Below are 57671 nucleotides of genomic sequence, written 5' to 3'. Positions count from 1 at the left end.
GATCAGCGGCTGCACGTCGAAGCTCTGCTTCAGCACGGTGACGCCGTCCGGACCGCCATCGGTCTTGAGGCCGAGCTTGTTCATCCAGGCGTAAAACGGATATTCGTTGCCGAAGAACCAGACGCCGAGCGTGTGACCCTTGAAGTCGGCTTCGGTCTTGATCGGGCCGTCCTTCGGGCAGACCAGTTCCATGCCGGCCTTCTTGAATGGCTGGGCGATATYGACCAGCGCTACGCCCTTCTCGCGAGCGGCCAGCGCGCCGCCCATCCAGTCGACGATCACGTCGGCACCGCCGCCGGCGATCACCTGCTCCGGCGCAATGTCGGGTCCGCCCGGCTTGATGTCGACATCGAGGCCTTCGGCCTCATAGAAGCCCTTGGYCTTGGCCACATAATAGCCGGCGAACTGGGCCTGCGTGACCCACTTCAGCTGCAACGTCACTTTGTCGGCCGCCATCGCCTGGAAAGCGGCCAGCGACATCGCGCCGGCAAGAGCAGAAATTACAAGTCTTTTCATGTTTTTACCCTCTGAAGTTTAGCACCCTTGAACCCACCGCCCCTATCCACCACGGACAGAGGGATGCCAAAACGTGACGGCTCTCTCGATGAGAGCGATCACGCCATAAAAGACCGAACCCGCCAGTGCTGCAACTGCGATTTCGGCCCACACCATGTCGATGTTCATCCGCCCGACCTCAGTCGAAATGCGGAATCCCATGCCGACAACCGGCGTGCCGAAGAACTCCGCGACGATGGCGCCGATCAGCGCCAGCGTCGAATTGATCTTCAGCGCATTGAAGATGAAGGGCGCCGCTGCTGGCAGCCTGAGTTTCAAAAGCGTCGGCCAATAGTCCGACGCATAGGTGCGCATCAGGTCGCGCTCCATATGCCCGGAAGCGGCAAGCCCCGCGACCGTGTTCACCAGCATCGGGAAGAAGGTCATGATGATGACGACCGCCGCCTTGGACGGCCAGTCGAAGCCGAACCACATCACCATGATCGGTGCGACGCCGATGATCGGCAGCGCCGAAACCATGTTGCCGATCGGCAGCAGACCGCGCCGCAGGAACGGCACCCGGTCGGCGAGAATGGCAACGACAAAGCCGGAGAGATTGCCGACGATGTAGCCGACCAGCACCGCCTTGAAGATCGTCTGCCGCACATCCTCGCCGAGGATCGGCAGCGAGTTGGCGATCCGTGCGCCGATGGCGCTCGGCGGCGGCAGCAGGATGAACGGGATGCCGGCACCACGCGTCACCGCTTCCCAGATGATCAGGATCCAGGCGCCGAAGATCGCCGGGATGATCAGGCGCAGCACTGTCTTGGCTCCGCTGGCCGCAGGCCGCAGCGCGGACAGCAGGGCCACACAGCGCCAGGCAAGCAGCCAGGCCGCGGCAAGTGCGAGGAAGTAGGGCGCCAGTGCGGTACCCTCGAAGCCGCCTATGCCTTTGATCAGCAGCCAGGCGGCGCCATGGGCGCCGATGAAGAGAATGATGGCTTCGACAAGCGGCGCGACCCTTACCGTCGAAATCAGCGCCGCTATCAGCAGCAGCCCGAGGATCAGGCCCTTCGTGCCCATATAGGGATAAGCGACCGTCGCCGTGGGCTGCGCCAGCGCGACCGCTTCCGGCTTCGACATCGCGCCGAGCGCCAGTGCGACGAGGCAGAAGAGGATCGCCAGCACCGATTGCCAGGACGGTCTCAGCCAGTTCATGCCGGCCTCCCGCCCATGGCGCGGTCGACTAGGCGGCCCGCGATGCCGACCACCATGACCAGCAGTGCGGCGACCACTGAGCCCGCGACCAGCGCCGACCAGATGTCGATCGTCTGGCTGTAATAGGCGCCCGAAAGCAGCTTGGCGCCGATGCCGGCGACGGCACCGGTCGGCAACTCGCCGACGATCGCGCCGACCAGGCTCGCCGCCACCGCCACCTTCATCGAGGTGAACAGGAACGGCACCGACGCCGGCACCCTGAGCTTCCAGAAAGTCTGCGAGCGGCTGGCATTATAGGTATGCATCAGGTCGAGATGCATGATCTCGGGCGAGCGCAGGCCTTTCACCATGCCGACGGCAACCGGGAAGAACGAAAGATAGGTCGAGATCAGCGCCTTGGGGATCAAACCGGTGATGCCGATCGCCGCCAGTACCACGATGATCATCGGCRCCACAGCCAGGATAGGAATGGTCTGCGAAGCGATGATCCATGGCATCAGGCTGCGGTCGAGCGTCGTCACATRCACGATGCCGACAGCGATGAGGATGCCGAGCGCCGTGCCGAAGGCGAAGCCAAGCAGCGTCGAGGACAGCGTGACCCAGGCGTTGTAGACCAGGCTGCGGCTCGAGGTGAGGCTGCGCAGGAAGGTGTTCTCGAAGAAGTWCACCGCCACCTGGTGCGGCGCCGGCAGCGTCGGCTTCGGCTGCGACAGCGTCTTGCCGATGAACTCCATCRCACCGCGCGTCAGGTTGGCTCGCTGATCGAGGTCGCGCTGAAACGGCGCGTTGAGAATCACGGCGAAGACATACCAGATCACCACCACGCCGGCGAGGATGGTGGTTACGGGAAGGATCTTGGAACGGAAGCTATCCATCAGCCACGCTCCCCTCCTCTCCCCGCCGGGGAGAGGGTGGCCGGAGCGAAGCGAAGGCCGGGTGAGGGGGAGTGAATCTGCCCCTCAAGCACAGCCAGTATCGTATCCAGGACCGCTCGGCGTTCGGCCAGGACCTCATGGTTCCAGAACCGAAGAACAGAGTAGCCGTGACCGTTCAGCCAAGCGGTTCTCGCGGCATCGGCCGGAGCATCCGCGTGCTGGCTCCCATCAATTTCGACGATTAGCCCCCTTTCACGACAGACAAAGTCCGCAAAGAATGGCCCAAGCGGCACCTGCCTCACAAACTTGTAGCCATTGAGATGGCGGCCTCTTAGCTCACCCCAAAGCCTATACTCAGCTTCAGTTTCATCAACCCGCAGCTCTCGAGCGCGCGCCGTAGCTCCGGCCTTTCTTTTGGTCGGATCCGCCAACGCCCCCTCACCCGACCTCCGCTTCGCTCCGGCCACCCTCTCCCCGTTGGGGAGAGGAGCAAGATCGTCATTCCCCTCAATCCTCATAGCTGTGCCCTGCCCTGAGCCCATCGCGCACGCGCGCGGCGATCGCCAGGAATTCCGGCGTTTCGCGGATGTCGAGCGGCCGCTCCCTGGGCAGCGTCGATTCGATGACGTCGGTGACGCGGCCGGGGCGCGGCGACATCACCACGATGCGTGTCGAAAGATAAACCGCCTCGGGGATCGAATGGGTGACGAAGCAGATCGTCTTGTCGGTCCGGTCCCAGAGACCGAGAAGCTGCTCGTTGAGGTGGTCGCGCACGATCTCGTCGAGCGCGCCGAAAGGCTCATCCATCAGAAGCAGGTCGGCATCGAAAGCAAGCGCGCGCGCGATCGAGGCACGCTGCTGCATGCCGCCGGACAGCTGCCAGGGATATTTCTTCTCGAAGCCGGACAGGTTGACGAGTTCCAGCGTCCGCTTGATGCGCTCCGCCTGCTCGGCCTGGCCGAGGCCGATAATCTCCAGCGGCAGCGCCACATTGCGTTCGATGGTGCGCCACGGGAAAAGCGCCGCCGCCTGGAAGACATAACCGTAAGCGCGCTTCTCGCGCGCCTGCTCCGGCGTTATGCCGTTGACGGAGATCGTTCCCGAGGTCGGCTTCTCCAGGTCGGCGATGACGCGCAGCAGCGTGGTCTTGCCGCAGCCGGACGGGCCGATGAAGGAGACGAATTCGCCTTTGCCGATGGTGAGATCGACATTGGACAGTGCCTGCACCGGACCATCACTGGTCTGGAAGATGAGGCCGAGCTTGCTTGCCGAAACGACGGCTGGCGACTGTCCGGTCATTGGCTGGAACCTGCCTTTCGCAGGCGCTGCCGCGCCGGCCGGAATCCGGTTGCATTTGTGCTGATGTTGTTTTCCACTCGTCCAATCCCACTCGATCGACACCGCCTGGAGCCTTGCCGATGCCGTCTGAACCCACCTGTCATCTTATTCGCCCTGAAAGCTCTTATGAAGGCAAGCAGGGGCTGAGCTATTTCGCCGGCATCGCCGCCGAGACGGTCGGCTCCTCCGGCATCTGCATGCATCTCTTGACCATGCCGCCCGGCGCCCGCGCCAAGGCGCATATGCATGAGAACCACGAGACCGCGATCTATGTGCTCTCCGGCGAGGTCCACACCTGGTATGGCGACCGGCTCGAGCACCACATCGTCGTCAAAGCCGGCGACCTCTTCTACATTCCGGCCGGCGTCCCGCATCTGCCCGCCAATCTGAGCGGCGCGCCCGCCTCGGCGGTCATTGCCCGCACCGATCCCAACGAGCAGGAAAGCGTTGTCCTGCTGCCGGAACTGGATGCGCTGGTCGCCTGAGGGCGAAGGGACCACACTCGCCGCTACTTGCACCGGGAGACTTCGCCCATCACATTGCCGTCCGCGCCGGCGATCACCAGCTTCTTCGCGTTCTTGGCGCTGCGCTTGATGGTGAACTCGGCGGGCGACTGGTTCTCCTCGCCCTCCACTTCGCATTTGGCCTTTGCCGTCATCGACCCGTCGGCCTGAATCTGCTTGTCGCTGAACGTGCAGGCCATCGTTACCGTGACCAATTCCGTGTCCGTCAGCAGCAGCATGTCCTCGGCATAGACCTGCTGGCCGTTCTTGTTGATGCAGCCGGATTTGTTGCCCCAGGGTTTCGAGAGATCGATGCCGGCCGCGCAGGCCGGTCCGGCAGCCAGCCACGTGGCCGCAGCGATTGCGAGACAAACAGCGCGCACGCTTAAACTCCGGTCGCCGGAATGCCCGTCCGCTCTACCTTGCGCGGCGCGCTGATCTCCTTCCACGTCGACAGCGCCCGGTTGACCGCGGCGTTCGGCTCGCGGGCGACGAACTCGCCGTGCCCGAGCTTTGCCTTGACGTCTGACTCCTCGATCGACAGTTCGCCGCGCGAGAAGACGAAGCGCGGCAGGCCGGTCACCTCGAAGCCTTCGAACACATTGTAGTCGATGACCGACTGCTGGTTCTTGGCCGAGATCGTCTTCTTGCGCTTCGGATCCCAGACGACGATGTCGGCGTCCGCGCCTTCGACGATCGCGCCCTTCTTCGGATACATGTTGAGGATCTTGGCGATGTTGGTCGAGGTCACCGCCACGAACTCGTTCATCGTCAACCGGCCGGTGTTGACGCCGGTGGTCCAAAGGATCGGCAAGCGGTCCTCAAGACCCCCGGTGCCGTTCGGAATCTTGGTGAAGTCACCGATGCCGTTGCGCTTCTGCTTGGTGGTGAAGGAGCAGTGATCGGTCGCCACCACCTGCAGCGAGYCGGCCTGCAGGCCTGCCCACAGCGAATCCTGATGCCACTTGCTGCGGAAGGGCGGGCTCATCACGCGGCGCGCCGCATGGTCCCAATCCTTGTTGAAATATTCGCTCTCGTCGAGCGTCAGGTGCTGGATCAGCGGCTCGCCATAGACGCGCATGCCCTTCTGCCGCGCGCGGCGGATGGCCTCGTGGCTCTGCTCGCAGGAGACGTGCACGACATAGAGCGGCACGCCGGCCATGTCCGCGATCATGATGGCGCGATTGGTGGCCTCGCCTTCCACCTCCGGCGGACGCGAATAGGCATGCCCCTCGGGGCCGTTGTTGCCGGCGGCAAGCAGCTTCTGCGAGAGCGCCGCGACCACGTCGCCATTTTCGGCATGGACGAGCGGCAGCGCCCCGAGATCGGCGCAGCGCTGGAACGACGAATACATCTCGTCGTCGTCGACCATCAGCGCGCCCTTATAGGCCATGAAGTGCTTGAACGAGGTGATGCCCCTGTCGACGACGGTCRCCATCTCGTCAAACACCTGCTTGCCCCACCAGGTGATGGCCATATGGAAGGAATAGTCGCAGGACGCCTTCGAGGTCTTGTTGTCCCACATCTGCAAGGCCTCCAGCAGCGACTGCTGCGGCGCCGGCAGGCAGAAATCGACCACCATGGTCGTGCCGCCGGAAAGCGCCGCGCGCGTGCCGGACTCGAAATCGTCGGCCGAATAGGTGCCCATGAAGGGCATTTCGAGATGGGTGTGCGGATCGATGCCGCCCGGCATGACATAGCAGCCGGTGGCGTCGAACTCGTGATCGCCGTGCAGGTTGGAGCCGATGGCGATGATCTTGCCGTGGCTSAACACCACGTCGGCCTTCCACGTGCGGTCGGCGGTGACGACGGTGCCGTTCTTGATGACTTTGGTCATATCTGTTCCCCTGTTCTTTCGCGCTTCTTTGCGAGCGGCTTTTCGAGGTGACGTCTAGTCGGTCATTCGACGATTCCCGCCGTCTCGACCACCGCGTGGAACAGCACGTCGGCGCCCGCCGCCGCCCATTCCTTGGAGATGTCTTCGGCCTCGTTGTGGCTCAGCCCACCGACGCAGGGGCACATGACCATGGTCGCCGGCGCGACCTTGGCCGCCCAGCAGGCGTCGTGGCCGGCGCCCGAAATGATGTTCATATGGCTGTAGCCGAGTTTCTCGGCGGCCGTGCGGACACGGCCGACCAGCGTCGGATCGAAGGTCACCGGATCGAAATGGCCGACCGCCTCGACAGAGCATTTCACACCGAGCGCCTCGCAGATTTTGGGCGCCTCCTTCTCGATGCGGGCGCGCATGCCGTCGAGCTTTGCCTGGTCGGGCGAGCGGATATCGACGGTGAAGACCACCGTGCCCGGCAGCACGTTGCGGGAATTCGGCGAGAACTTCACCTGGCCGACGCCGCCGACGGCGCCGGGCTGGTTCTCCATGGCGACCGTCTGCACCATCTCCAGGATGCGCGCCATGGCGAGGCCGGCATTGACGCGCATGTTCATCGGTGTCGAACCGGTGTGCGCCTCCCTGCCGGTCAGCGTGAATTCCAGCCACCACAGGCCCTGACAGTGGGTCACCACGCCGATCTGCTTGTTCTCGGCCTCGAGGATCGGCCCCTGCTCGATGTGATATTCGAAATAGGCATGCATCTTGCGCGCGCCGACCGTCTCGTCGCCGACCCAGCCGATCCGCTTCAGCTCGTCGCCGAAGGTATGGCCGTCGAGATCCTTGCGGCCGTAAGCGTAGTCCTGCGTATGCACGCCGGCGAAGACGCCCGAGGCGAGCATGGCCGGAGCGAAACGCGCGCCTTCCTCGTTCGTCCAGTTGGTGACGACGATCGGATGCCTGGTCTTGATGCCGAGATCGTTGAGCGAGCGCACGACCTCAAGCCCGGAGAGCACGCCGAGCACGCCGTCATATTTGCCGCCGGTCGGCTGGGTATCGAGGTGGGAGCCGACATAGACCGGCAGCGCATCCGGATCGGTGCCGGCGCGGGTCATGAACATGGTGCCCATCTGGTCCACGCCCATGGTGAGCCCGGCCTGGTCGCACCAGGACTTGAACAGCGCGCGGCCCTGCTTGTCGGAATCGGTGAGTGTCTGGCGATTGTTGCCGCYGGCAATGCCGGGGCCGATCTTCGCCATCTCCATGATGGAATCCCACAAACGGTCTGAATTGATTCGCAGATTCTCGCCGGGGGCTGCCATTCAAAGTCCTCTCATTTCAGTTCCCGGTCGGGCGGCGGTTCCCGTCGCCGCCCGACCGGCTCAATCAGTTTAGTCTATCGACCTCAGCACGTCCCGCACATGGTCGATCAACTCGTTGATCTGGCCCTTGGTGATGATCAGCGGCGGCGAAAGCGCGATGATGTCGCCGGTGGTGCGGATCAGCGCGCCGCGCTCGAATGCCTTGACGAAGGCCGAGAAGGCCCGCTTGGTCGGGCTTCCGGCGATCGGTGCCAGCTCGATCGCACCGATCAAGCCGATATTGCGGATATCGATGACATGCGGCTCGCCCTTCAGCGAGTGCAGCGCATCTTCCCAGTAGGACGAAAGCTCCTCGCCGCGGGTCAGCAGGCCCTCTTCCTTATAGGTGTCGAGCGTGCCGAGGGCCGCGGCGCAGGCGATCGGATTGCCCGAATAGGTGTAGCCGTGGAAGAACTCGATCAGGTRCTCGGGGCCGGTCATGAAGGCGTCGTGGATCTCCTTCTTGACGAAGACCGCGCCCATCGGGATGACGCCGTTGGACACGCCCTTGGCCGTCGTCATGATGTCGGGCGTGACGCCGAAATAATCGGCCGCGAACGGTGCGCCGAGGCGGCCGAAACCGGTAATGACCTCGTCGAAGATCAACAGGATGCCGTGCTTGGTGCAGATCTCGCGCAGCTTCTGCAGATAGCCCTTCGGCGGCAGGATGACGCCGGTCGAGCCTGCGACCGGCTCGACGATGACGGCCGCGATGGTCGAGGCGTCATGCAGCGCGACGAGGCGCTCCAGTTCGTTCGCCAGCTCAGCGCCATGCTCGGGCACGCCCTTCGAGAAGGCGTTCTTCTCCGGCAAATGCGTGTGCGGCAGATGGTCGACGCCGCCGAGCAGCGTGCCGAACATCTTGCGGTTGGCAACGATGCCGCCGACCGAGATGCCGCCGAAATTGACGCCGTGATACCCGCGTTCGCGGCCGATAAGGCGGGTGCGCGAGCCTTCGCCCCTGACCCGGTGATAGGCGAGCGCCATCTTCAGCGCTGTGTCGACCGATTCCGACCCGGAATTGGTGAAGAAGACATGGTCCATGCCCTTCGGCGCGATATCGACCAGGCGGTTCGCCAGCTCGAACACGATCGGGTGGCCCATCTGGAAGGCCGGCGCATAATCGAGCTCAGCAGCCTGGGCCTGGATCGCTTCGGTAATCTTCGGCCGGCAGTGGCCGGCGTTCACGCACCAGAGACCGGCGGTGCCGTCGAGCACCTTGCGGCCGTCGCTCGTTGTGTAGTGCATGTCCTTGGCGGACACGAACATGCGCGGCGCCTGCTTGAACTGCCGGTTTGCCGTGAACGGCATCCAGAATGCGCTGAGATCGTTCGGCGTGACTTTCAGCCGGTTGGACATGACCAAGACTTCCCCTTGTAACCTGTTTCGGTGCGCTAACGCTTGGCCTTCCCAAGGCTTGGTCTTTGTTGCGTTTTCGTGCTACGCAAATTTTGACCGATTGGACAAACGTTAGCACCGCCCTGTCGGCGGTCAAGGGACTACTAACGGAAATGCGGCATAGAAGGCGCGCTCCACGGCTCAGAGAAAAACTGGTCCAGAGAATTGGTCCAGAGAGCCCGCACGAGCGCGGCCGGCAAGCATGACGGACACGATGGAAGGCTCAGTTCCTCGCCGCACCCRCATCCAGCAGGAAAAGCGCGAGCTCATCCTGGAAGCCGCGCTCGAAGTCTTCTCCGCCAATGGTTTTCGCGGCTCGACCATCGACCAGATCGCCGAAGCCGCCGGCATGTCGAAACCGAACCTTCTCTATTATTTCCRCCGCAAGGAGGACATTCACGAGACGTTGATGCAGCGGCTCCTCGACACCTGGCTGGCGCCGCTTAGGGAACTGGACGACATTGGCGATCCGATGACCGAGCTCAGGAGCTACATCCGCCGCAAGCTCGAAATGGCGCGCGACTACCCGCGCGAAAGCCGGCTCTTCGCCAACGAGATCCTGCAGGGCGCGCCGCGCATCATGCCGATGCTGGAAGGCGAGCTGAAGACGCTGGTCGACGAGAAGGCCGCCGTCATCAAGGGCTGGATGCGCGCCGGCAAGATCGCCCGCACCGATCCCTGGCACCTGATCTTCTCGATCTGGGCGACGACGCAGCATTATGCCGATTTCGACGTCCAGGTGCGCGCCGTGCTCGGCCCCGACCGCGGCGGCGACGGGCGTTTCGAGGACGCCGCCCGGTTCCTGGAGCAACTGTTCATCGAAGGGCTGAAGCCGAAGGGCTGAATCCGGTCAGGCGCTGCGCCGCTCGGCCGGCTGCGCTTCCAGCAGCTTCTTGAGCTTGGCGACCGAGTTCTGCTCGGCAAGCGGCGTGTAGACGATCAGCCGCATGTCCGACCCGTCGTCGATGGACAGGCTCATATGCTCGAACGCCATCGCGCCGGCTGTGGGATGGCGGACATGCTTCACTCCAGTCAGCCTGCGCGCCACATCGCGCCTTGGCCACCAATCCCGGAACTCCGGGCTCGAGCGCATCATGAGCGCGATCAGCCGCTCGAAATCCGGATCGCCGACATATTTGGCGCTTTCGGCGCGAAACGAAGCGAGCACCACGCGGGCGAGTTCTTCCCAGTCGACCAGCAGCCGTCGGTGATGCGGGCTGGTGAATACCAGATGGACGATGTTGCGGGCATCGCCCTCCAGCAGGCCATAGTCGCCGAACACGGCCGCCGCCGCATCGTTCCAGGCCAGCACGTCCCAGCGCCTGCCGACCACATAGGCCGGCTGCAGGACGAGGCTTTGCAGCATATGCAGCAGCGTCGCGTCGACCTTCTCGGGCGCCGCCACGCGGCGCTCGGGCTGCTGGCGGCCGGCGAGGATGAACAGGTGTCGCTTCTCGACGGCGTCGAGGCGCAACGCCTCTGAGAGCGCGGTTAGCACCTCGACCGAAGGCCGCACATCCCTGCCCTGCTCCAGCCAAGTGTACCAGGTGGTGCCGACGCCGGCGATCATCGCCACTTCCTCGCGCCGCAGCCCGGGCGTGCGCCGCCTAGCGCCTGTCGCAATGCCGATGTCGGCAGGCGACAGTCTTTCACGACGGGAACGCAGGAAGGCGCCGAGCTCGCGGCGGCGGCTGTCCTCGGGGGAATGGGTCACGGCATCCATGCGGTTACTATAGCAGTATCAATACCAGGATAAAGTTTGAACTGTTTGAGGCGCGCCCCGCGCCCCATCTTCCCGTTCAGAGCAGCATAAGGAGGCTCTGAACATGGAACTCAAGAACAAGACCGTACTCGTCACCGGCTCGACCGACGGCGTCGGCCGCGTGGTCGGCGAAAGGCTCGGCGCCGCGGGCGCCCGCGTGCTGGTGCATGGCCGCGACCAAACCCGCGGCAAGGCAACCGTCGCCGCCATCGAAGCCAAGGGCGGCAAAGCCGAATTTCTCGCGGCCGACCTCGCTTCGCTTGCCGAAGTGCGCCGCCTTGCCGACGCCGWGCGCGAAAAAACCGACCGGCTCGACATATTGATCAACAATGCCGGCGTCGGCACCGGCGGCCAGGGCGCGAAAAGACAGGTGAGCGCCGACGGCTATGAACTGCGCTTCGCCGTCAACTATCTCGCAGGCTTCCTGCTGACGTCGGAACTGTTGCCCTTGCTGAAGGCAAGCGCGCCGGCGCGCGTCGTCAACGTCGCCTCGGCCGGCCAGCAGGCCATCGACTTCGACGACGTCATGCTGACGCACGGCTATAGCGGCGTCCGTGCCTACTGCCAGAGCAAGCTGGCGCAGATCCTGTTCACCATCGACCTTGCCGAACAGCTGAAAGGAACCGGCGTCACCGTCAACACGCTGCATCCGGCAAGCTACATGGACACGACCATGGTCCGGCAGGCCGGCGTCACGCCATGGAGTTCGGTGGAGACAGGCGCCGACGCCATCCTCAACCTCGCGGCGTCGCCCGCGATTGGAGACCGCAGCGGCCTCTATTTCGACGGCCAACGGGAATCGCGCGCCGATGCCCAGGCCTATGACGAAAAGGCCCGCCGCCGGTTGCAGGCCCTCAGCCTCGAACTGATCGGGCACCCATCTTCGACATCCAGGGAACAGCATTCATGAGCGAGAACATCGAACATTGCGTGATCATTGGCGCCTCGTCCGGCATCGGCCTGGCCACGGCCAAACGCCTGGTCAGCCCCGCTATGAAAGTGACGATCACCGGCCGCAACGAGGAGAAGCTCAAGAACGCCTGGAAGAGCCTTGGCGGCACCGTCGGCAAGGCCGCTTTCGATGCGTGCAGGCCAGACGAGGTCCGGCGCTTCTTCGATCGCCTCGGACCGTTCGATCACCTCGTTCTTGCCGCGAGCGGCGGCAAGGGGCTTGGACCGTTCGCGACGCTTGACCTCGCCGACATCGGCAGCGGCGTCGACGAGAAGATCCGGCCCCAATTGGCCTGCCTGCAGGCTGCCTTGCCGACCTTGAACAAAGCCGGATCGGTCACTTTCATTTCGGCCGTCTCGGCGCAACTGGCAGCACCGGGTGTCGCCGGCATCGGCGCCATCAACGGCATGCTGCTCACCGTGGCGCCGATTCTCGCCGTCGAACTGAAGCCGCTRCGCGTCAATGTCGTGGCGCCCGGCGTCATCGACACGCCCTGGTGGGATTTTCTGCCGGATGAGCAGCGGCAAGCGGTCTTTGCCGAATATGCCGGCAAGACGCCGGTCGGCCGCATCGGCCGCGCCGAAGACGTTGCCTCGGCGATAGCCTTCCTGGTCTCGAACGGCTTCGTGACCGGCCAAGTGCTGACCTGCGACGGCGGCCTGCGCTTTGCGGCTTGAACCAGACAGCAATCGAAGGCCGGCGCTGCCCCTCATCCGCCTGCCGGCACCTTCTCCCCGTGTAGTGACGGGGAGAAGGGGCTGGCCGCGGCCTTGGCGCCCATTCTGCAACGCTGACGATTGGCGAAACCGTCGAGGACGGCGTCTTTCTCCCCGTCACTATACGGGGAGAAATGCCCGGCAGGGCAATCAGGGGCGGCGCCACCGTCGGCGACTGGGTGCCGCGACGGCCGACTGCCATTCGCTTCGTATTCGCTCAGGCGGCCTTGGCGGCCGGCATCGGATGGATGGCGTGGAAGGACACGCAGAGCCGGTTCCAAGTGTTGATCATGCCGATCACCACGGTCAGCTTGACCAGTTCCTCCTCGGAGAAATGCTCAAGCGTGCTCACGTAGAGATCGTCCGAAACGCCGTCGTTGGAGATGTTCGTAACCTTCTCGGTCCAGGCGAGCGCAGCGCGCTCGCGCTCGGAAAACAGCGGCGATTCCTTCCAGGCGGCGACGAGATAGAGCCGCTGCTCGGTCTCGCCGTCGCGCCTCGCCTCGCGGCTGTGCATCTCGACGCAATAGGAACAGCCGTTGATCTGCGAGGCCCTGAGCTTGACGAGGTGCATCAGGCTTGCCTCCAGCCCGCACTCCTCGACGGCCTTGTTGAGCGCCATCACCGCCTTCATGATCTCAGGCGCCTTGGCGAAGAACTGCAGCCTCTGTTTCATCGTCTTTCCTTCCAGTTTTTGGGTGGGTCTAGATCTGCTTGGATGAAGCGGACTTCTGCGGCCGCTGGTGACGCTCGACGAAGGCGCAGCTTGCAGCGACCGTGCGCGGATCGGCGTCGTTCATGAAATCGGCAACGATTTCGGAGAGCTTTGCTTCGGCAAGCGCGGCGCGATAGGCGCGCTCCGCCTTCAGCATCGCAGCATTGATGCCGCACGGCTTCACATAGGCCGAGGCGTCGAGCTTGACYGGGCCGCGCTGACGGATCTCGCCACAGCGGAAGGCGGGCTCTTTGCCCTCGACCGCAAGCACAATGTCGAGCAGCGTGATGCGCTTGGCCGGCCGCGCCAGCCTGTAGCCACCGGCAGGCCCCGGCACCGATTCCAGAATGCGCGCCGTCGTCAGCTGATTGAGATGTTTGAGAAGATAGCTCGGCGACAGGCCGAAGGCCTCGGCCAAGGCCGCACCCGACATGGTGCTGTTGCCGTCGACGCCGGCAAGCATGGCAGCGCAGTGGATCGCCGCTTCGACGCCTTCTCCCAGCTTCATGGTCTGCATCTCCAGTTCATGGATAATTATTATCATGGATATTTTTTATCCGCAATAGAAGGGTCCGGAATCTCCGCTAGACGAACGCACTACGGAAGTGGGACTCCAGCATATGTTGGCGCTGCCCCTCATTGCCCTGCCGGGCATTTCTCCCCGTATAGTGACGGGGAGAAAGACGCTTTCCTGAACGGTTTCGCCAACCTCCAGCATTGCAGGAAAGGCGCCTAGGTCGCGGCCAGCCCCCTTCTCCCCGTCACTATACGGGGAGAAGGTCCCGGCAGGGGGATGAGGGGCGGCGCGGGCTTCGGCAATTGACGATCGTGTGCAAAAAAATCGCCCCGCGCGAGCACGGGGCGATCGGGCCAAGCCTGTAGAGGCGAAAAAACTACTCCGCGGCGACCTTGGCCATCGGGTTGTTGGGGTGCGTCGTCCAGTTCGCGTAGATCGGCGATACCGGCTTGCCGGTGCGCTGGTCCATCGCGCCCGCGGCCAGCGGCTCCATGGTTATGCAGCCTTCGACCGGGCAGACATTGACGCAGAGGTTGCAGCCGACGCACTCGGCCTCGATCACCTCGAAATGCCGCTTGCCGTCCACCATTGCGGTGATCGCCTGGTGCGAGGTGTCCTCGCAGGCGATGTGGCAGCGGCCGCATTTGATGCAGGCGTCCTGGTCGATATGCGCCTTGGCGACATAGTTGAGGTTGAGATACTGCCAGTCGGTGACGTTAGGGGTGGCGCGGCCGATGATGTCGGAGAGCGAGGCATGCCCCTTTTCGTCCATCCAGTTCTCCAGCCCCGCGATCATCTCCTGCACGATCTTGAAGCCGTAGGTCATCGCCGCCGTGCAGACCTGCACATTGCCGGCGCCGAGCGCCATGAATTCCGCGGCATCGCGCCAGGTGGTGATGCCGCCGATGCCGGAGATCGGCAGGCCGTGCGTTTCCGGATCGCGCGCGATCTCGGCCACCATGTTCATCGCGATCGGCTTCACCGCAGGACCGCAATAGCCGCCATGCGAGCCCTTGCCGTCGATGGTCGGCATGGGAGCGAAACTGTCGAGATCGACGCCGGTGATCGAGTTGATGGTGTTGATCAGCGACACCGCGTCGGTGCCGCCGGCCTTCGCCGCCCGCGCCGGCTTGYGGATGTCGGTGATGTTGGGCGTCAGCTTGGTGATGACCGGCATGCGCGTGTACTGCTTGCACCAGCGCACCACCATCTCGATATATTCAGGCACCTGCCCTACCGCCGAGCCCATGCCGCGCTCGCTCATGCCGTGCGGGCAGCCGAAATTGAGCTCGATGCCGTCGGCGCCGGTCTCCTCGACCAGCGGCAGGATCGCCTTCCAGCTTTCCTCGACGCAAGGCACCATGATCGAGGCGACCAGCGCCCGGTCCGGCCAATTCATCTTCACCTGCTTCATCTCGCGCAGGTTGGTCTGCAGGTCGCGGTCGGTGATCAGTTCGATGTTGTTCAGGCCGAGCAGACGGCGGTCGGCGCCCCAGATCGCGCCGTAGCGCGGGCCGTTGACATTGACGACCGGCGGCCCCTCTTCGCCGAGCGTCTTCCAGACAACGCCGCCCCAGCCGGCCTTGAAAGCGCGCTCGACATTGTAAGCCTTGTCGGTCGGCGGAGCGGAAGCCAACCAGAACGGATTGGGCGACTTGATGCCGACGAAAGTGTTGCGGATGTCTGCCATGCTCATGCCCTCCCGTTAGAGGTCAGTGCCCGGTGGATGGATTCGGCGGCGTCGCGCCCTTGAGCCACGGCCGAGACCGTGAGGTCATCGCCGCCGAAGATGCAGTCGCCGCCGGCCCAGACCTTCGCCAGCGAGGTGCGCCCTTCGGCATCGACCTTGATGCGGCCGGCTTCGAGCTCGATCGAGGCGACGCTGCCGTTGAGATGGGCCGGCACGAAGCTCTGGCCGATCGCCTTAAACACCTGGTCGGCGGCGAGCGTGAGCCGCTCACCGGTGCCGACGAGCTTGTCGCCATTCATGGCAGTATATTCGAGCTCGATCGCCGACACCTTGCCGTTCTCGGCAATGACGCGCTTCGGCTGCAGCCAGTGGCGGATGGTGACGCCGTTGGCGGCGGCCAGATCCTGCTCGAAGCCGGAGGCGTTCATGTGCTCCTGCCCGCGCCGGTAGCAGATCGTCACCTCCTCGGCGCCGAGCAGCTTCGACTGCACCGCGGCGTCGATCGCCGTCATGCCGCCTCCGATGACGACGACGCGCCGGCCGACCGGCAGGCTGGAAAGGTCGCTCGCCTGCCTAAGCTCAGCGATGAACTCGACGGCGTTGGCGACACCGTCTGCATCCTCGCCTTCGGCACGCAGCGCATTGACGCCGCCAAGCCCAAGGCCGAGGAACACGGCGTCGTAGTTGCGGATCAGGTCGGCCAGTTGGAAGTCGCGGCCAAGCGCCTTGCCGTTCTGGATGTCGATGCCGCCGATCGAGGTGACGTAGTCGACCTCGGCCTGGGCGAAATCGTCGACGCTCTTATAGGCGGCAATGCCGTATTCGTTGAGGCCGCCAGCCTTCGGTCGCGCCTCGAGGATTGTCACGTCATGACCGTGGCGGGCAAGGCGATGCGCGGCCGCGAGGCCCGAAGGCCCGGCGCCGACCACGGCGACCGACTTTCCGGTCGGCTCGGCGCGTTGATAGAACTGCTTGTTCTCGTTCATCGCGACATCGGTCGCATAGCGCTGCAGCCGACCGATCTGCACCGGCTTGCCTTCCGCCACCTCGCGAACGCAGACCTCTTCGCACAGCGTTTCGGTCGGGCAGACGCGAGCGCACATGCCGCCGAGGATATTCTGGTCGAAGATGGTCTTGGCCGAGCCCAGCGGATTGCCGGTCGCGATCTGCCGGATGAACATCGGGATGTCGATCGACGTCGGGCATGCATTCATGCACGGCGCGTCGTAGCAGAAGTAGCAGCGGTCGGCCTCGACCAGCGCCTCGTGGTGATCGAGCGGCGGATGCAGGTCAGAAAAATTATCGGCATATTGCTCAGCCGACAGCCGCCCGCCGGCGATGCCTTCGATGAAATGACCAGTCGCCATTCCAGTTCCCCTTTGTTTTGTTTTGGGGAAGGCTAGCACGTTTTATTTTTTTATCAATTGGTCAATTTTCGGCCAAGTCACTGTAATGGCTGGATAAAAACTTGATAATCGCAGTCATATTAAAGCAGCGACCGCTGTCTCCGACGATTCACTGCTTGCGATCCTGTGGCCATGGATCGACCTGATCTCGTCCGCAACCAGCTCCTGCAATCGCCACAGATTGCGGTCGTGGATGCCGAATGTCTCGAGGTGGCTGACAGTATTGTAGAGATACTCCGCGCCGGAGCCGACATGGCCGCAGGCGCGCGCCAGCACCCATGCCACCTTATCCAGCGGCTGACCGAGAGAGGTGCCTTTGCCGGTCACGCCAACCCAGAAACCCAGTGCTCGCAAAGACCCTTGCGCGGTGCGCACCGAAACCCAGCGGACCGAACTGATCGCCTCGTGATCGTCGATTTCACGCCGCAGCAATCGCTCGATCTGGGCTGGTTTCTCGCCATCGGGCAGACGGTAGATCACGCCGTCGCAACGCCCGCCGCGCTCGAGCGCCATCATCAGCCCCGGCTGCTCGGCACTGCCTCTCCAGCGCACCAGGTCCAGACAGAAGGAGCGATGCCAGCCATAGGCCGAGGCGCGCCGCTGCTCGACGGATTCGAAGGCCGGCTTCCAGATCAGCGAGCCATAGGCGAACACCCAGAGCGGCCCCTCGTCGGCTTCGCCGGAGAGGCGCAAGGCAAGCGCGCGGAAATCGTCGTCGTTCAACTGTGTCCATTCCCCGCTGGGGCCGGGATCAACCTCCTCGCGGTGGCACAGAGCGACAAGCTCAGGCGTGAGCGACATCCGACGCATGGAAAAACAAGAGCCCCTCTTTGACGCCAGCAAAGTCGAAAACCGCGGAGCGCGCAAGATTGCTGGCGCGGCGCCTTGCCGTTCTCGATTTCTGAACCAGATGTCGGATTTCTGTCGCTGAGATCGTCCTAGAATGGATCGAAACCGCGATCGCTGCCTGAACCGGTGAGGAGACCGATCATGCCGAATTCCCCCTTCTTTTGGTACGAGCTGATGACCACCGACCTCGACGCCGCCGAGGCCTTCTATACCGCCGTTGTCGGCTGGAGGGCCGAGCCCTTCGCCAAGGCGCCGGGCATGCCCCGCTACATCGTGATGAATTCCGGCGAGCGCGGCGTCGGCGGGCTGATGACGATGCCCGAGGATGCCACCAAGATGGGGATGCCGCCGGCCTGGCTCGGCTACATCCACACCAAGAATGTCGATGCCTCGACGAAGGCGCTGCAGGAGGCGGGAGGTGCTGTCCACCGCGCACCGGATGACATTCCGAGTGTCGGCCGCTTCGCCGTCGTCGCCGACCCGCAGGGCGCGACCTTCATGCTCCTGCAGCCCAATGGCCCGGACCAGCCGCCGGTACCGGCCACCACGCCCGGCCATATCGGCTGGCATGAGCTTTACACCTCGGACTGGAAAGCGGCTTTCGATTTCTATTCCGGCCAGTTCGGCTGGGAGAGCGCCGGCGAGTTCGACATGGGCGAGATGGGCATCTACAAGACCTTCACCGCAGGCCCGGAATCCGGCGGCGGCATGATGAACAAACCGCCGCAAGTTCCCGTGCCGGTCTGGCAGTTCTACTTCAACGTCGACGCCATCGACGCCGCCGCCAAGCGCGTGACCGACAATGGCGGCAAGGTCCTGATGGGCCCCATGGAAGTACCCAGCGCGCAGTGGGTCGTCCAATGCCAGGATCCGCAGGGCGCGCATTTCGCGCTGCTCGCTCCGGTGCGGTAGCAACATCGCGTCGTGATTGGCGAAACCGACAGCAACAGCGGATCTCCCCTCGTGGCCTCGTCGCGGGGGGACTTCCGGCCCACCCCCGCAGTTGCTGACCGGCAGGACGGTGAAGGCGCTGTACCGCCGAAATCACCTACTCYGGCGCCAGCACTGCCAGCTTGAGATCGGCCTTCCTCGCGCCGCTGAGCTGAACAGTCGCCGGACCGGCGGACAGTTTGAAACGCACGCTCTTGCGAATGCCCGGGCACGTCTTCGCGCGACTGAAGCCCGCCGACTTCACGGCATGGCCGTCTTGGACGAGATCGATCCAGGCCTCATCGGACAGGCTGAACTGGAACTCGCCTTCGGCTGGTACGGTCACGCTTGCCGTCGCGCCGAACGTGCCGGCTGCCGGCGCATGTCCCGGCGGAATTTCAAAGCTGACCGTGTCRACCGCCRCAAGTGYGAAATCCACCGCTTGCCCGACTGCYAGCGRAGCRCCGGACTGTGCGGCGGGAGCTGCCGGAAACAGGGCCTGCTCGCGTGTCACCGGCCATTTGAAGGCATCACAACCGGGGTCGCCGGCCATGGCGAGGTTCGTGCCTGCAAGGAACGCGACTAGGCTGATGACTGCTTTTTTCATGGCAAAGGGGCTCGCACGGTTGGTGTATCCACACATCAATACAACCACAGAGGTATGAATGCAACCATGACGTGAATGGGTATGGGAGGCGAAACCATTTCCACTCACCGATTGTTGATGGCAGGCCAGGGGAAGTGAGTGGTCCATTGCCGGTCGATAATTTATGGCCGGTGCCGCGGGGGGCAAATAGAGTGTTGCATGAAGCTTTTGGAAAGCCTTGCCCAATACCGGCCGCCAGCTCTGGGCGTGCTTCGCATCATGACGGCGTTGCAGTTCGTCGAGCACGGTACACAGAAACTGTTCAATTTTCCTGCCGGCGCCCATGGTGGGCCGCTGACCGGACTCGCGCTGACGTCCGCGATTCTCGAATTTGCCGGCGGCATCCTGCTGGCGTTGGGCCTTTTCACGCGTCCGGTGGCGTTCCTGCTCTGCGGCGAGATGGCGGTCGCCTATTTCATGGTGCACATGCCGCGCAACTTTTTCCCGGCCAACAACGGCGGCGACGCAGCCATCCTGTTCTGCTTCGTTTTCCTCTATCTGTTCTTTGCCGGTCCAGGCTCCTTCGCGCTGGACAATCGCGACAGCGCAACGGCCTGACAGCAGAGGCGCGCGCCTGAGATCAGGCGCGCATCCGTTCGAAAYTGGCATCGAACAGCGGGGCAGCCTGAACGCGGGCCGCATGGCGCTTGCCGAGGATCTCGATCTGGAAACCGTCCGGTGCATCGGCGATCTCCTTCGGCACGTAACCCATCGCCACCGACTTCTTCGAATTGTGGGCGTACCCACCCGAGGTGACCCAGCCGCGCACGGCGCCATCATGCCAGATCGCCTCGTCACCGATGACATCGGCATCGTCCGCCTCGACGATGAAGGCGCGCAGCCTGAGCCTGCCGCCTTGCTTGCGCTCGGCGAGGGCCGCTTCCTTGCCGATGAAATCCGCGTCCTTGCCATAGGCGACGAAACGGTCGAGTCCGGCCTCGACCGGTCCGTAGATCGGTCGGTATTCGCGCGCCCATGAGCCGTAGTTCTTTTCGAGCCTGAGCGCATTGAGCGCGCGCGAGCCGAACAGGCCGATGCCGAATTCCTCGCCTGCTGCCATTAGCGCCTGGTACGCGGCGCGCTGATATTCCGGCGCCACCCAGATCTCGTAGCCGAGATCGCCGGTGTAGCTCACGCGCCCGACCAGGCAGGGCGCCATGCCGATATCCATTCTGGCCACCGCCATGAAGGGGAACGCGGTGTTCGAGACATCGGCGCGGCTGACCTTCGCCAGCACCTCCCTCGCGTTCGGGCCGGCGATGGCAAGGCCGGTAAGTTTCTGGCCCAGCGCCTCGATGCGCACCGAGCCGTCCTTGGGCAGATGCGCCTCGAACCAGCGCATATGGTATTGCTCGGCGACACCGGAGCCGGCGATGAACCATTCGCCGTCCCCGATATTGGCAAGCGTGAAGTCGCCGATCAGCTTCCCGTCTTCCTTCAGCATCGGCGCCAGCGTCATGCGGCCAGGCTTGGGCAGCTTGCAGGCAAGCACGCGGTCGAGCCAGGCTGCCGCCCCTTCGCCGGTGACTCTGTATTTGGCGAAGCTCGAAATCTCCGAAAGGCCGACGCCGTTGCGAACGGCAGCAACTTCTGTCGCGACGTGCTCAAAGTCGCTCGAACGCCGCCACGAGAACTCGTCCTTGACGCCTTCGGGCGCATACCAGAGCGGCACCTCCAGCCCATAGGCGACGCCCCATTGCGCGCCCTTGGAAGACAGCGTGTCGTAGACCGGCGTTGTCTTGAGCGGACGCCCGGCGGGCAGCTCTTCGTTCGGAAAGCGGATCGAGAAGCGCCGTGAATAGTTCTCCCGCACCTTGGCGTTGGTATAGGCCATCGTCGCCCAGTCGCCGTAGCGCGCCACGTCCATCGCCCAGATGTCAGCGCCCGGGTCGCCCTCGATCATCCAATTGGAGAGCGCGAGACCGACACCGCCTCCTTGGCTGAAGCCAGCCATGACGCCGCAGGCGACCCAGAAGCCCGGCAGACCGCGCACCGGGCCGACGAGCGGATTGCCGTCTGGCGCGAAGGTGAAGGGGCCGTTGATGATCTGCTTGATGCCGGTGTTCTGGAAGGCCGGGAAATGGCGGAAGCCGACCTCGAGCGACGGCGCGATGCGGTCGATGTCCGGCTCCAGCAGCTCGTGGCCGAAGTTCCAAGGCGTGGAGAATTCCGACCAGGGCTTGTTGGCCTTCTCGTAAGTGCCCATCAGCATGCCGCCGCGCTCCTGGCGCAGATACAGCTCACCGTCAAAGTCGACCGCRTGGATGATCTCGGTGCCGGTCTTCTTGTTCCAGTCGGCCACCTCGGGCATGTCCTCGGTAATCAGGTACATGTGCTCCATCGCCAGAACCGGCAGTTCGAGCCTGACCATGCGGCCGACCTCGCGCGCCCAGAGCCCGCCGGCATTGACGACATGCTCGGCAATCACGTCGCCCTTGTTTGTGATGACGCGCCACAGGCCGTCGGGCCGGCGCACGATGTCCTCGACCTTGGTGAAGCGCTCGACCTCGGCGCCGAGCTTGCGCGCTGCCTTGGCATAGGCATGCGTCACGCCCGACGGATCGAGATGGCCGTCCTCCTTGTTGCGCACAGCGCCGACGAATTGCTTCGGATCGAGCAGCGGCATCAGTTCGGCCGCTTCCTTCGCCGAGATCACTTCGAGGTCGATGCCGAGATAGCGGCCCTTCGATACGACGCCGCGCAGCCAGTCGAGCCGCGCCTCGGTCGCTGCCAGAAGCACGCCGCCGGTCAGGTGCACGCCCGTCGCCTGACCGGAAAGCTCCTCGATCTCCTTGTAGAGCGAGATCGTGTATTTCTGCAGCTTGGCGACGTTGGGGTCGCCATTGATGGTGTGCATGCCGCCGGCCGCATGCCAGGTCGAGCCCGAAGTCAGCTCATCGCGCTCCAGAAGCACGACGTCGGTCCAGCCGTGGYGGGCAAGATGGAACAACACGGAGCATCCGACGACACCGCCGCCGATGACCACGACCTTTGCATGCGACTTCATGAGTTCTTCTCGTTATTTCAGTGAGTTGGATGGGTGAGATGAATCGGCCTGGGAGGCACCAAGCCACCCCCCTCTGGCCTGCCGGCCATCTCCCCCTCAAGGGGGGAGATCAGCAGCGGCGACGCCGCCGAACTCTTTTCAACGCTGATGATTGGCGAAGGCAGATACGACGGCCAATCTCCCCCCTTGAGGGGGAGATGTCCGGCAGGACAGAGGGGGGTGCCTCGCGCTGACGTCAAGGAAATCACGGCTCGCCCTGCCCGATCCCTTCCTTGCGCCGCGCGACATAGGCTTCGAGTGCCTCGCGCACGGCGGGGTCCATGGCCGGCTGGACATATTCCTCCAGCGCCTTTTTCCAAAGCCGCGTCGCCCGCGCCGTCGTGTCGAGCGCGCCGGCCTCCTGCCAGGCCTCGTAATTCTGCCAATTCGAAAGCATCGGCTGGTAGAAGGCAGTCGCATAACGTTCCAGCGTATGCGGCTCGCCGAAGAAGTGGCCGCCGGTCGGCACCGCGCCAAGCGCCTCCACCGCCAGTTCGCCCTCGTCAACCACGATCGGCCGCAGGAATTCCATCATGTGCTGGATCATCTCGACGTCGATAATGAGCTTTTCGAACGATGCGGTCAGCCCACCCTCCTGCCAGCCGGCGGCGTGGTAGACCAGGTTGCCATGGCCGAGCACCGCGCCCCACAAGGCCATCAGCGTCTCATAAGCGCCCTGCGAGTCGGCGGCATTGGAGGCGGAGCCCGGCGTCGTGCGGTACGGCAGCTTGTAGCGCCGCGCCAACTGGCCGGAGGCGATGTTGGCCTTGGTGTTTTCCGGGGTGCCGAAGGCCGGCGCGCCCGACTTCATGTCGACATTGGAAGTGAAGGCGCCATACATCACCGGTGCGCCGGGGCGCACGAGCTGCGTCAGCACAATGCCGAACAGCGCCTCGRCATTCTGCTGCGCCAGCGCGCCGGCGAGCGTCACCGGGCTCATCGCCCCCATCAGCGTGAACGGCGTCACCGCCACCGACTGGCCGTATTCGGCCATAGTCATCAGCCCTTCGGCCATCATCTCGTCAAAGCGGCGCGGCGAGTTGACCGAGATGATGGTGGTGACACCGGGATCGTCGCGCATCTGCTCCAGCGTCAGCCCGCGCGAAATCGCCATCATCTCGATGCCGTCAAGCGCCCTGCCCCGACCGATGGCTGAGACGTGGAAGCATTTGTCGGTCAGCGTCAGGTTGGCGAAATAGGTGTCGAGATGGCGCGAATTGGCCGGCAATTCGATCGGTGCGCAGACCTGGTTGCCCAGCATGTGGATGCAGTTGAAATGCTGCGCCAGCCGGACGAGATCCGAATAGTCGGCAAGATTGCCGGCGCGGCGGCCGCGCTCCATGTCGTGCACGTTGGGCGGCCCGGCGACCAGCGTGAAGTTGATGGTGTTGCTTCCGAGGTGGATGGCGTTGGYCGGATTGCGCGGCGTCAGCGTGTAGGCCGGGCGCGTCGTCTTCAGCGCTTCGTCGACCATGCCACGATCGATGCGCACGTTCATCGAGCTGCGATCGACCTTTGCGCCGGCGCGCTCGAACAGCGTTAGCGCCCGCTGGCTCATCACCTCTATGCCGAAATTCTCGAGGATATGCATCGACGCCTGATGGATGGCCTCGATCTGGTCGGCAGAAAGCACGGCCATCGGCGGATAAGGATTGATCACGCGCCGCGGCGGCAATTGTGGGATGGCGCTCGGCCCCCGGTTGCTGCTCCGCTCTGCGCCGCGCCTTCGTCTTGGTTCTGTCATGCGCGCATCAGAGCGTCAGCGCGATGCGATGGCTGTCAGGAATTCGTCATTCGCCGGCGCGATTTTAGCCAAGGCGGCATTTTTCAAAATCACCAAAGAGAAAAGCGACACAATTGGTCGAAATATCAACAGTTGGTTTTGACCAGGCAGACGCCACCGTTAAGGAAGCTCGCAAGAATCCTTTTATGATTTCGGCCTATTCGTTTTCCAATGCGTAGGTCGAGTTTTAGTAAAATTGTCGCTGTCTCAGTGCTGCTGGCGCTTTCGGCCTGCGCGACGGCGCCCAGCCATATCAACGATGTCTGCGCCGTCTTCGACCAGAATGACGGCTGGTTCGACAACTGGCAGTCCGCCGCCGAGCGCACGGAGCAGAAATACGGCGTTCCCGTTCCGGTTCTGATGGCGACGGTGCGCAAGGAGTCCGGCTTCAAGAGCAACGCCAGGCCCCCGCGCACCAAGCTCTTTGGCTTCATTCCCTGGAAGCATGTTTCCACCGCCGCGGGTTACTCGCAGGCGCTCGACGGCACCTGGTCGCAATATCAGATGGAGACCGGCAACTGGGCGGCGCGTCGCTCCCGTTTCGCCGACGCCATCGATTTCGTCGGCTGGTATCATTCCAAGACCGCCGATACGTTCGGCGTCGCCCGCAATGACACTTACAATCTCTATCTCGCCTATTATCTCGGCTGGAGCGCCTATGGCCGCGGCAATCGCGGTGACGCCGGCGTGCAGAACTACGCGCACGCCACCGACCAGATGGCCCGCGACTACGCCGCGCAGTTGCGGCAGTGCGGCAGCTGATAGCGGCGCGGGGCTGAYGGCAGCAAAGCGCTAATTGGGCTTCGACTTCTTGCCGCTCCGGGGCTTCGGCGGGGAACCCTCAGAACCGGCGCTGTGCGGCGCATCCTCCGGCACGCCCTCACGCGCCGCGTGCTCCTTGTCGAACTTGATGACCGGCTCCATCTTCGCYAGCACGTCGTCGGCCAACCAGCACAGGCTCATATGGCCGTCGCCGAGATTCTTGATCGGCGGCACCTTGGTCTCGCACAGATTGTCCGGCACCAGCTTCTTGTAACCGCAGCGCGTCTGGAACGGGCAGCCGGTCGGCGGGTTCATCGCCGACGGGATGTCGCCCTCGAGCACGATATGCTTCTTCACTACGCTGGTGTCGGCGATCGGGATCGCGGACAGGAGCGCCTCCGTGTAGGGATGATAGGGCGGCGAGAAGATCTGGTCCGTCGTGCCCTGTTCGACGATATAGCCGAGATACATGACCACCACGCGGTCGGCGATGTAGCGCACCACCGACAGGTCGTGGCTGATGAACAACATCGTCGTCTTGTTCTTGCGCTGGATATCCATCAGCAGCTCGGTCACCGCCGCTTGCACCGAGACGTCCAGCGCCGAGACCGGCTCGTCGGCCACCACCACCTTGGCGTCGCCGGCAARGGCGCGCGCCACGCCGATGCGCTGCTTCTGGCCGCCCGACAGCTGGCGCGGCTTGCGGCTCTCGAAGGCCCTGGGCAGCTTCACCAGGTCGAGAAGCTCCAGCATGCGCTTGCGCCGCTCGGCGACCGTCTTGCCGACATTGAACTTCTCGAGTGTGCGAATGATCTGCGCGCCGACCGTGTGGCTGGGGTTCAGCGTGTCGAACGGGTTCTGGAACACCATTTGGATCGAAGACACGGTCTCGACGTTGCGGTTCTCGATTCCGGTCGACTGGATCTCCTTGTTGCCGAGGGACACCGTGCCCGAGCTTGCGGTCTCGAGCCCCAGAAGCACCTTGGCGAGCGTCGACTTCCCGCAGCCGGACTCGCCGACGATCGCGACCGTCTCCGACTCGCGCGCGGTGAACGAGATCGTCTCGTTGGCCTTCACCACGCGGCCTTCGCTCGAGCCGAACACCTCGCTGCCGCCGACCTTGTAGTATTTCTTGAGGTCGTCGATCTTGAGCACCGGCTGGCCAGGCTCGACGCGCTCGTTGACCTTCTTGGCGCCCGGCGGCAGCGCTTCCCAGTCGATCTCGTTGAAGCGCACGCAGCGCGAGAAATGGCCCTCGTGCCCTTCCACCGGAATCATCGGAATTTCGGCGGCGTTGCAGACGCCCTCGACGAAATGGTGGCAGCGCGGGCCGAAATTGCAGCCTTTCGGCCGCTCGTGCGGCAGCGGCAATTGCCCGGGAATGGRGATCAGCGGCCGCGAATTTTTGTCGGCGCCAGGCAGCGGGATCGAGCGGAACAGGCCTTGCGTGTAGGGGTGGCGCATCCGGTCGAACACGTCCTCGATCTTGCCGGTCTCGACCGCCTCGCCGGAATACATCACCGTGATCTTGTCGCAGGTCTCGAGGATGAGGCCGAGATTGTGCGAGACAAAGATCATCGAGGTGCCGAACTTCTCGCCGAGCCCCTTGACCAGCTCGACGATGCCGGCCTCGACGGTGACGTCGAGCGCCGTCGTCGGTTCGTCAAGCAGGAGCAGCGCCGGCTTCGACAACAGCGCCATGGCAATGACGATACGCTGCTGCTGGCCGCCGGAAAGCTGGTGCGGGTAGGAACGCATCATGCGCTCGGGGTCGGGCAGCTTCACCGCGCGCACCATTTCGAGCGCCCGCTTGTAGGCCTCTTCCTTCGAGACCTTGTCGTGGATCAGCGGCACTTCCATCAATTGCTGGCCGACTTTCATCGCCGGATTGAGGCTCGCCATCGGCTCCTGGTAGATCATGGCGATCTTGTTGCCGCGGATGGCGCGAAGCTCCTCCTCGGACATCTCGCCCATGTCCTTGCCCTGGAACTTGATCCGCCCGCCGACGATCTTCCCGATGTTGGAGAGGTCGCGCATGATGCCGAGCGACACGGTCGACTTGCCGCAGCCGGATTCGCCGACGATGCCCATCGCCTCTCCGGGCATGACCGTGCAGGAAAAGTCCATCACCGCCGGGATCTCGCCCTTGCGGGTGAAGAAGGAGATCGAGAGATTCTCGATCTCGATGATCGGTTGGGCCGGATCTCGAACTGCCTCGTTCATGGGTCGCTCCAATCCTTGTTTTTCAAGTAGGGCCGAAGACCCCGCCATCAATCCTTCATCGACTGTTCGCGCAGCGAGTCCGCCAAAAGGTTCAGCCCCAGCACGAACGACATCAGCGCGATCGTCGGCGGCAGCGCCGGATGGATGAAGGAGCGCAGCAGGCGGCTCRCATCCTTGATCGCCGTGCCCCAGTCGGGGCTCTCGGGCGCCAGGCCCAGGCCGAAATAGCCGAGCGTGCCGAGCAGGATCGTCGTGTAGCCGATGCGCAGGCAGGCATCGACGATCAGCGGTCCGCGCGCATTGGGCAGTATCTCCCATAGCATGATGTACCAGGGCGATTCACCACGCGTCTGCGCCGCCGCCACATAGTCGCGCGTCTTGATGTCCATGGTAAGGCCGCGCACGATGCGGAACACGCCGGGACTGGAAGCGAACACCACCGCCACGAAGATGTTGAGCTGGTTGGGATCGATGTGGACGATGTGCAGCGGGTCCTTGTCGAAGACCAGGCCGGCATAGATCCAGCCGCCAATGACCAAAGTGAGGCCGAGCAGGATGTAGATGCGGTCCGACCGGTTCTTGTAGCGGGTCCAGAACAGCACGCAGAAGAAGATGATCGGGAACAGGAAGAACAGCCCGGCCATCGCATAGGGAATCGGCGTGTCCATGATGCCCGGCGTCACCAGGAGGTAGAACAAGAGGATCACCGGGAAGGCCAGCACCAGGTTGGCGAGGAACGACAGCACGGTGTCGATCTTGCCGCCGTAATAGCCCGCCGGCAGGCCGAGCGTGATGCCGACCATCAGCGCAAAGCCGGTCGCGGCCGGCGCGATGATCAGCACGATCTGGCTGCCATAGACCATGCGCGWGAACACGTCGCGCGCCAGCTTGTCGCCGCCGAAATAGAAGATGAGCTTTGTCGTCGGCTCAATCGCGCCGGGCAGCGCGTCCTTCATGACCGACATCTGGGCCAGCGGATCGAAGGGCGAGATGGTCGCGGCGAAGATCGCCGTGAACAGCCAGAACAGGCAGATACCGACGCCGGCAACGCCGACGCCGCTGTCGAAGAGCTGGCCGTAGAGACCGAGCTTCTTGCGGTAGCTGTAGCTGGTGCCCATAACCAGCACGAGCGCGATCCACACCGGCCAGAAACGCCAGAGCACGCCGATCACGTCATCGAAGGCGCTGATATATTCGATCTGCATCCGCCCTGCCCCTACTGAACCCTGATACGCGGATTGAGAAACGCGTAGCCGACATCCGAGATAAGCTGCGTGATCAGCACGATGAACACCGAGACCAGCGAGCAGCCAAGCAGAAGGTCGATGTCGTTGTTGCCTGCAGYCTCGACCAGCGTGTAGCCGAACCCCTGGTAGCGGAACATCACCTCGACGATGACGACGCCGGTGAGCAGCCACGGGAACTGCAGCATGATGACGGTGAATGGCGCAATCAGCGCGTTGCGCAGCGCATGCTTGATCACCACGCTCCTGAAGGAAAGGCCCTTGAGGCGGGCGGTGCGGATATATTGCTGCGTCATCACCTCGACCATCGAGGCACGCGTCATGCGCGCGATATAGCCGGTGCCGTAGATCGCCAGCGTGATCACCGGCAGGGTGAAATTATAGAAGGTGATGCCCTGGCTGGCGGACGCCGCCGAGCCGTTCAGCCAGCCGAGCCACGATGCGAAGATGACGGTGAAGATGACGCCCGACACATATTCAGGCGTCGCCGTGGAGGCGATCGAGGCGACCGACAGCGTCCGATCTGTGCGCGAGCCCTCCCGCATCCCCGCCAGGATGCCGATGAGCAGCGAGACCGGCACCATGAGCGCCAGCACCCAGAACATCAATACGCCGGTGGCGCCGAGCGCCGGGAAGAGCTTCGCCGCGACCGTCGTCTTGAATTTGGTCGAACAGCCGAAATCGCCCTGCAAGACGCCGGAGAATTTCGGCTCGACCGGATCGTTGCAGAAGGAGAAGCGCTGCGTTGTCTTTCCGGTCGCCGGATCGGTGATCGGATGCTTGGGCAGGATGCCCAGCCACTGGCCGTAGCGCAGGAAGAAATTCTGCCGGTAGCCATGGTTGACCAGCCAGCTTTCGAGCTGGTCGGCCGACGTATGCATTTCCGTCTGGCTGATCGCCAGCTTCTTCAGATTGGGCTCGAGATTGACGAGGAAGAAGACGACCAGCGTSAGGCACAGCATCGTGAGGAGTATGGTGCCGATGCGTCTTGCGATGAATGAGAACATGCGTGCCCCCCTGCCGGCCGGGTTGGGGTCAGATACGTTCAACCCTGTATCGAAAACCTTGTGACGCCACGTCGCCGCTGCAGCTCATGCAACGGCGACGAAGCTGCGAATACGAGGGGCTGGCGCGCCCCTCGCACTCATCGCGCCATAGATCACGCCTGTTCGAGCCAGACCTTGCCGAAGTCGTGCTCGTAGGTGGGGTGCATCGCGTGGTTCTTCACCTCGGGCTTGATGTTGATGTAGAGCTTGCGCCAGTAAGGCTGGATGATGATGCCGGAATCCTGCAGGATCTGCTCGATATCCTTCATCACCACCTTGCGCTTCTCCGCATCGGCGATCCCGAGCGCCTCGTTCACCTTCTTGTCGAACTCCGGATTGGAGTAGGCCGTCTCGTTCCAGGCCTCGCCGCTGCGGTAGGCGATGGCGATGACCTGGATGCCCAGCGGACGCATGTTCCAGTTGGTTTCCGAGAACGGGTACTTCGTCCAGTCGTTCCAGAAGGTGGCGCTCGGCAGCACGGTGCGCTTCACCTTGATGCCGGCTTCGCGCAGCTGCGCCGCGATCGCATCCGTGGTGTTCTTGTGGTAGTCCTCGTCATTGCTGATCAGCTCGTGCTCGAAATCGAGCACCCCGGCTTCCTGCAGCATCTGCTTGGCCTTGGCGATRTCGCGCTTGATCTCCGGCAGCTTGACATATTCCGGATGGATCGGCGCCACATGGTGGTTTTCAGCCGGCGTGCCGGCATTGCCGTAGCCGAGCTGCAGCACCGTGGCGTTGTCGACCGCAAGCAACATCGCCTGACGAACCTTCTGGTTGTCATAGGGCTTATGATTGACGTTGAAGCGCGACACCACAGTGGCGGCCGTCACCACTTCCGAAACCGGAGCGCCGACGCCTTCGATGATCTTCACATAATCGGCGGTCGTTTCGTGGTTGGTCTGCACCTCGCCCGATTCGAAAGCCGAGACCGTCGCGGCCGGATCGGTGCCGTAGTCGATGAACTCGACGCCGTCGAGGAAGGCCTCGCCCTGYCACCACTTGCCGGTCGTGCGACGCTTGTAGACCACCTTCTGGCCGACATCGTAGGAGACGAGCTCGAACGGACCGGTACCGATCGGGCAGCTCTTGAAGTTGGCACCTTTCTGGTCGAAGGTCTTGTGCACGACCAGCGCCGGATAGTCGGTCAGGTTGGCGATGATGGCGATGTCCGGYTTGCTCAGCTTGAGCTTGACCGTCATGTCATCAACCTTGACCACCGAGCCTTCACGCAGCTTCTTGGTCTTTTCATCGACGAGGCTGCCGAGACGGCCGGGCATAGAGTTGCCTTCCGCGGTCTTGTCGGCCCAGCGGGTGAAATTATAGACCACGTCGTCGGCGGTGAACTTGTCGCCGTTGTTCCATTCGACGCCCGGCCGCACATGCAGCGTGTATTCGGTCGCGTCGTCATTGATATCCCAGCTCTGGATCAGGTACGGCTCGAACGTGAAATGACGGGTGTACTTCACCAGCGGCTCAAGCGCCTGGCGTTGGGCGTTGGYGATTTCCGACCAGTCGGCGGTGCGGGGATCCTTAGGATCCTTGACGGACATGGCGACCTTCAGCACGCCGCCCTTCTTGCCCTGCACGTCCTCGGCCTTGGCCGGCGTCGGCGCTGCGAGACCGAGCATTCCGTAGGCCATAGCCGTCGATGCGCCGAAGATGCTGGCTAAAGCCAGGAATTCGCGGCGATCCACCTTGCCCGACTTGGCCTCCTCGGCCATCGCCAGGATATGGTCCGGAACGCGGTCACCGTTACTCTTGTAGATTGCCATGACTATCTCCCATTGTTGGCTTTCTGCCTTTTAACATTCCGCATCCAGACCGTGATGTCAAAAGACTGTGTGGAGTGGGAACGTGTCGGGGAAATGTGYAACTTTGGAACGAGGCCGGTTCGCGTGATAGCGACAGTCTTGACGCAAATTTGTTAGTGCACTGCACATTTCCCAAAAAATCGACAGGGCAATTAAATCAATACATATAGGCGGATAGGGGCCTTGCGGTCGCGGCAGAAGCGCTCGTCGCCCCGCAGAGGGCGGGCGCCCTGTCATCAATATTCGCGCTCGTAGAAGACGCCGCCTTTTGCTTCGCCCGCATCGTTGGCCTCGCCGCGCAGCTTGACACCGCGCCCGACATCGAGGTCGATCGTCGCCTTGCCGGAGCCCGGCTTGTCGCCCTTCTGGATCGTCACATAGGTGCGGTCGTTGAGGTACTTGCCGGCCGAGACGGCGGTGCCRCCCTTCTCGTCCGTCGTCACGTCGAGATTGTCGACGCCGATGGCGTTTTGCAGGTTTTCGAGAAGCGAGGTCGAGCCGCCGACGCCCGCCAACTGCGCGGCGGCTTGCGCCAGTTGCGCGATCTGCAGCGGTGACAGCTTGGACATGGATTGACCGAATATGAGCTGTGCAAGGATCTCGTCCTGCGGCAGCGCCGGTACGGAGGAGAAAGTGAATTTCGGATTGGTGGCCTCGCCCGACACAACGATCGTAACCGTTGCGCTGCTCGTCGTCGTGGTCGCCGTCAGGTTGAGGTAAGGCACCAGCGAACCCTGGAACCCGACCGTGCCCTCGGTGAAGGTCAGCCGCTTGGCAAGGACTGTCAGCCGTCCGCGCTGCAAGGTGAAGGTGCCCACCGCTTGCGGTGAGGAAGCCGGGCCGGTCAGCTTAAGCGAGCCGCCGAGCTCGGCATCGACGCCCCTGCCCTGGATGAAGATCTGATTCGGCGCGTTGACCGTGACGTCGAGGACAAGGCCGCTTCCGCTGTTGCTGTTGCCGCTGGACGTGGCCGGGCGCAGCGCCTTGTCCTGCGCGCGCACCGCTCTGGGCGCGTTCTTGTGCTTGACGTCGAGCGCCGAGAGCGAGCCCGGTAGTTTTTCCGGAACGGTGATGACGGTCCTTGCCAGATTGATGGTGCCGGCGATCACCGGCGCCGAGACGAGCGGTCCCTTGATGGTCAGGTCGCCGCCGAGATTGGCGGTGACAACCCTGCCGTCGGTATAGCGGCCGTCGGTGAGCTTGACCGACAGATCGGCTGGGAAGCCCTGCGCGGGGGTGATGCCGACGGTACCGCTGGCCGAAAGGCTGCCGCGCGTCGAAAGCGTGCCGGTCAGGCGATTGATCCTCGCAACGCCGCCGCCGATCGAGACGTCGGCTGCGATGTCATTGACGGCAAGTCCGGAACGCGCGTCGATGAGGCGCGCGCCGGACGTGGTGACTTTGCCGCTGATCACCGGCGAGGATGCCGGGCCGCGGACTTGCACGTCGACATTCGCGGTGCCGTTAAGCGCAAGGCCTTGCGCGGCCAGCTTGGCGGCAAGGAAGGAGAACGGCACCTTGCCCTTGAAGTCGAGCGCCAGGGTCGGCGCGCCAGCGGTCGTCACCGTGCCGCCGCCCTTGAGACCGAGACCGGCGCCGTCGCTGATGTCGGCGTCGAAGGCAAGCTTGTTGGCGGCGAAGGTTCCCGACGACGACACGTTCATGCCGCCAAGCCCCGCGCTGCGCGTCTGCGAGATCTGCACGCCGGAAGCGTTGACTTTGAATGCGACCGCAGGGCTGGCCGTGGCACCGGACACCTTGGCCGTGCCCGAGATCGAGCCGGCCGCGTCGAGGCCTGGCGAAAAGTTGTTGGCGAGCGACACCGGCACCCTGGCCAGATTGGCGTTGATGTCGAGCGCCTGCCCCACCTTGCCGGTCACCGTGGCCGTGCCGCCGCCGAGGTTGAGCACGAGCTTGTCCAGCGTCGTCGCGCCGTTGGCGATGGTCACGGTCGAAGCCTGTGCGATCGCCGCCTTGATGCCCTGAACCGTCGCCTGGCCGGAAGCAAGCTCGATGGTCGTCGTGCCGTTCGTCACCTTGACCCGGCCGGCCGCCTTGGCCGGAATGTTCTTGACCGTGGCGCCGCCGGAAAAGCCGGTCCAGTCGCCGTCGCGCTTCAGGTCGACATCGATGCCGATGACGGCGGTGCCGCCCGAGATCACGCTATCGGCGCGCACCTTGCCGGAAATCACCGGCGCGGTGAGGTAGTTGGCGATCTGCGCGTCGATGGCGACATTCTTGGCCGAGAGGTCGCCGCGCCTGATTGCCGCCGTAGTCGCCTTGACGGCGACGTTCGGTCCGTTGCCGGTTTTCGAGAAGGCGATCGATCCGCGCACGTCCCCCTCGGCCTTTTCCAGCGCAAGCGCCGCCAGCGGCCCGATGTCTGGCAGGTCGAGCGACACGGTGCCCACCGGCACAAACGCCTCGTCGAGCGCCAGATCGCCGGAGATCCTGCTCGATCCCAGCGACAGCAGAAGCCCGTTGATCGCACTCTTGCCGTTGGTGGTGGCAAGCACGGCATTGCCCTGCAGCGGCTGCCCGGCGACATTGCCGGTCAGTTGCATATTGGCCGCCGGATTGGCGGCATCCGCCTTGCCGGTCGCGGTCAGCTTGAGTCCGGTGATCTCGCGCGCCGCCACCGAAAGCCGGTCGCTGTTCACGGTCAGGGAAAGATCCGGCGCCGTTACGGCGCCCTGCGCGTCGAGGGCGAAGGTGATGGCGCCCTTGGCATCCTTCGACAGCAGCGAAATGTCGCCAAGCGCGCCCTTGACGGYRGCGCYRAGWTTGTTGTCGGCGACGCTCGCCTGACCGTCGGCGGTGAACGCGCCCGAYGCGACCCTCACCGGGCCGACGCTGACATTGCCCTTGGCGTCGCGTTGCGTCGTGGCACTGAGTTGCGTGCGTTCGGCGAGCACGCCGCGCACGGCCGCCGGCAAGGCGGCAGAAAGCACATCCGCCTTGACGGTGAAGTCGAYGGAGCCGTCGGCAAACGATACCCGGCCGTTGAAGGCTCCGTCCACCGCGCCGGTGGTTGCCGAGCCGCTGTCGATGGTGATCGCATCCGGAGCAAGGCTGCCGGCGATTTTGGCCGTGACCTTGCCGGCGACCAGCGGTGCAACCGTCGGATTGTCGAGATCGATCTTGTCGGCCGCGACCATGCCGGAGACCGGCCCGGTCCGGGTCTTGACGTCGAACCCGTCGGAATGGAGCGCCAGCGCCAGGCCTTCCACCTTGACGTGGTTGGCCGTGGCGGAGGGCAGTGTGGCCGAGATGTCGAGCCGCGGCGTCGCGCCCTGCCCGGCGGCCTTCACCGAAACCGCCTGCATTTCCAGCTCGACCGGGCTTGCGGCGGTGCCGAATTTGAGCGGCAGGCTCGGCCCGTTCGAGGCGAGATCGAGCGAGAAATCGCTGGCGCCGTTCGGATTGATCGTGCCGGCGGCCTTGCCCGAGACCTTGTCGCCGGAAAGCGTCGCCTGGTCGATTGTCAGGCCGCCCGCCGTCGAGACGCTGCCGGCAGCATCGAGATTGAGCGGCCCAAGCCCTGCCTGGCGGGTCTGGCTGGTCTCGGCGCCGGCGAGCTTGGCGTTGAAGCGAACATCAGGGCTGGAGGTCGGACCGGAGACGTGCGCCGTGCCTTCCAGCGTTCCGGCCGCATCAAGGCCAGTCACGAAGTCATTGGCGAGCGCTGCCGGCAGCCTGGCGAAATTGGCCGTCAGGTCGAGGATCTGACCGGCGCTGCCGGAAACCGTCGCYGCGCCGCCGCCGAGATTGAGCGCGAGCTTTTCGATGCTGGCGACGCCGTTGGCGATCGAGAGGCTGGAAGGCTCGGCGATCGCCGCCTTGATGCCGCGCACCGTCGCCTCGCCGGAGGCGATCTCGACGCTGGTCTTGCCGCCGGCAATCTTGACACGGCCGCTGGCGGTGGCCGGAATGCCCGACGCCGTCGCGCTGCCGGCAAAATTGGTCCAGTCGCCGTCGCGCTTCAAATCGATGCCGATGCCGCTGATCACCGTGCTTCCGGAWGTCACGCTGTCGGCCTTGATGGTGCCCGAAATCGCCGGCCCCTTGAGATAGTTGGCGATCAATGCGTTGACGGTGATCGTCTTTGCCGCGAGATCACCCCGCGCGATCGATCCGCTGGCCGCATTGATGGTCACGGTCGGYGCCTCGCCGTCCTTGGCGAAGGCGATCGTGCCGTTGATGTCGCCGGTCGCCGTCTGGCCGCCAAGCGCCGCCAGCGGCGCAATGTCAGGCACGGCRAGCGTCAGCGTGCCAAGCGGCAGGAACCGATCGTCGAGCGCRAGATCGCCCGAAACCTTRTCGTCGCCRAGCGCCAGGCTGAGCCCCCGKATCGAGCGCTTGCCGTCGGCGGTCACCAGCGACGCCCTGATGTCGAGCGGCTGGTCTGCGGCGCTGCCCGTCAGCGAAACATCGGCCGATGGGTTGGCGATGTCGGCCTTGCCCTTGGCGGAGAGCTTGATGTCCTTCACGGTGCGGCCGGCCGCGGTCAGGCTGGCGCTGTCGGCCGAAACCGAAAAGTCCGGCGCCCAGCGCGGGCCGCTCGTCGTAAGCGCGAAATTGATCCCGCCGGCCAGCGGCGTGCCGGCGAGTGACGACAGCGCCGAGACGTCGCCCAGCGAGCCCTTGACGTCGGCCTGGATGTCCGAGCCTTGCGCGCTTGCGGTACCGCTGGCACTGAGCGAGCCCGAGGTAAGTTGCAGCGAATTGGCGGCGAACGCCCCTTGCGGATCGCGGGTCGCGGTGGCCGAGAATTTCACCCGCTGGCCGAGTAGCGAGCTGATCTGCGGCGGCAGCGCCGTCGACACCGCGTCGGCATTCATCTTCAGCGTCATCGACAGATCGGCGAGCGAGACGCCGGCCGTCAGCGTGGCGTTGAGCGCGTCGCTGCGCAGCGTGCCCTGATCGATGGTCACGGTCTCGCGGCTGATCGAGCCGGAAAGATCGGCGGYGAGCTTGCCAGTCACCAGCGGCGCCAGCGTCGCCACATCGGTCTTCAGGCCAGCGGCGGCGAGCTTGACGCTGACCGGGCCGCTAAGGGTCTCGACATCGAAGCCGTTGGAATGGATCTCTCCCGTCAGATTGTTGAGCTGTGTGCCGCCGACGGCCACCGAGGCCAACGACGTGCCGATATCGACCGCCGGCGCCTTGCCGTTGCCGAAGGCGCGTGCGGTCGCCTTCTCGACAGCGACCAGGATCGGCACCGCGCTGTTGCCGACATCGATGGTGACGGGCTTGTCCTTGGCCGAAAGCTCGACGGCAAGGTCGTTGGCGCCTTTCGGGTCGACATTGCCGGTCGCCGTGCCGTGGACCGTGCCGCTCTCTATGCTGGCCCGCTCGATATCGACCCCGCCGCTTGTGGTCGCGACGCCGGCAACATCGAAGGACGTCTTGCCGGCAAACAGCGACTTGAACTTTTGCGGCACGAAACGCTCGAATTCGCCGTCGCCCTTGGCCTCGATATAGTGACCCTTGTCGTTCAGCTGATGGCGGCCGGTGAGCTGGGTGACGATCTGGCGGTCGACAACGAAGGTGCCGATGCCGTTCCAGTTGGCGAGCGGCCCGGTGCCCGAAACGACGATGTTGACAGGCGGCGCATCCGGCAGCTTAAGCAGATTGGCGATGATGCCGCCCACCGGCTCCGATGCCTTGAGGTCGAGGTCGAGCTTGTTGTCGGCCGGCGCGAAATAGACCTTGGCGTCGACATTGCCTTGCTTGCCGTCGTGACGCGCGACGTTGAGCACCGTCTCGATCGCCAGCGGCGACGGATCGGCCCTGAGCGAGCCCTTGGCGGCGAGTTCCGCAATGCCGCTGCCGGCGAGTTCCTGCCCGAGCGCTATTTCCGGCAGGTCGATCTGCTTGACGTCGATCGAGACCGGCAGGCTGGTCGATCCGCCTCGCGACGGCTGTTGGCTGGCCTGAGGCAGCCGCGCCAGCTCGATGCGCTCGGCCGCGATCCGGTCGGCGTTGAAATTGCGCGACAGCAACGCCGTCGGCGACCAGTCGAGCGCCACCTTGCGCGCCACCAGCCAGGGCCCGGTGCGGTCCTCCAGCACGATATGATCCAGCCGCAACGCACCCGACCATATGCCCTCGATGCCGCTGACGGTGACCTTGYGGTCCTCCGTCGAGGCCATGGTCGAAATCAGGCTTGCCAGATTCTGGCGGCCGCCTTCGGTGCCGGTCAGCACGGCGAGCGCGCCGACCGCCACCACTATCAGGACGAGCAGCGCGTAGAGAAAGATGCGAAGGATGCGCCAGAAGATCCTCATCATCAGAACGCCTGCCCGATGCCGGCATAGATGCCGAAATGCGGATCGCTTGGATCGCGGTTGAGCGGCACGGCGGCATCGATGCGCAGCGGCCCGAACGGCGTGAGATAGCGCAAGCCGACGCCGGCGCCGGCCTTGACATGCGAGAAATCGGGGAAGGATTTGGTCGAGACCGTGCCGGCATCGACGAAGGGCACGATGCCGATCGTGTCGGTGACGGCGATGCGCATCTCGATCGAGGTCTCGAAGAGGGAGAGGCCGCCGATCGGCTTCCCGTTGATGTCCTTCGGACCGATCCCCTGATAGGCATAGCCGCGGACCGAACCGCCGCCGCCCGAATAGAAGCGCCGGTCGGCCGGAACATTCTGCAGGCTGGTGCCGACGATCGAACCGATGGTGGCACGTTCGGCCAGCACGAATTTGCTTGCCGTATCGAGCGACTGGTAGGCGGAGYCTTCGCCCTTCAGCTTGAGGAAGGTCGCGCCGTTCAGGATGTCGTAGCTCGGTTCGGCATAGGCGAGCGCCCGAAAACCGCTGGTCGGGTTGAGCTTGTTGTCGCGGCTGTCATAGACATATTGCAGCGGAACGCTGGCGATCAGATAGGTGTGCTTGCCGAAGACGTCGGTGATCCTTGAGTAATCGAGGGCAAATTCTGCCGAAACTCTCTGCTTTTTGTCGAGGTCGTAGGAGACGCCCAAATTGCCCTTGACCGAGAAATGGTCGTAGGCGTCGGGGTGCTCGAACACCGTCTTGATGCCGGTGAAGAACTTCGATGTCGGCCCGAGCACGCCCGGCTTCTCGAACATGATGCCGGCATTGTAGTTGAGTTTGGAAATGCTGTTGGCGCCRATGCCGCTGATCGAGCCGTCGATGCGCAGCTTTTCCGCCCGGCCGAACAGATTGCGGTGGCCCCAATAGYCCTCCAGCCCCAAGCCTTCTGTATTCGAATACGTGYCGCCCAAGCCGAAGAAGTGCGGCTTGCGCTCGCTGACCTGCACATTGATCGGAATGTTGCCGTTGGCGTCGAGCCTGTCGCCTTCCTTGATGCTCACGCTGTTGAAGACCTCGAGCCCGAGCAGGCGGTCGCGGGCATCGTCGATCTCCTGCGGCGAATATTGCTGGCCGCGCTTGAGGCCGGTCATGTACTCGGTGAAGTCGCGATCGACCTTCTCGGTGCCCTCGACTGTGGTGGCGCCATAGCCGGCGACCGGGCCGGCGGCCACCGTCAGCGTGACGTCGAGCGTTGAGGTGGCATGATCGGCGACGATCTCGCGATCCGTGACCTTGGCGAGCGGTCTGCCCTCCTCCTTCAACGCCCGCACGATCGCCGCTTCTGCCTTGATCACGGCCCCCGATGAGGCATCCCCGCCGGCGATCAGGCCGAAATCGGCGCTGGCCAGCCCGGCCGCGTCGCCTTTCAGCCTGATGTTGCCCAGGGTGAATTTCGGTCCGACGGTAATGTTGACCATCACCGGGATGGGCTGCGGCCCCTTGAATTCGGCGTCCGGCGGCAGTTCGTCTATGGACTTGCCCTGGATGGTGATGGTGACCACGCCTTCGTATCGGGCGTCGGCGTAAAGCGCGGCAACGAGATGTTCGCGGTCGCTCCGCGCCTTGGCCATCAGGCCGAGCGACCCCGACACCGGATGCTCCTCGTCGTTCTTGAGCGCCGAGGCATCCTCGAGCTTCTTGAGCAGATCCTTGTCGGCGTCCGGCGCGCTAATGGTCACCGAATAGCGCAGCGGATTGACGATGTCGGCATCCTCGTCCTTGGACGAACCCCAGAGCTTTATGCCGAAAATCTCGAAAGCGGCCGCAGGCAACGCCGCGCCGGCAAGYGTGACCGAGCAGACAAGGGCGAAAAGCAGGGCGCGCGGGAGCCTGCGCCCTGGCGCGATCCCTCCTGACATCTGCGTTTCATGYGCCCGCATTAGGACAACCTAGTCGACAAAACTAAAATTGGAATGAAGTTCTGAAACGCTCGTAAAGGGGCCACAATCCAATTGTCTGAAATAGACCGGGCTTGGAATTCACACCTTTTGCACTTTCGCAAGAATGTGTGATCCATCTCATAGAGGTTCTGTCGAAATACCGGCCTTTGGCCGGCGTGGAAACCGTTGGCAGGTTGAAAAACCTGCCGCGTTCCGGCGTTGACAAGCCCGCTTGACGCTTGCTCATACCCGGACGCTGCAATGTCGGGAGGGTGATGTGGCAATGCGCGCGGCTCGTGGTCTCTCTTTACTTCTCCTTATCTTCTTCGCATTGAGCGCCGCCGCGCAAGCGGCCGAAGCCCGGYGAATTGTGACGAAGGACAATTCCGACTATTTCGGTTTCGACCTGAGGTCGGACCAGAATGTCAGCCTCGACCAGTGCAAGACCACATGCCTCGGCGATCCCGCCTGCCGCGCCTTCACCTACAACACCAAGGCCAAGTGGTGCTTTCTCAAATCCGACTATAACCAGCTGAAACCCTTCGGCGGCGCCGTCGCCGGCAAGATCGTCAATGTCGATGGCGACCCCGACATCGGCGCCCCGCCGGCGCTTGCCTTTTTTCCCAACTGGATGGCCGACCAGGCCCAGCAGTTCCGCAACAAGCTGACAGATCYGGCCTATGACAAGCCGACCGAGGGGCTGGCGGCGCTCCAGGCCGCGGCCGAGCAGGCGGCGCGGACCGGAGACCATCGCCTGGCCATGCAAAAATACCAGGCAGCACTGTCCGTCCTRCCGGACGACGGCGCGCTCTGGCTGGCACTGGCGCGTGAGACGCTGGGCGTGCAGCCGGCTGCCAACACCTCCGAACCATCCACCTTGCCGGCAAATGTCACCTCGGCCGCGTTCAACGCCTACAAGCTGGTGCGCACCGCAAAGACCCGCGCCGAGGCGCTGGCGCTGCTTGCCGAAGGCCTCGATAAGCGTGACCTCTTCCGGCCGGCGCTGCAGGCCTATGAGGCGAGCCTCGCGCTGGTGAATTCGCCCGCAGTCCAGGCCGACTATGCCGATCTCAAGGCGCGCAAGGGCTTCCGCGTCGTCGAGCACACGGTCGATGCCGATTCCGCTTCGCCGCGCATCTGCGCGCAGTTTTCCGAGGAACTGGTCAAGACCGGCGTCGACTATTCGCAGTTCGTCACTGTCGACAACGCCGCTCCCAAGGCCGTCGAGGCCAAGGACAAACAGATCTGCGTCGAGGGGCTGGAGCACGGCCAGCACTATGACGTGACCTTCCGCGCCGGCCTGCCGGCCGCCATCGGCGAGACGATCGCCGCCCCGGTCGTGCTGTCGATCTATGTCCAGGATCGCGCTCCATCGGCTCGCTTCACCGGCGACAGCTTTGTGCTGCCGGCCGGCGCGCGCCGCGGCATTCCGGTGGTCACCGTCAATATGAACGCCGCCAAGATGAAGCTCTACCGCATCGGCGACCGGTCCCTGGCGCAGCTTCTGTCCGGCTATCAGTTCCTGCATCAGCTCGACGGCTATGACATTTCCACCATTTCCGGCCAGATCGGCGAGCCCGTCTGGGAAGGCACGCTCGACATCGCCAACGACCTCAACAAGGAGGTCACCACCTCCTTCCCGGTGGACGAAGCGATCCCGCATCGCAAGCCCGGCGTCTATGTGCTGACCGCGCAACCGGTCGACGAAAAGAGCGACGACTACAATTCGCGCGCCACCCAGTGGTTCGTCGTTTCCGATATCGGCTTGTCCACCTATGCCGGCCAGGATGGGCTGAACGTCTTTGCCCGTTCGCTCGGCTCCGCCAAGCCGATTCCCGGCGCCGAAGTGACGCTRCTTGCCAAGAACAACGAGATCCTCGGCGCGGCGACCACCGATGCCGAAGGCCATGTGGTCTTCAACCCCGGGCTGACGCGCGGCGAAGGCGGCATGGTGCCGGCCGTGCTGATGGCCAGGCAGGGCGACAACGACTTCGTCTTCCTCGACATGGGCCGCGCCGGCTTCGACTTGTCGGATCGCGGCGTCGCTGGCCGTACCGCGCCCGGCGCGCTCGACGTCTATGCCTGGACCGAGCGCGGCATCTACCGCGCCGGCGAGGACGTGCATGTGGCGGCCCTTGCCCGCGACGGTGCCGCCAAGGCGGTCGGGAACCTGCCGCTGACCTTCATCTTCATGCGGCCTGACGGCGTCGAGAACCGCCGCATCGTCAGCGACGGCGCCTCGGCCGGCGGCCACGCCGTCGATCTGCCGCTGGAGCCCAACGCCATGCGCGGCACCTGGACGGTGTCGATCTACACCGATCCCAAGCAGGCGCCGGTGGCGAGCCAGATGTTCCTGGTCGAGGACTTTGTGCCGGATCGCATCGAGTTTGACCTGACGGCCGACAAGAAGGAGCTCGCCCAAGGCGAGACCGCCAATGTCAGCGTTGACGGACGCTTCCTCTACGGCGCACCAGCCGCCGGCCTTGCGCTGGAAGGCGAGATGACGCTGTCGACCACCAGCGGTTGGGACCGGTTCAAGAATTTCACCTTCGGCCTCGCCGACGAGCAGTCGTCCGAGCCTTCGGTGACGCCTCTCAGCAACCTTCCCGTCGTCGGCGACAACGGCAAGGCGAGCTTTCCGGTCTCGATCGACCAGCTGCCGTCCACCACCAAGCTGGTCAATGCCAAGGTCACCGTGCGCATGCGGGAGGCCGGCGGCCGCGCCGTCGAACGCTCGCTCGACGTCGCCGTCCATCCGGAAAAGGACATGATCGGCATCCGCCCCGACTTCCAAGGCGGCGAGGTGCCGCAAGGCGGAACGGCGAAGTTCAGCATCATCGCCGTCGATCCGAACGGCAAGCGCGAGGAGCTGAAAGGCGCCCAGTGGTCACTGGTGAAGGTCGAGCGCAATTACCAATGGTATCGTTCCAACAATTCCTGGAACTATGAACCGGTGAATCTGACCAAGGCCGTCGCCAACGGCCAGATCGACCTGAGGGACGATGGCGAGGCGACCGTGTCGCTGCCCGTCGACTGGGGCCGCTACCGGCTTGAGGTCGAGACGGCCGACCCCGACGGACCGGCGACCAGCTATGAGTTCGACGCCGGCTGGTATGTCGCCTCCACCACCACCGAGACACCTGACGGCCTGGAGATCGCTCTCGACAAAGATACTTACGCCGGCGGCGAGGTCGCTAAGCTGAAGGTTTCGCCGCATTTTGCCGGCGAGCTGCTCGTCACAATCGGAGCCGAGAAACTGCTCAAGACCGTCACCGCCTCGGTGCCGGCCGGCGGCGGCACCGTCGACATTCCGGTCGGCGACGACTGGGGCGCCGGCGCCTATGTCACGGCGACCTTGTTCAGGCCGGGCGATGCCGAGCAGTCGCGCATGCCGGCCCGCGCCATCGGCGTCAAATGGCTGACCGTCGATCCGGGCTCGAAGAAACTCGCCGTCACGCTGACGCCGCCCGAAAAGACCGCCCCGCGCCAGCAACTGTCGATCCCGGTCGCCGTCAACGGCGCTCAACCCGGCAGCAACGCCTATGTGATGGTTGCGGCCGTCGATGTCGGCATCCTCAACCTCACCAACTACAAGGCGCCGGATCCGGAGAACTGGTTCTTCGGCCAGCGCATGCTGGGACTCGAGATCCGCGACCTCTATGGCCGCCTGATCGACGGCTCGCTCGGCACCACCGGCAAACTGCGGACCGGCGGTGACRGCGCCAACATGCAGTCGCAAGGCAGCCCGCCAACCGAAAAGCTGGTGGCCTTCTTCTCCGGCCCGGTCGAGCTCGGTGCCGACGGCAAGGCGCGCATCGACTTCGACCTGCCGCAGTTCAACGGCACGGTGCGCGTCATGGCTGTCGCCTGGACCAAGGAAGCGGTCGGGCATGCGCAGACCGATGTGATCGTGCGCGATCCGGTAGTGATCACCGCGGGCCTGCCACGCTTCCTGGCCCCGGGCGATGCCGCCACGATGCGTCTCGACATCGCCGACACCGACGGTCCTGCCGGCGATTACAAGCTGTCGGTCACCACGACACGCGATCTCTCGACCGGCGACAAGCCCCTGCCCGAGAAGCTGACGCTCGCACAGGGCAAGAGGCAATCGCTCTCCTTCCCGCTGATTGYGCGGACGGCTGGCGATGCTTCGATCACCGTCAAGCTCGCGCATGACAGTGGAACCGAGGTCGAGCAGACGCTCTATCTGCCGGTGCGCCCGTCGCAGCTTCCGGTCACCAACCGCATGGTGGTCGACCTGAAGCCCAATGGCGGCGCGCTGCGCGTCGACAAGGAATTGCTCGCCGCAAGCGTGCTCGACGGCGCTTCGGTGAGCGTCGGCGTCTCGCAGGCGTCCGCCTTCGACGTGCCCTCGCTGCTGATGAGTCTCGACCACTACCCCTATGGCTGCGCCGAGCAGACCACCAGCCGCGCCATGCCGCTGCTCTATGTCAATGACATGGCCGCCAGCATCGGCATGGGGAGCGATCCCGAGCTGCACGGCCGCATCCAGGACGCCATCTACAGGGTGCTAAGCTACCAGGCCTCAGGCGGCAGCTTCGGCCTCTGGGGTCCGGGCTCCGGCGATCTCTGGCTCGACGCCTATGTCACCGAGTTCCTGACCCGGGCGCGCGAGCAGAAATACGACGTCCCGGCGCAGGCTATGAACCAGGCTCTGAACAACCTGCAGAACTCGCTCGGCTACGACCAGGATGTCCAGGACCGCGGCAGYGACATCGCCTATGCGCTCTACGTGCTCGCCCGCAACAAGAAGGCCTCGATCGGCGACCTGCGCTATTACGCCGACACGCAGCTCGAAGCCTTCTCGAGCCCCATGGCCGTCGCCCAGCTCGCGGCAAGCCTCGCGCTCTATGGTGACACGCAGCGTTCGGAAGCCACCTTCCAGGCGGCGCTGCGTCTGGCAAAGGCAAGCACCGAGTATGACTACTACCGCTCCGACTACGGCTCGCCGCTCCGCGATGGTGCGGCGATGCTGGCCCTGGCGGCTGAATCGAAGCCGGTGCCGAGCATCGTCCCGCAGCTGATCAAGCTGGTGGCGAGGGAGCGCGCCGACGCCAGTTGGACGAGCACCCAGGACGAATCCTGGATGCTGCTCGCCGCGCGGGCGCTGAAGGAAGGCAATGAGTCCATCATGCTTTCCGTCAATGGCGCGCCGCATTCGGGCGGCTATTCCGACCGGGTCGCCGGCAGTGAGCTGGTTGACAGCCCGCTCACCATCGCCAACACCGGCAAGACGCCGCTGCAGGCGGTTGTTACGGCGGTGGCCGCACCAGTCGAGCCGCTGCCGGCCGGCGGCGACGGCTTCACCATCGAGCGCACCTACTACAAGCTCGACGGCACCGAGGCCAATGTGACGGAGGCCAAGCAGAACGAGCGTTACGTGGTCGTGTTCAAGGTCTACGAGCAGAACAAATGGCCTTCGCGCCTGCTGATCACCGACCTGTTGCCGGCCGGCTTCGAGATCGACAATCCAAGCCTGGTCTCCAGCGCGCAATTGTCGAACTTCTCCTGGCTGGCGCAGACCGACGCCGCGCATCTGGAGTTCCGCGACGACCGTTTCGTCGCGGCCTTCAACCCCAACGAGGGCGATGGCGACCGCAACATCACGCTGGCCTATGTCGTGCGCGCCGTGACGCCCGGCACCTACGCCCATCCGGCGGCGACGGTGGAGGACATGTATCGGCCGCAATACTCGGCCCGCACCGCCTCCGGCATGATGGAGGTCAAGGCGGAGTAACGATGAAAGGGATCGCCACCTGCGCGGCTGAGGCTAACCACGCAACATCGCGCTGCCCCTCACCCTTACCCTCTCCCCGTGAACGACGGGGAGAGGGGTCGCCAGCGCTGCAGCCAGCTCCCTTCTCCCCGTCACTATACGGGGAGAAGGTGCCGGCAGGCGGATGAGGGGCGGCGCCATGCTCTCGAGAAAAATCTTCCGCCGCACGGCCATAGCAGGCATCTCTTTCGCCTGCCTTGTCGCCCTTTCCGCAGCCGCCCTCTGGGAGCTCGACCGCGCCTTCCCGCCGCCGCTGCCGGCAACCCTGACCGTCTCGACCGAAGTGCAGGATCGCGACGGCCAGCTTTTGCGTGCATTCGCAACGCCGGACGGCTACTGGCGGCTCGAAACGCGGCTCGACCAGGTCGACAAGCAGTTCGTCGACATGCTGGTCGCCTATGAGGACAAGCGCTTCTGGGACCACCGGGGCGTCGACGTGCTGGCGCTCTGCCGCGCCGCCGGCCAGTTCGTCGCCAGCGGCCATATCGTTTCCGGCGGCTCGACGCTGTCAATGCAGCTTGCCCGGCTGATCGAGCCGCGCGACAGCCGCAGTCTCGGCTCCAAGCTCAAGCAGATCCTGCGCGCCATCCAGATCGAACGGCGGCTTTCCAAGCAGGAGATTCTCGAGCGCTACCTGACGCTTGCGCCTTACGGCGGCAATCTCGAAGGCGTGCGCGCCGCTTCGCTCGCCTATTTCGGCAAGGAACCGAAACGGCTGACCGTTTCGGAATCGGCCCTGCTCGTGGCGTTGCCGCAGCTGCCGGAAAAACGCCGGCCCGACCGCAACCTCGACATCGCGCATGCCGCGCGCGACCGCGTGCTCACCCGTATGGTTTCGGCCGGCCTACTCAACGATAGAGAGGCCGCGCGCGCCGCGCTCGACGACGTCGCCGGCCTGYGCCGCAAGCTGCCGGCGCTGGCGGCGCACGCCTCCTATGCCATGCTGCCCAAGGCCGAGCCCGGCAAGCCGCTGCAGCTCACCATCCGCAGAAGCGTCCAGCAAGGGCTGGAGCAGGTGGCGAAGGACGCTGCCAGAAAACTCGGCCCGAAGCTGTCCGTTGCCATGGTGATGGCCGATGCGCGCACCGGCGACATCCTCGGCGAGGTCGGCTCCGCCGATTTCTTCGACGCCAGCCGTTCCGGTTGGATCGACATGACCAAGGTCGTGCGCTCRCCGGGCTCGACGCTGAAGCCCTTCATCTACGGGCTGGCCTTCGAGCAGGGCCTGGTGGCGCAGGAGACGATCATCGAGGACAGCCCGRCCGATTTCGGCGGCTACCGGCCGAAGAACTTCGACATGGGCTACCAGGGCGACGTCAGCATCCGCCAGGCGTTGCAGCTGTCGCTCAACGTGCCGGCGATCCGGGTGCTCGACGCCGTTGGCCCGGCGCGGCTGACGGCGCGCTTCCGCCAGGCCGGCGTCAACCCAATCCTGCCGATCAACGAGGCGCCAGGCCTGGCGATCGGGCTTGGCGGCGTCGGCGTCACTTTGCGCGACCTGGTGCAGCTCTATACCGGCCTCGCCAATGGCGGGAAGATGCACACGCTGCATGACGGCACCGAGCCGGCCAATGCCCAGCGCACCTCCGCCACCATCCTCGACGACCAGGCGGCCTGGCAAATCAATGACATATTGTCCGGTGTTAAGCCCCCGGAAGGGGCTGCCCCGCGCGGCATCGCCTACAAGACCGGCACTTCCTATGGCTATCGCGATGCCTGGTCGGTCGGCTTCGACGGCCGCTATGTGCTGGGTGTTTGGGTGGGCCGTGCCGACGCCAGCCCCATCCCCGGCCTTTCCGGCTATGTCTCGGCCGCGCCGATCCTGTTCGAAGGCTTTGTCCGCTCGGGTCTGGCCAGCGTGCCGCTGCCCGGCCGTCCGCCGGGCGTCTTCAACCCCAAACGCGAGGAATTGCCGGTGACGCTCGCCCGCTTCGGCGCCGGATCGGACGGGCTGGTGCAGGCAACACCGACCGAGCCGGCGCCCACTATCATCTTCCCGCCGGATGGTGCCCGCGTCGATCTCGGCACCAATTCGGGAGACGCGACGCCGCTGGTGCTGAAGCTTCAGGGCGGCAGGGCGCCGTTCCGCTGGCTAGCCAACGGCAAGCCGCTCGCGGGCATCGACCGCCGCCGCACCGCGACCTGGCAGCCGGACGGCACCGGCTACTCGACGTTGACGGTGATCGACGCCGCTGGGCGCGCGGCCACGGTGAAGGTTTTTGTTGAATAGAAGGCGCCAAGCGATTCAGCGCGTTGCCTTTCCGAAACGCCACACGCTGCCGGCTTTTGCAACTATGCCCGCGAATGGTGGCACTTCACGCTGGCCAACGAGCCTTCGCCGAACAGCGCTTCGATTTCCCGGTGACTGCCGACGGCCGTAGGACTTGCCTCAAGCGGGACCGGCCCTAATTAGGCCGGCTGACACGGAACGACGTTGCCGCCCGTTGAGGAAGCTATTCCCCCATTCTGGCAAAGCTCGGCGAAAAATTGCTGCGAGGAGGTGAAAAAGGGAACATTCAATGCATCTAATTTCTATAAAGTCGCTAGAATTCGTGCAGTTCAACGGAGGCGGAAATGACCAACCCTCATTTCACGAAACTGCTCGGCGCCCTGGTCGCCACATCCGTCCAGTTCGGCACGCTCGGTTTCGCATTTGCCGACACGACCATTTTGAATGTGTCCTACGACCCCACACGTGAACTCTACAAGGCTTATGACGAAGCGTTTGCCGCGCATTGGAAGGCACAGACCGGCGAAACCGTCACCATCCAGCAGTCGCATGGCGGATCGGGCGCACAGGCCCGGGCCGTCATTGACGGCCTCGACGCCGATGTCGTGACCCTCGCGCTCGAAAGCGACATCAACGCCATCGCTTCGAAAACGAAGAAGATCAATCCGGACTGGCGCACGAAGTTCGAGAACAACTCGGYGCCCTACACCTCGACCATCATCTTCCTGGTGCGCAAGGGCAACCCCAAGGGCATCCGCGACTGGAACGATCTGGTGAAGGACGGCGTCCAGGTGATCACCCCGAACCCGAAGACTTCAGGAGGCGCGCGCTGGAACTACCTCGCCGCCTGGGCCTACGCCAACGCCAATGACGGCAACGACGAAGCCAAGACCAAGGAATTCGTCGGCAAGCTTTATGCGAACGTCCCGATCCTCGACACCGGTGCCCGCGGCTCGACCACGACCTTCGCGCAGAAGGGCCTCGGCGACGTGCTGATCGCCTGGGAAAACGAGGCCTATCTCGCGCTCGACGAGTTCGGTGCCGATAATTTCGACGTCGTCTATCCGCCGAGTTCGATCCTGGCCGAGCCGCCGGTCGCCGTGGTCGATGCCAATGTCGACGCCAAGGGCACGCGCAAGGTTGCCGAGGCCTATCTCAGCTGGCTCTATTCCAAGGAAGGCCAGACCTTGATCGCCAAGAACCACTACCGCCCGGCCAAGCCAGACCTCGTGCCCGCCGAGGATCTCGCTAAGCTGCCGCCGATCAAGCTTGTCACCATCGACGACCCGCAGTTCGGCGGCTGGAAAAAGGCGCAGCCCTACCATTTCGGCGACGGCGGTATCTTCGACCAGATCTATAAGCCGGCCCGGTAAGGCCAGACGGCCGGGCGGGTCAGGCGCGCCTTTCGAAAGCGACTGCGAACGGCCATTCTGGTTTCAAGAGAAGGGGCGATCCGGAAGAGCATGACCACAGCACCCGCTAAAGCGGCGTGGCGGTTCAGACAGCCGAGCGTCATTCCGGGCTTCGGATTGACGCTCGGCTTCTCGCTTGCCTACCTCACGCTCATCATCCTCATTCCGCTCTCCGGACTGGTCTGGCGTTCGGCCGCACTCGGCTGGATCGATTTCTGGGCGATCGCCGCCGACCGGCGCACCCTCAACGCGCTCAAGATCAGCTTTGGCGCCGCCCTCATCGCTGCCGCCGTCAATGTGGTTTTCGGCACCGTCGTCGCCTGGGTGCTGGTCCGTTACCGTTTCCTCGGGCGCCGCATCGCCGATGCTATGGTCGACCTGCCCTTTGCGCTGCCCACGGCGGTCGCCGGCATCGCGCTCACCACGCTTTATGCGCCGAACGGCTGGATCGGCCAGCTGCTGATGCCGCTCGGCATCAAGGTCGCCTATACGCCGGTCGGCATCGTCGTGGCGCTGGTCTTCATCGGGCTGCCTTTCGTCGTGCGCACTGTCCAGCCGGTCATGGAGGAGCTCGACAAGGAGGTCGAGGAAGCGGCCGCCACGCTTGGCGCCAGCCGCTTCCAGATCATCACCCGCGTGCTCTTCCCCGGCCTGGCGCCGGCCATCGTCACCGGTTTCTCGCTCGCCTTCGCGCGCGGCGTCGGCGAATACGGCTCGGTCATCTTCATCGCCGGCAACCTGCCCTTCAAATCGGAGATCGCGCCCCTTCTGATCGTCATCAGGCTCGAGGAATACAATTACGAGGCGGCAACCGCGATCGCCGCGATCATGCTGGCGCTGTCGTTCGTCATGCTCCTGGTCGTCAACCTCGTGCAGACATGGAGCCGCAAGCGCTATGGCTGAGCCCGAGATCAAATCCTACGAGCCGTTTCACGAGAGCCAGTCGGCTGCGGTGACCGAAAGCCGGCCGGTGAAGGCCGCGCTGATGGCGATCGCCCTCGCCTTCCTCGCCGTCTTCCTGCTTCTGCCGCTGATTGTCGTCTTCCACGAGGCACTTGCCAACGGAATCGCCGCCTACACGGAAGCGCTTACGAGCCCCGACACGCGATCGGCCGTCCGCCTGACGCTGCTGGTGGCGGCGATCTCGGTGCCGCTCAACGTCGTTTTCGGCATCTCGGCCGCCTGGGCGATCGCCAAGTTCGAGTTCAAGGGCAAGGCGTTCCTGACCACGCTGATCGACCTCCCCTTCTCGGTGTCGCCGGTCATTTCCGGCCTGGTCTATGTACTGCTCTTCGGCGCGCAGGGGCTGCTCGGCGAATGGCTGAAGGCGCACGGCATCGTCATCCTGTTCGCCGTTYCGGGCATCGTGCTCGCCACCGTGTTCGTCACCTTCCCCTTTGTTGCCCGCGAWCTGATCCCGCTGATGCAGGAACAGGGCAATGGCGACGAGGAGGCGGCCCTCTCGCTCGGCGCCAGTGGCTGGCAGACCTTCTGGTATGTGACGCTGCCCAACGTCAAATGGGGGCTGCTCTACGGCGTGCTTCTCTGCAACGCGCGCGCCATGGGCGAGTTCGGCGCTGTGTCGGTGGTGTCGGGCCACATACGCGGCCTCACCAACACCATGCCGCTGCATGTTGAAATCCTCTACAATGAGTACAACGCCGCAGGCGCCTTCGCCGTGGCTTCGCTGCTGGCCGGCCTGGCGCTGGTGACGCTGGTTTTGAAAACGCTTCTCGAGATGCGCTACGGCGCCGAGCTCGCCGCGACGCGCGGACACTGACTGAGGGATCTTTATGGAAGTTCGCGTTGTCAACGTGCGCAAGGAGTTTGAGCGGTTTCCGGCGCTCCACGACGTGTCGCTCGACATCGGCTCCGGCGAGCTCATCGCGCTGCTTGGGCCCTCAGGTTCCGGCAAGACCACCCTGCTCAGGCTGATCGCCGRCCTGGAGCGGCCGACCAAGGGCGCGATCTTCTTCGGCGACGAGGACGCCTCGCAGAAGTCGATCCAGGAGCGCAATGTCGGCTTCGTCTTCCAGCATTACGCGCTGTTCCGCCACATGACGGTGGCCGACAATATCGGCTTCGGCCTCAAGGTCCGGCATGGCGCGGCGAGGCCGTCGACGCAGGAAATCCGCCGCCGCGCTTCCGAGCTCCTCGATCTTGTCCAGCTCTCCGGGCTGGAAAAGCGCTATCCGGCGCAGCTCTCCGGCGGCCAGCGCCAGCGTGTAGCGCTCGCGCGCGCCATGGCGATCGAGCCCAAGGTGCTGCTGCTCGACGAGCCGTTCGGCGCCCTCGACGCGCAGGTGCGCCGCGAGCTGCGCCGCTGGCTGCGTGAGATCCACGATGCCACCGGCCACACGACGGTTTTCGTCACCCACGACCAGGAGGAGGCGCTCGAGCTCGCCGACCGCGTGGTGGTGATGAGCCAGGGCCGCATCGAGCAGGTTGGCACAGCCGACGATATCTATGACATGCCGAACTCGCCCTTCGTCTACAGCTTCATCGGCGAATCGAGCTCGCTGCCGGTCAAGGTCGACAGTGGCGAGGTCTGGATCGCCGACAGGCCGATCGGACTGCAGGCGCCGCACGCTCCTTCCGGCGAGGCCCTGCTCTACTTCCGCCCGCACGATGTCGAGCTTCTCGAAGGCTGCAGCGGCTGCATCGCCGGGACGGTCGCCGCCAGCCGCCGCGTCGCCGGCACGAGGCGTGTCGAGCTCGAGGTGGGCGGCGAACGCCAGCGCGTCGAGATCGAACTGCCGGTCGACCATCCGGCGGCGCAGAAGAGCCGAGTGGCCTTCAGGCCGCGCCGCTGGAAGCTTTTTCCGGCCTCCTGAAGAAAACCGGGCATTTGCCGGTTTTCTCCGCGTCCCAAGCCGGCATCGCTTTTGCTGCCGGAAATTGCAGCGGCCAGTGTTTAAAAGTTACAAAGAATCAACGCGTTTGCGCCTAAACCTGTGCTGACGAATTGTTGTGCCAAATCGATCTGCTCGGCCATACTGTCATGATTTGCACACAAACAACCGCCAGATGCAGTGCAACTGGGGTTTGATGAAACTGAATCGGGCATGCTGACCAAAAAAGGCAAATACGGCCTCAAGGCTCTCGTGCATCTTTCCGGCCTGYCGGCTGGCCAGCTCGCATTCGTGAACGACATAGCGGTCGCCAACAATATCCCGAAGAAGTTCCTGGATGCGATCCTGGGCGAATTGCGCAATGCCGGCTTCGTGCAGAGCCGCAAGGGCAAGGAAGGCGGCTACCGCCTTGCCAGGCCCGCTTCCGAGATCAAGATCGGCCATGTCGTGCGCGTGCTTGACGGGCCGCTGGCGCCGATCCCTTGCGCCAGCCGCACGCAATACCAGCGCTGCAAAGATTGCGACGAGGCGACGTGCCAGGTCCGTCATATGATGCTGGAAGTGCGCCAAGCGATCGCCGAGGTGCTCGACAATCGCAGCCTCGCCGCCATGCGCGACGCCGACAACGACGATTTCCCGGCCGAACTGACCTCGCAGATCTGATCACCCAACCGCGGCGCCGTGCCGTTGGTTGTCTGCGCGCGATGGACGCAGTAAAGCGGCTGACGGACGGAACAAGGTTGGGGTGTCTGACGCATGAGGCTGCCATGGCTGGGCAATTCCCGCAGCGCCAAACGGCAACCGTCATCCGCCAACATTTATCATACCGAGATCATCGCCGACGTGCCGGTGCCTGAGCGCGGTGAAAGCGTGCGCTTCTTCAGCCGCAAGCTCGTCCAGCCAGGCAAATTGCGCCGCTTCTCCAACAAGGATCTGCGCGAAAGCCTGCTGTCCTGCTTCTATCTCGGTGTGGCGGCGGCACTGCCGGTCGCATGGTGGGCGCCGATCTGCGACCGGGCCTCGACGCTGCGACGCAAGCGCCATTTTCGCAAGGAATTCGATCGCTATGACGTCGCGGTAAAAGCCGTGCTTGGCGATGACGCCGACACGCAGAGCCTTTTCAGGGGTTATCTCGCCGCCGCGCATCGCCGTCGCCTGATGCTTGCCGCCCATGTCGTTCCGCGCCGCTGGTCGCCGACAATCCGGGTCGAGGGCCTCGACGGCTTGCGCCAGGCCTTGCAGCGCGGCCGCGGCGCCATCGTCTGGTGTGACCAGTTCGCTGCCCAGACCATCATGGGCAAGCGCGCTCTCTTCGAAGCCGGCATCGAAGCTCATCAGGTCAGCGTCGACTTCCACGGCTTCTCGGAAAGCAAATTCGGCCTGCATGTGATCAACCCGCCGCTGGTCAAGGTCGAAAACCGCTTCCTGAAGAGCCGCATCGTCTTCGAGCGCGCCGACGCGTACCAGGTCACGGCGCGCATCCAGAAGACGCTGAAGGAGAACGGCGTCGTGCTGATGACCAACACCATCCATGCAGGCTCCAGCTTCACGGAGCTTGCCATGGGCGAGCGTGGCTGGACCCACCTCGCCTCGGCTCCGGCGAACTTCGCGGCACGTGCAGGTGCTGCGCTGTTTGCCATGTCGACGCTGGAGACCGAGCCGTTTCGGCAGTACCGGGCGATCATCAGCCCTGAACTGAAGCCCGATGCGACCATCCAGCCGGCTTCCCTGCGGGCAAGGGACATGGCGGCGAAGAACCTCGTCCTGCAGGCGGGCTACGTCCTGCTCAAGCGCGATCGTCTGCTGGAGGCGTTGAAACTGCATCCGGAGCAGATGTTGACCTGGTCGGGCGCCTACCGTCTCACCGAGCAGCAGGATCAAGCCGCGGTCGGCAACGACGCCGGATAAAGCGCGTCGCGCTAAAACATATTCAGACGACGCGCTTTAAGTCTTGTCGTTCCCCAAAACCGCTGCGCAGTTTTGGGCGACATGCATTAACCGAGCGCTTCCCTTACGATGCCGCCGACGCTCCGCGTCGCATCCATCGTCACTGCGTGCTCGTCCGCCCCCGGTTCTTCCAGGGTGGCGAACTGGCTGTCGACCAGGCTGGCCGGCATGAAGTGGCCTTTGCGGCCCGAAACCCTCCGCCAGGTGGTCTCGCGATCGATCTTGAGATAGAGGAAGGCGAGGTCAGGGCAGAAACCGCGCAGACGATCGCGGTAGCTTCGTTTCAGCGCCGAGCAGGCCGCCACGACTTTCTGCCCGCCGCCGACGGAGGYCGCAATGCGCTCGCCGATGGCGTCGAGCCAGCCCTCGCGCAGCGCGTCCGTCAGTGGCTCGCCGCGCGCCATCCGCRCCACGTTTTCCGCCGGATGCAACCTGTCGCCTTCGATGAAGACCGCCTTCAGCTTCTCGGCCAGCGCCTCGCCGACGGCCGTCTTGCCGCAGCCGGCCACGCCCATCACGACGATCGCCCGCGCGGAACGGAGATCTTCAAACGGCTTGGTTGTTCCTTCGCTTGCGTTCATGCCACCGCTGATGCGCTTCGGTTGGCCTTCCACAGAAGCAATGAGATCGCGGCTAGGTTCACCAGGTTCCAGACGATGCCGTTGAGGAATGCGGCCGCATAGGAACCGGTAAGATCATAGATCCATCCCGACATCCATCCGCCCGCCGCCATGCCGAAGATCGTTGCCATCATGACGATGCCGACACGTTGGCCGGCCTCCTTCGCCGGCATGTAGTCGCGCACGATGATCGCATAGCAGGGCACGATCCCGCCTTGCGACAGGCCGAACACCAGCGAGACCACATAGAGCGAGGCCAGCCCGTCGAATGGAATGTAGAAGAACAGCGACAGGCATTGCAGCGCCGAGCCGATCAGAAGCGTGTTCACCGCGCCGATGCGGTCGGCGATAAAGCCCGAGCCGATGCGGCTGACGACGCCCGCCGCCAGCATGATCGACAGCATGTCGGCACCGTGCGCGACACCATAGCCGAGGTCCATGCAGTAGGCGACGATGTGCACCTGGGGCATCGACATCGCCATGCAGCAGCCGAAACCGGCGACGACCAGCAGCGCCTGCAGAGCGGCGGGCGACAGCGAGATCGGCCGAACCGGCCGGCTGCCCGGCGCGCCCGGAGCCGCCTGATGCGGCGCTGCGCGGCGCAGCATCAGCACCAGCGGCACCATTGTCGCGAGGCAGATCACGCCGATCGCCGCATAGGTGAAGCGCCAGCCCTCGCTCTGCATCGCATAGGGCATGACCGTCGGCCAGAGCGAGCCGGCAAGGTAGCTGCCGGAGGCAGCCACGGTGACCGCGACGCCGCGGCGGCGGTGGAACCAGTGCGAAACGTCGGCGATCAGCGGACCGAAGATCGCCGACGACCCGCCCCCTATCAGAAGGCCCTGGACGAGGGTGAATACGAGGATCGACGTGGTGAGCGAGGCAAGAAGAAAGCCTGCGCTGAGCGCCGCTGCGGTGGCAAGCGCCGGTATCCAGTAGCCCATGCGGTCGATGGCACGCCCGACCAGCACATTGCCGGCGGCAAAGCCGACCATGGTCGCGGTGTAGGGCATCGAGGCGGCGGCGCGATCGACGCCGAATTCGGCCTGCACGGCGGGCAGGACCACGACCACCGACCACATGCCGGCGCCGCCGATCGTCGCCAGCAGCACCGAAACAGCAAGCCGCATCCAGGCATAGAAGCTGTCGATGCCGGTGCCGCTTGCCGAGTCTCCGGGAATTGTCGTCAAAAGCGTTTCCTATCCGCGATTCTTCAAAATCTGGCGGTTTCAGCCCACTATCGGCGCATTTCCCGCGCCGAGCAGCACCACGACGCACAAATCCGTGGCTCCAGAAACCGGAACCGGCCTCTTTCCATGGAGTTGTGCCTCAAGGAAGGAGTCTTGCCATGACCGCCAAGAAGAAATGGTCGGCCGAGGTGACCGAGCACAGCGATGCGCTGGATCTTGAGGAACACATCTTCGAATCCGACGATGCGAAAAAGATCGCCTCCTCGCTGAAGCGCTCGGCCGAGCACAGCCATCGCCGCAAGGCAGAGCCGTTCCGGTCCGCAATGTCGATGCTGAATTTCTACATCAACCGCGCCGGCAGGAATTTGCCGGAATCACGCAAGCGGGTGCTGGAAAAGGCGAAGGATGAACTGCGCGTCGCCTTCGGGCGCGAAAAGCAGAATTAGCCGGCTTGCGCGAAGCCTGGCGTGCCAGGCGGCGGCCTACCTCGATCTTATGACCTCGTCCGTATTGGCGAGCAGCTTGCGCACGGCGTTGCGTGCGGCATCCGGCCTTTGCAGCCGGATATTCCTTTCGATCGCCTCGTGCAATTTCTGGGCGTGCTGCAGATCGTCAAGTTCGCGCGTCGTGTAGGTGAAGAGATGGTCGAAGGCGGATTCGATCAGCACGCCGAGCGGGACCAGGAGGTCGTTGCCCGACGCCCGCAATATGGCGAGGTGGAAGCGCGTGTCGGCGCGTGTCCGCTCCTGCAGGTTGGTCGCCTCGCCCATCTCGCGGCAGGCCTGGCTGATCTCGGCCATCTGCTCGTCGGTGCGCCGCATCGCGGCAAAGGCGGTCGCCTCCGGCTCGATGATGTGGCGGAATTCCTGGACCGTTTTGAGGAAGACTTCACGGTCCGGCGAGGTCGCGTACCAGGAGAGCACATCGCGGTCGAGGAGGTTCCAGCGCTCCTTCGGCTCCACCCAACTGCCGATCTTGGGCCGCGACGCCAGAAGGCTCTTTGCCATCAACATCTTGATCGCCTCGCGAACCGCCGAGCGGCTGACGTCGAAGGTTTCCGACCATTTGGCTTCGTTGGGCAGAATGGTGCCTGGCGGATAATCGCCGCGCACGATCCGCAGGCCGATCTCGCTGGCCAGCGACGTATGCACGCTGGCGCCCGGGATGCGCGGCGCATCGGGCCGGCGGACACCCGCCGGACGCTCGGCAAGCGCCGCTTTCGTCGGCTTTTTTTCGTTGTTCGGCTTTGCGTCCCTCATATATCCAGAAAGTCCGGTTTTCAGAAGCTGTCAAGCACGGCAAGCTAGCTTTGCCGCAAGGCGGCGCGATGTGCACAGCTCAGCCGCGATTTTGCACCCCTCACGCGGTCTTGACGTATTTGCGCCAGCTATGCTCCGGCCGGAAGCCGAGCACGTCGCGCGCCTTGCGGTTCGACAGCAGCGTCTCGAATTCGCCGAGCTCGGTCTTCACCGGGACGCCGGGATAGAAACGCTCCAGGAGTTCGGCCGTCGGTAAATCGGACGAGGTGTCGTCATTGGCCGCGTTGAACACCTGGTAGCCCAGCCCATCCTTCTCGATGGCGCGCAGCGTGATCTGCCCGAGATCGCGGGCGTCGATGTAGCTCCAGGCGATGCGCTTGCGGAAGCCGGGATCGGCGAACCATTTCGGGAACAGCGCATATTCATGCGGCTCGATGACGTTGCCGATGCGCAGCGCATAGATGTCGAAGCCGCTGCGCAGCGCAAAGGCCCGCGCCGTCTTCTCGTTGACGATCTTCGACAGCGCATAGCTGTCCATCGGATCGACATCGTAGTCCTCGTCGAGCGGGAAATGCGTCGGGTTGCGCGGCTCGTTGGCGAAGACCAGACCGTAGGTCGTCTCGCTGGAAGCGATGATCACCTTGCGGATGCCGAGCTTCACCGCCGCGTCGATGACATTGTAAGTGCCCATCGCATTGATGCGGAACACCTCGTTGTCGGGCGTGATCATGATGCGCGGGATGGCGGCGAAATGCACCACGGCATCGACCGGCTGCGCCCGCAGCGACGGATCGAACTCGTGCAGCCCCATATAGCTCGACAGCGCGTTGAACACCTGGCCGCTGTCGGTGATGTCGGTGATCAGCGTGCGCACCTTTGGGTTGTCGAGCGGCCTGGTGTCGATGTTGAGCACCTGGCAGCCATGCTCGACCAGATATTGCACGACATGGCGGCCGGCCTTGCCACTGCCGCCGGTGAACATGATCCGCTTCGTCATTTTGCTCTCCACATTGCTCACGAATTATGCGT

At 64.2% G+C, this 57671-nt stretch carries 45 protein-coding genes (1 of these 45 only partly in view); 17 read left to right on the top strand and 28 right to left on the bottom strand.

Going from position 1 to position 57671, the window contains the following annotated elements:
* The 5 genes in view from ORS3428_RS00745 to ORS3428_RS00725 are tightly spaced (at most 42 nt apart) and all read right to left on the bottom strand, a layout consistent with a single transcriptional unit that may run on beyond the window.
* Nucleotides 1-516 carry the 5' portion of an ABC transporter substrate-binding protein gene (locus ORS3428_RS00745; protein ID WP_071093885.1) on the bottom strand. It extends 456 nt beyond the left edge of the window, so only the first 516 of its 972 coding nucleotides appear in the window; its start codon is at nucleotides 514-516; its stop codon lies off the left edge, out of view.
* A 42-nt stretch (nucleotides 517-558) separates the two neighbouring features.
* The gene (locus ORS3428_RS00740) at nucleotides 559-1713 is read right to left on the bottom strand and encodes an ABC transporter permease (protein ID WP_071093884.1); all 1155 of its coding nucleotides are present in this window, start codon (nucleotides 1711-1713) and stop codon (nucleotides 559-561) included.
* Nucleotides 1710-2588, bottom strand: coding sequence for an ABC transporter permease (locus ORS3428_RS00735; RefSeq protein ID WP_071093883.1), 879 nt, complete (start codon nucleotides 2586-2588; stop codon nucleotides 1710-1712). Before ORS3428_RS00735 ends, ORS3428_RS00740 begins: the two co-directional genes overlap by 4 nt.
* A complete protein-coding gene (locus ORS3428_RS00730) occupies nucleotides 2588-3106 on the bottom strand; it encodes an endonuclease domain-containing protein (protein WP_083354954.1) in 519 nt (172 codons plus the stop codon). Before ORS3428_RS00730 ends, ORS3428_RS00735 begins: the two co-directional genes overlap by 1 nt.
* Nucleotides 3096-3887: an ABC transporter ATP-binding protein gene (locus tag ORS3428_RS00725; RefSeq protein WP_071093882.1), complete on the bottom strand. Its 792-nt coding sequence runs from the start codon at nucleotides 3885-3887 to the stop codon at nucleotides 3096-3098. The genes ORS3428_RS00730 and ORS3428_RS00725 overlap by 11 nt, the downstream gene beginning before the upstream one ends.
* Nucleotides 3888-4006: 119 nt before the next feature.
* Here ORS3428_RS00725 and ORS3428_RS00720 point away from each other — a divergent pair, with 119 nt between their 5' ends.
* Complete coding sequence (locus ORS3428_RS00720) at nucleotides 4007-4411, top strand: cupin domain-containing protein (RefSeq protein WP_071093881.1); 405 nt, start codon at nucleotides 4007-4009, stop codon at nucleotides 4409-4411.
* 23 nt (nucleotides 4412-4434) lie between these two features.
* On the opposite strand, the gene ORS3428_RS00715 is transcribed toward ORS3428_RS00720, so the two are convergent.
* The 4 genes from ORS3428_RS00715 to ORS3428_RS00700 form a co-directional block, all read right to left on the bottom strand.
* Nucleotides 4435-4812, bottom strand: a complete 378-nt coding sequence (locus ORS3428_RS00715; protein ID WP_071093880.1) for a hypothetical protein — start codon at nucleotides 4810-4812, stop codon at nucleotides 4435-4437.
* A gap of 2 nt (nucleotides 4813-4814) precedes the next feature.
* On the bottom strand, nucleotides 4815-6266 hold the full coding sequence (gene hydA, locus ORS3428_RS00710) for a dihydropyrimidinase (protein ID WP_071093879.1): 1452 nt from the start codon (nucleotides 6264-6266) through the stop codon (nucleotides 4815-4817).
* A 62-nt stretch (nucleotides 6267-6328) separates the two neighbouring features.
* Entirely contained in the window at nucleotides 6329-7579 is a 1251-nt protein-coding gene (locus tag ORS3428_RS00705) for a Zn-dependent hydrolase (RefSeq protein WP_071093878.1), read from the bottom strand.
* A gap of 69 nt (nucleotides 7580-7648) precedes the next feature.
* Nucleotides 7649-8977 carry an aspartate aminotransferase family protein gene (locus ORS3428_RS00700; protein ID WP_071093877.1) on the bottom strand — a complete coding sequence of 443 codons (1329 nt, stop codon included), beginning with the start codon at nucleotides 8975-8977 and terminating at the stop codon, nucleotides 7649-7651.
* Nucleotides 8978-9230: 253 nt separating this feature from the next.
* Here ORS3428_RS00700 and ORS3428_RS00695 point away from each other — a divergent pair, with 253 nt between their 5' ends.
* A complete protein-coding gene (locus ORS3428_RS00695) occupies nucleotides 9231-9860 on the top strand; it encodes a TetR family transcriptional regulator C-terminal domain-containing protein (RefSeq protein ID WP_071094044.1) in 630 nt (209 codons plus the stop codon).
* A 6-nt stretch (nucleotides 9861-9866) separates the two neighbouring features.
* On the opposite strand, the gene ORS3428_RS00690 is transcribed toward ORS3428_RS00695, so the two are convergent.
* Complete coding sequence (locus ORS3428_RS00690) at nucleotides 9867-10739, bottom strand: helix-turn-helix transcriptional regulator (protein WP_071093876.1); 873 nt, start codon at nucleotides 10737-10739, stop codon at nucleotides 9867-9869.
* 103 nt (nucleotides 10740-10842) lie between these two features.
* Between ORS3428_RS00690 and ORS3428_RS00685 the strand changes: the two genes are divergently transcribed.
* Both ORS3428_RS00685 and ORS3428_RS00680 read left to right on the top strand, forming a co-directional pair.
* Nucleotides 10843-11688 (top strand): SDR family NAD(P)-dependent oxidoreductase, encoded by an 846-nt coding sequence (locus tag ORS3428_RS00685; protein WP_071093875.1) that lies wholly within the window; start codon nucleotides 10843-10845, stop codon nucleotides 11686-11688.
* On the top strand, nucleotides 11685-12407 hold the full coding sequence (locus ORS3428_RS00680; protein WP_071093874.1) for an SDR family oxidoreductase: 723 nt from the start codon (nucleotides 11685-11687) through the stop codon (nucleotides 12405-12407). Before ORS3428_RS00685 ends, ORS3428_RS00680 begins: the two co-directional genes overlap by 4 nt.
* A gap of 256 nt (nucleotides 12408-12663) precedes the next feature.
* Here ORS3428_RS00680 and ORS3428_RS00675 read toward each other — a convergent pair whose 3' ends face one another.
* The 5 genes from ORS3428_RS00675 to ORS3428_RS00655 form a co-directional block, all read right to left on the bottom strand.
* Nucleotides 12664-13122, bottom strand: a complete 459-nt coding sequence (locus ORS3428_RS00675; RefSeq protein ID WP_071093873.1) for a carboxymuconolactone decarboxylase family protein — start codon at nucleotides 13120-13122, stop codon at nucleotides 12664-12666.
* A 28-nt stretch (nucleotides 13123-13150) separates the two neighbouring features.
* Nucleotides 13151-13669 carry an RrF2 family transcriptional regulator gene (locus ORS3428_RS00670; RefSeq protein WP_071094043.1) on the bottom strand — a complete coding sequence of 173 codons (519 nt, stop codon included), beginning with the start codon at nucleotides 13667-13669 and terminating at the stop codon, nucleotides 13151-13153.
* Between the two features lie 385 nt (nucleotides 13670-14054).
* Nucleotides 14055-15368 (bottom strand): NAD-dependent dihydropyrimidine dehydrogenase subunit PreA, encoded by a 1314-nt coding sequence (preA, locus tag ORS3428_RS00665; protein WP_071094042.1) that lies wholly within the window; start codon nucleotides 15366-15368, stop codon nucleotides 14055-14057.
* Nucleotides 15369-15370: 2 nt separating this feature from the next.
* Entirely contained in the window at nucleotides 15371-16735 is a 1365-nt protein-coding gene (locus ORS3428_RS00660; RefSeq protein ID WP_071093872.1) for an NAD(P)-dependent oxidoreductase, read from the bottom strand.
* A 114-nt stretch (nucleotides 16736-16849) separates the two neighbouring features.
* Entirely contained in the window at nucleotides 16850-17584 is a 735-nt protein-coding gene (locus ORS3428_RS00655) for a gamma-glutamylcyclotransferase (RefSeq protein WP_071093871.1), read from the bottom strand.
* Between the two features lie 180 nt (nucleotides 17585-17764).
* On the opposite strand from ORS3428_RS00655, the gene ORS3428_RS00650 reads away from it, so the two are divergent.
* Nucleotides 17765-18535 carry a VOC family protein gene (locus ORS3428_RS00650; RefSeq protein ID WP_071093870.1) on the top strand — a complete coding sequence of 257 codons (771 nt, stop codon included), beginning with the start codon at nucleotides 17765-17767 and terminating at the stop codon, nucleotides 18533-18535.
* A gap of 136 nt (nucleotides 18536-18671) precedes the next feature.
* Here ORS3428_RS00650 and ORS3428_RS00645 read toward each other — a convergent pair whose 3' ends face one another.
* Nucleotides 18672-19160 carry a hypothetical protein gene (locus ORS3428_RS00645; RefSeq protein ID WP_071093869.1) on the bottom strand — a complete coding sequence of 163 codons (489 nt, stop codon included), beginning with the start codon at nucleotides 19158-19160 and terminating at the stop codon, nucleotides 18672-18674.
* 198 nt (nucleotides 19161-19358) lie between these two features.
* Here ORS3428_RS00645 and ORS3428_RS00640 point away from each other — a divergent pair, with 198 nt between their 5' ends.
* Nucleotides 19359-19757 carry a DoxX family protein gene (locus ORS3428_RS00640; protein ID WP_071093868.1) on the top strand — a complete coding sequence of 133 codons (399 nt, stop codon included), beginning with the start codon at nucleotides 19359-19361 and terminating at the stop codon, nucleotides 19755-19757.
* 22 nt (nucleotides 19758-19779) lie between these two features.
* On the opposite strand, the gene ORS3428_RS00635 is transcribed toward ORS3428_RS00640, so the two are convergent.
* Complete coding sequence (locus ORS3428_RS00635) at nucleotides 19780-22206, bottom strand: GcvT family protein (RefSeq protein WP_071093867.1); 2427 nt, start codon at nucleotides 22204-22206, stop codon at nucleotides 19780-19782.
* Nucleotides 22207-22450: 244 nt separating this feature from the next.
* Nucleotides 22451-23989, bottom strand: coding sequence for a trimethylamine methyltransferase family protein (locus tag ORS3428_RS00630; protein WP_071093866.1), 1539 nt, complete (start codon nucleotides 23987-23989; stop codon nucleotides 22451-22453).
* Here ORS3428_RS00630 and ORS3428_RS33445 point away from each other — a divergent pair.
* Both ORS3428_RS33445 and ORS3428_RS00625 read left to right on the top strand, forming a co-directional pair.
* Nucleotides 23898-24131 carry a hypothetical protein gene (locus ORS3428_RS33445; protein WP_172833631.1) on the top strand — a complete coding sequence of 78 codons (234 nt, stop codon included), beginning with the start codon at nucleotides 23898-23900 and terminating at the stop codon, nucleotides 24129-24131. The two genes, ORS3428_RS00630 and ORS3428_RS33445, sit on opposite strands and share 92 nt — an antisense overlap.
* Nucleotides 24132-24199: 68 nt before the next feature.
* Entirely contained in the window at nucleotides 24200-24790 is a 591-nt protein-coding gene (locus ORS3428_RS00625; RefSeq protein WP_071093865.1) for a transglycosylase SLT domain-containing protein, read from the top strand.
* A 30-nt stretch (nucleotides 24791-24820) separates the two neighbouring features.
* On the opposite strand, the gene ORS3428_RS00620 is transcribed toward ORS3428_RS00625, so the two are convergent.
* The 6 genes from ORS3428_RS00620 to ORS3428_RS00595 form a co-directional block, all read right to left on the bottom strand.
* Nucleotides 24821-27013, bottom strand: a complete 2193-nt coding sequence (locus ORS3428_RS00620; RefSeq protein WP_071093864.1) for a dipeptide ABC transporter ATP-binding protein — start codon at nucleotides 27011-27013, stop codon at nucleotides 24821-24823.
* Nucleotides 27014-27060: 47 nt separating this feature from the next.
* Nucleotides 27061-28218 carry an ABC transporter permease gene (locus ORS3428_RS00615; protein WP_071093863.1) on the bottom strand — a complete coding sequence of 386 codons (1158 nt, stop codon included), beginning with the start codon at nucleotides 28216-28218 and terminating at the stop codon, nucleotides 27061-27063.
* An 11-nt stretch (nucleotides 28219-28229) separates the two neighbouring features.
* Nucleotides 28230-29264, bottom strand: a complete 1035-nt coding sequence (locus tag ORS3428_RS00610) for an ABC transporter permease (RefSeq protein WP_071093862.1) — start codon at nucleotides 29262-29264, stop codon at nucleotides 28230-28232.
* Between the two features lie 152 nt (nucleotides 29265-29416).
* Nucleotides 29417-31075, bottom strand: a complete 1659-nt coding sequence (locus tag ORS3428_RS00605; protein WP_071093861.1) for an ABC transporter substrate-binding protein — start codon at nucleotides 31073-31075, stop codon at nucleotides 29417-29419.
* 275 nt (nucleotides 31076-31350) lie between these two features.
* Nucleotides 31351-37404 (bottom strand): translocation/assembly module TamB domain-containing protein, encoded by a 6054-nt coding sequence (locus tag ORS3428_RS00600; protein WP_071094041.1) that lies wholly within the window; start codon nucleotides 37402-37404, stop codon nucleotides 31351-31353.
* A gap of 2 nt (nucleotides 37405-37406) precedes the next feature.
* On the bottom strand, nucleotides 37407-39335 hold the full coding sequence (locus ORS3428_RS00595) for an autotransporter assembly complex protein TamA (RefSeq protein WP_071093860.1): 1929 nt from the start codon (nucleotides 39333-39335) through the stop codon (nucleotides 37407-37409).
* Nucleotides 39336-39612: 277 nt separating this feature from the next.
* Here ORS3428_RS00595 and ORS3428_RS00590 point away from each other — a divergent pair, with 277 nt between their 5' ends.
* From ORS3428_RS00590 to ORS3428_RS00555, 8 genes are all read left to right on the top strand, one after another.
* Complete coding sequence (locus ORS3428_RS00590) at nucleotides 39613-45093, top strand: alpha-2-macroglobulin family protein (RefSeq protein ID WP_071093859.1); 5481 nt, start codon at nucleotides 39613-39615, stop codon at nucleotides 45091-45093.
* A 178-nt stretch (nucleotides 45094-45271) separates the two neighbouring features.
* Nucleotides 45272-47362 carry a penicillin-binding protein 1C gene (gene pbpC, locus ORS3428_RS00585; protein ID WP_108722941.1) on the top strand — a complete coding sequence of 697 codons (2091 nt, stop codon included), beginning with the start codon at nucleotides 45272-45274 and terminating at the stop codon, nucleotides 47360-47362.
* A gap of 344 nt (nucleotides 47363-47706) precedes the next feature.
* The gene (locus ORS3428_RS00580; protein WP_071093857.1) at nucleotides 47707-48735 is read left to right on the top strand and encodes a sulfate ABC transporter substrate-binding protein; all 1029 of its coding nucleotides are present in this window, start codon (nucleotides 47707-47709) and stop codon (nucleotides 48733-48735) included.
* Between the two features lie 90 nt (nucleotides 48736-48825).
* Nucleotides 48826-49677 carry a sulfate ABC transporter permease subunit CysT gene (cysT, locus tag ORS3428_RS00575; protein WP_071093856.1) on the top strand — a complete coding sequence of 284 codons (852 nt, stop codon included), beginning with the start codon at nucleotides 48826-48828 and terminating at the stop codon, nucleotides 49675-49677.
* Entirely contained in the window at nucleotides 49670-50554 is an 885-nt protein-coding gene (cysW, locus tag ORS3428_RS00570) for a sulfate ABC transporter permease subunit CysW (RefSeq protein WP_071093855.1), read from the top strand. Before cysT ends, cysW begins: the two co-directional genes overlap by 8 nt.
* A gap of 13 nt (nucleotides 50555-50567) precedes the next feature.
* A complete protein-coding gene (locus ORS3428_RS00565) occupies nucleotides 50568-51608 on the top strand; it encodes a sulfate/molybdate ABC transporter ATP-binding protein (protein ID WP_071093854.1) in 1041 nt (346 codons plus the stop codon).
* Between the two features lie 231 nt (nucleotides 51609-51839).
* Nucleotides 51840-52289 (top strand): RrF2 family transcriptional regulator, encoded by a 450-nt coding sequence (locus tag ORS3428_RS00560; protein ID WP_071093853.1) that lies wholly within the window; start codon nucleotides 51840-51842, stop codon nucleotides 52287-52289.
* A 93-nt stretch (nucleotides 52290-52382) separates the two neighbouring features.
* The gene (locus ORS3428_RS00555; RefSeq protein ID WP_071093852.1) at nucleotides 52383-53534 is read left to right on the top strand and encodes a hypothetical protein; all 1152 of its coding nucleotides are present in this window, start codon (nucleotides 52383-52385) and stop codon (nucleotides 53532-53534) included.
* A gap of 86 nt (nucleotides 53535-53620) precedes the next feature.
* On the opposite strand, the gene ORS3428_RS00550 is transcribed toward ORS3428_RS00555, so the two are convergent.
* Together ORS3428_RS00550 and ORS3428_RS00545 are read right to left on the bottom strand one after the other, a co-directional pair.
* Nucleotides 53621-54154: a gluconokinase gene (locus tag ORS3428_RS00550; protein ID WP_071094040.1), complete on the bottom strand. Its 534-nt coding sequence runs from the start codon at nucleotides 54152-54154 to the stop codon at nucleotides 53621-53623.
* Nucleotides 54151-55323 carry an MFS transporter gene (locus ORS3428_RS00545; protein WP_071094039.1) on the bottom strand — a complete coding sequence of 391 codons (1173 nt, stop codon included), beginning with the start codon at nucleotides 55321-55323 and terminating at the stop codon, nucleotides 54151-54153. The genes ORS3428_RS00550 and ORS3428_RS00545 overlap by 4 nt, the downstream gene beginning before the upstream one ends.
* Before the next feature lie 218 nt (nucleotides 55324-55541).
* Between ORS3428_RS00545 and ORS3428_RS00540 the strand changes: the two genes are divergently transcribed.
* Complete coding sequence (locus tag ORS3428_RS00540) at nucleotides 55542-55829, top strand: DUF3175 domain-containing protein (RefSeq protein ID WP_071093851.1); 288 nt, start codon at nucleotides 55542-55544, stop codon at nucleotides 55827-55829.
* Nucleotides 55830-55865: 36 nt separating this feature from the next.
* On the opposite strand, the gene ORS3428_RS00535 is transcribed toward ORS3428_RS00540, so the two are convergent.
* Both ORS3428_RS00535 and ORS3428_RS00530 read right to left on the bottom strand, forming a co-directional pair.
* The gene (locus tag ORS3428_RS00535) at nucleotides 55866-56642 is read right to left on the bottom strand and encodes a FadR/GntR family transcriptional regulator (protein WP_071093850.1); all 777 of its coding nucleotides are present in this window, start codon (nucleotides 56640-56642) and stop codon (nucleotides 55866-55868) included.
* Between the two features lie 100 nt (nucleotides 56643-56742).
* Complete coding sequence (locus ORS3428_RS00530) at nucleotides 56743-57639, bottom strand: NAD-dependent epimerase/dehydratase family protein (protein ID WP_071093849.1); 897 nt, start codon at nucleotides 57637-57639, stop codon at nucleotides 56743-56745.
* Nucleotides 57640-57671: the final 32 nt, after the last annotated feature.

Source organism: Mesorhizobium sp. ORS 3428, from assembly GCF_001854785.1.
Lineage (GTDB): Bacteria > Pseudomonadota > Alphaproteobacteria > Rhizobiales > Rhizobiaceae > Mesorhizobium.
The sequence above is the reverse complement of the archived record's forward strand: the minus strand, read 5'-3'. Positions and strand labels throughout refer to the sequence as shown.

Bases quoted from the DNA above. Each gene is read 5' to 3' on its own strand.
- ORS3428_RS00740 (WP_071093884.1), bottom strand. From the start codon at position 1,713: ATGAACTGGCTGAGACCGTCCTGGCAATCGGTGCTGGCGATCCTCTTC.
- ORS3428_RS00730 (WP_083354954.1), bottom strand. From the start codon at position 3,106: ATGAGGATTGAGGGGAATGACGATCTTGCTCCTCTCCCCAACGGGGAG.
- ORS3428_RS00725 (WP_071093882.1), bottom strand. From the start codon at position 3,887: ATGACCGGACAGTCGCCAGCCGTCGTTTCGGCAAGCAAGCTCGGCCTC.
- ORS3428_RS00720 (WP_071093881.1), top strand. From the start codon at position 4,007: ATGCCGTCTGAACCCACCTGTCATCTTATTCGCCCTGAAAGCTCTTAT.
- ORS3428_RS00690 (WP_071093876.1), bottom strand. From the start codon at position 10,739: ATGGATGCCGTGACCCATTCCCCCGAGGACAGCCGCCGCCGCGAGCTC.
- ORS3428_RS00675 (WP_071093873.1), bottom strand. From the start codon at position 13,122: ATGAAACAGAGGCTGCAGTTCTTCGCCAAGGCGCCTGAGATCATGAAG.
- ORS3428_RS00660 (WP_071093872.1), bottom strand. From the start codon at position 16,735: ATGGCGACTGGTCATTTCATCGAAGGCATCGCCGGCGGGCGGCTGTCG.
- ORS3428_RS00655 (WP_071093871.1), bottom strand. From the start codon at position 17,584: ATGCGTCGGATGTCGCTCACGCCTGAGCTTGTCGCTCTGTGCCACCGC.
- ORS3428_RS00650 (WP_071093870.1), top strand. From the start codon at position 17,765: ATGCCGAATTCCCCCTTCTTTTGGTACGAGCTGATGACCACCGACCTC.
- ORS3428_RS00640 (WP_071093868.1), top strand. From the start codon at position 19,359: ATGAAGCTTTTGGAAAGCCTTGCCCAATACCGGCCGCCAGCTCTGGGC.
- ORS3428_RS00625 (WP_071093865.1), top strand. From the start codon at position 24,200: ATGCGTAGGTCGAGTTTTAGTAAAATTGTCGCTGTCTCAGTGCTGCTG.
- cysT (WP_071093856.1), top strand. From the start codon at position 48,826: ATGACCACAGCACCCGCTAAAGCGGCGTGGCGGTTCAGACAGCCGAGC.
- ORS3428_RS00555 (WP_071093852.1), top strand. From the start codon at position 52,383: ATGAGGCTGCCATGGCTGGGCAATTCCCGCAGCGCCAAACGGCAACCG.
- ORS3428_RS00545 (WP_071094039.1), bottom strand. From the start codon at position 55,323: ATGCGGCTTGCTGTTTCGGTGCTGCTGGCGACGATCGGCGGCGCCGGC.
- ORS3428_RS00540 (WP_071093851.1), top strand. From the start codon at position 55,542: ATGACCGCCAAGAAGAAATGGTCGGCCGAGGTGACCGAGCACAGCGAT.
- ORS3428_RS00535 (WP_071093850.1), bottom strand. From the start codon at position 56,642: ATGAGGGACGCAAAGCCGAACAACGAAAAAAAGCCGACGAAAGCGGCG.
- ORS3428_RS00530 (WP_071093849.1), bottom strand. From the start codon at position 57,639: ATGACGAAGCGGATCATGTTCACCGGCGGCAGTGGCAAGGCCGGCCGC.